This window comes from Bacillus sp. FJAT-26390 (genome assembly GCF_001682865.1).
GTDB lineage: Bacteria > Bacillota > Bacilli > Paenibacillales > Paenibacillaceae > Pristimantibacillus.
In genome coordinates, this window is record NZ_MAQX01000001.1 from 171,948 (window position 1) to 229,618 (window position 57,671).

Consider the following 57,671-nt stretch of genomic DNA (forward strand, 5'->3'; position numbering starts at 1 on the left):
GCCTTTGGCGAGATTTCTCTTGAACGTACCGCAAACTCAATCGATTCTTTAATGCTATCTTTTGCAACTTCTTCACTAATAAGAAGCAGCTTTAAGTGCAATAAATCAATGCTTTCCTCCGCATGGGTGCGAAGCATATCTATCGCCTTATCGATCGTTTTCTCGTCGGCATCGATCGTTCTTGTCGAGTTATTTTCCGGATTAGGAATGCGCAAATAAAGATGGACGTTCCCGTTTTTTCCTTTGTCTATGCCCATGACCACGGGAAGCAGCCGTTTATCTATATCCTTATTGTTCCAACAGCCGGTTAATAAAGCGAAGAAGCTCAAGAGCAGCACGAACCGAGCCAAGTTTTTAATAATCATGCCGCTTGCCTCCTTTTGATCAGCCCCATAGCAAATACAGCTGCCGGTATGACGAGTATGCAGTAATAACGAATTTGCGTATCCACCCAGATGAGCGATTGGACGGAGTTCCAAGTAGGTAAAAATCCAGCAAGCGCCAATACCGCAGCCGCTAGAATAATGGATAGTATCGTAACCGAGAACGGCAGATAGAGCCTTTGAATGACATTGATCATCATCCAAAGCACCAAAGAAGCATATACAAACACCGAAGTAAGCGTGCAAGTAATATAAAACAAGGTCAGTCTATCAAACATGATCCAGCTGATATCGATGGAGTCCATCGAAATGATGGTGGGAAACTGAAAGCGGACGGAGGTTTCCTGGCTAAAGATAAGGATAGGAATATACACCATCGCGAAATAAAAAACCAATAAGCTAAGATAGGTCCAAAAAATATTTTTATGCTTTTTTAAAATGGGGTATTTGTGAAGGGGAATCAAGCCCAAAAAGAGAAAACCGGTATGAGCGAACAGGCTTGAATAAAAATCAGGGCTATTTAGAAAAGATAATTTGGCATCAACCAGCGGATAGCTGTTTTTTATATCGAAATTTCCAAAGGAAGTAATGAACGAGAACACCGTGATGGGCATGCATAGTATAAAAAGAATAATGGTAGACCTTATAATGGTATCGATTCCTTTCCAGGCAGCATACAAAGGGATTACTACCAATAATACGATTGTCCATATCGGATATTCGGGCAGGAAGGTGACCGTCAGCATTTCCGCATGAACACGCAGGATGACGCTAAGGTCTACAAAAAAGAACAGGATTAACGGAAGGAGAAAGATCCGGGCTGCCCATTTTCCGATTAAATCATTAAAAATATCAACGAGATCCATTTTAGGAAAAACAGCAAGGCCTTTCAAATACACCCACATCAATATCCATTCCATAAAAAAGCCTACTAAAATAGGCTCCCAATGTCCGCTCTTCGTAGATCCGATAATTTTTTCGGGATAGATTAAAAGTATAGTAGCCAGGTGAATCAAGAAAAAGGTAACTAATGGAGCATATTTAGTCATTTGTACCTCCGGATTTCATGCTTGAGTTGAGGTATGGGTATTGAAACGTCGTTACGCTTGCTATGTAAAAACAAACCCAGACCACGCCGGACAGCGTGCCTAGCAGGCCGTAAATCGCGCTAATAATTAAAATGATGTATTTGAATAACCGTATCATAAACGCATTTTGGTAGCCGACCAAAGTGAAATTCGCGATCGTTGTTGCGGCTAATATAATAATTAATAAATTGCTGACCAGTTTCGCTTGAACGACAGCCTGGCCGAGAATGATCCCGCCTACCATCGTAACGGTGGGTCCTATGCTTTTTGGAAGCCGTAGGCTTGCCTCAATAATCATTTCCAAAATGCCTAGCATGAGCAGCACTTCAACTAAAGCAGGGTAGGGAACACCTTCTCTGCTTAAAGCGACGGACAATGCGAGCTGGATACGAAGAACCTCGGGATTCACAGAAACTAATGCCACATAAAGCCCAGGGGCAATCAAGCCAACGAATAGACCAAGCATTCGTATTGCACGTATAGTGACCATAAAAACAAACGGAAAATTACGATCCCCATGCATGCTCCATAGATCATTAGCAAATCCAGGAACGGCAAGCGCGTAAGGATAATGATCCAAAAAGATAACAATTCTGCCTTCCATCAAATGCCGAACGGTTTCCGAAGGGATTTCTGTTGCAACGAAGGCCGGAACAAGGCTAAATTTCGGCAAGCCCAATGCGCTTGATAGATCTTGGACGCCTTCAATCTCTTTTTCTTTATTTTTTTCCAAAAGAAAGATAATGCGCTGCACCACTTTTGGCTGAGATTTGCTGCTTACATGAAACAGGCTAATTCTGCGCGGATTAAACGCCCCTAACATATAATTGCCAATAACCAAATCCTTCGAATTGATTTTAGTCCGCAACATGCTGATATTCGTTTTGATATCCTCTGTAAAGGCGTCGAACGACGATTCGATTACATTTTCTGATTGCGGGACGTCAACATTTCTAGCGATGCGGGGATGAGTCGGATTGATCATGACATGAGTTAAACCGTCTTCCGAAAAAAGGCTGAGCCTGCCGCTCAGAAGAGCTTGCACGATATTATCAAAGGAGTTCTCAAAGGTACCGCCGGTTGTTAAAACGATTTGCTCTAGCGTATCTTTTTTTTCGTTGAAATGAATTTCAAGCTGAAGCAGCGACTTTCTTGTTTCACGGATATCAACAAGCGATTCGAAATAGCAAAGGTGAACCGTTGATCCGTAAAGTGAAAACTGCTCCGATACAAAATCAGAGCTTTCCTGAAAAAACAGATTAATTTGGTCATATAGATTTGACGGAACGATTGGATCCATATATTTTCCACCCCCCAATAAAATGTTCAAGAACCAGTTTGCCCGAATTTGGGAAGCGGGATACTTGCATATTAGGGTTGAAGGCGGCAAGATCGATGAATAATAGGGCAGGATGGCGCGCGGGGATCGCTCTACTAGCATTGGGACATACAAGGGAAAAGCCCCCGCACATACTCTTTAAGCATGTGAGAAGGCTTCGGATTTAATCGTTCGTTACGAATACAAACTTGCCAAAGCGAGAAGGGATATGATAATTGATGGCATAGGTCGGCTGCCAAGCTTGAAATTGCCTGCTGCCATTTGTTCCTTCGTCGATGCGGTAAAAATTCACTTTCCAACTGACGCCAGGCTCTGGCTTGCGCTTGAAATTAATGGCAGGAATGCGGATGCCGTAGCTCAAAATCCCATTGCCTGCCTCTTCGACGATCGTTTGCAGCTCTTTGAAGCTCCATGCCATATCCGTACCTGTAATAGATTTATTGCCATCATTCTCGATTCTAGCGTCAAAAACAACGTTGCGCGGACTAACCTCAAGCTCAAAGTAGCTTTGGCCGAGGCCTGCTTCGTCAATGAACAATTCTACGACATCCTGTTCATATAACGGTTCGTCTTTCTGCGTGAAATCCGATACGATATGATTGTCCTGACACATGAAACGAACGTATAAGCTATCTGCGCTCCAGCAGGCCCGAACCTCCGTTGACTCCAAGGGAGACAGTCCTGTCACGGTGTCCGTTAATTCAACATGGCTGCAATCGTTCCAGTCCACCGTTTCTAATCGATTGGGCAGGCCGATAAACTTAGCTGGTTTACAGTAATAAATGCCGGACGTGCTCTGATCATTGCCTGACAATAGCTACACCTCATTTTTAAATAAAAATCTTTCCATCATTACTATATATTAATGGCCACTCAACTAAAAGCATGAGGAGGAAAATAACGATGTTTGAAGTGTTCGATTTGAGAGAGAGGATGGACTTTTTTGATGAAGCTGAAACGAGCTAAGCTAATTGAGGTAGATAAAGAGGCACTCAAAGGGAGCCTAACTTCGTTTCATTAATTATTATGGCTCCTTATTGCAAAATGGGCGCAATCACATCTAAGTGGTTGCGCCCATACGTTTTGAAAATTAGCTGCGAATATCCGTGTGTTACTTGCTCTTGAGTTGAAAATCCTCATCCCATTTATACTTTTCGTTATAAATATCCATAACCTCATCGTATAAGGAGCCGGAGCCCGGACTGCTCTGTATGATCCGATAGAGACGCAGAAAACGGTCTTTAGGAAGCTTGCGCGCGTAACGCAATACCAAATAGGGATATAACGAAATGTATCGCTTCATTCTGACCGCAGCGCCTGTAACGCCGATTAGAATGCTCTCCCCTTGCTCCATTTTCAAAATCTGGGCTTCATGAAGCAAAACATACCGGAACGTATTCTCCTTAATCAAGTCCCGCCTGATTTTGGTGATCTCGCCTATATACTCGACAAGGTCGGGATTAAAATGGTTCATCAGCAGCGGGTCCAGCATGAGATCCATATCCTTGCGCAGCACAAACGATTGCAGCAGCAATATTTGCTCGACGCGAAGCTGGTCGGTATGGACAAGCGCTCCGATTTCACGCAGCATTTCATATGCGAGCGGCTTATCGCCGTCATGAAAGACTTGAATGGCCATTTCCCGGTCATTCACGAGGCCTGCAAAGAGAGTATAAGCTTCTCTCTGAAATAATTTTTCAAGCTGCATGAGTAAAAGTGCAGGGGTCGAGCGTCTTTGCATCGTCCATAATAGAGCGAGTAAAAGCAGTGACCCTGCTGCGAATAGACTAGTCTGCATGGCTGACTCGCTCATCACTAGGCCAATGGTCATGATTAACAATACAATAAGCCGTGATCTCCACATCGACCTCTGCAAAATCGCGGCAGCGCGTTCTTCCACATTTTGCAGGGCAGGTTTGTTGCAAACCGGGCATTCCGATTCGCCAAGGACAGTGAAGTGATTGCAGCGACGGCAAATTTTAAGCTTCTCATAAGGATAGCGTGTTTTAATATAAGGGTTGAGTAGTACCGGCAGCTTCTTTATCATTCGCGATCACGCTGCCCGCTGCTTTTTAGAATAGATAAGACTAGCTTGTTCACTTGCTCGGGAGATGGGGCCTGTCTCCTGCGTGAACGATAGCTGATGACGCTGATGGTGACAAAAAGAAACAATAGTCCAAGACAGACGTATGTAACCATGTGCTGTACCTCGCTTACAGTAAAAGTGATTTATGGAAATCTATCAGGTATACTTAATTTATAGTATAACATTATACTTGGAGCAGTGACTAACAGTGACTATCGGACTAGCATGGGAGAACCGTTTGTCCTATTACAAAGGAGTACAAAAATGAACCGACTAAAACGTATTACACGACATCTCATAATGGCTTCCGCCATTTTGCTGCTGCCTTTCAGCAGCTTAACTACGGCACACGCGGCCAAAGGCGCCTCGCAAATCGATGCGGTGCTGGTGCTTGATGTAAGTCATTCAATGAGTACGAGCGATCCTAGCAAAATCGGCAATGAAGCGATGAAGATGTTCATCGACATGCTGTCGACTAAAGGGGATCGGGTCGGAATCGTGGCCTATACCGACGAAATTCAGCGCGAGAAGGCGCTTCTAGAAATTCAGTCGGCGGGTGATAAAGAGAATCTGAAAGGGTTCATCGACAAGTTGAACCGCGGCGCTTATACCGACGTATCGGTCGGCGTGAAGGAGGCCGTTCAAATTTTGGACGATGCTGCCGATCCTGATCACGAGCCCATGATTATTTTGCTGGCTGACGGCAACAACGATTTTAATAATAAATCCGGCAGGACGCAGGCCCAGTCCGACGCGGATATGGAGAAAGCCTTAAAAGAGGCAAATGACAAAGATGTGCCGATCTATACGATCGGATTGAACGCCGACGGCAAATTAAATAAGGAAGCTTTGGCTAAGCTTTCAGACGTAACCGGGGGCAAATCGTTCTCCACCAATTCAGCCGATGATTTGCCGCAAATATTAAGCGAGATTTTTGCGAGCCATCTTGAGCTGAACGTCGTTCCGGTCGATTCGTTTACGGCAAACGGCAGCTACCAGGACGTGAAAATTTCCGTTCCGAACGCCAATGTGCTGGAAGCGAACATTTCGATCATGTCGTCGAAGCCGGTTGAAGCGAGGCTGCTTGATCCGTCAGGCAAAAGCGTCCCGATTCCGTCGGATGACGTTCTGCTGTCCAAGTCAAAGAGCTATTCCTTAATCAAGCTGCTATCGCCGTCTGAAGGCGATTGGACGCTTCAGGTAAAGGGTGTCAATCGCGATAAAATCGATATAAATCTCATCTTTAACTACGATTTGAGCTTGGCGATGGACCCGCTTGCCAAGACAACCTATTCGAAGGGCGACAAAGTGAAATTCAGCTCCTATCTGGTCAGCGGCGGACAAAAGTTAGCGGATGCGGCGCAGTACAGCAACATGAGCGCGGTTTTACTCGTTAAAGATTTGGACACAGGTAAAACCGAGGAAGTGCCGCTGCAAAACGCGGGCGACCATTTCGAAGGTACGTATAAAGTTGCGGACGAGCATGATTATGAAATCAAGGTGAAGGCGGAGGAGGAAAGCTTCTTCCGAGAAACCGATCCGGTAACGATAACGGCCAAATCAGGGGGGACGGGACAGACGGCACCGACGCAGCCAGCAGATACGCAGAAGAAACCATTCCCGATTGTGCCTGTCGTGTTGGGCGCGATTGGTTTAGTGGTGCTGCTGGCGGCAGCCTATTTCATCATGAGGCTTTTGAAGCAAGCGAACCGCGGCTTTGTCGGCCAGATCGTCATCGAAATTCGTGATGAGAACACAGGCGACAAAACGTCGCCGCAATACAAGAAGCTGTCTGCCTTTAAGGGCAAGCTGCTGCTTCACCAGCTGCTGCAGCTGGCGCCTGAGCTGAGGGAGACCGAGAAAGTGGTCTTTAAACCAGGCAGCAACGACCGCATTTTGCTTCAAAACGGCTCCGCTTGCACGATAGAGAAGTCGGGGCGGGCAATCGATGCGACTCGTGATTTTGAAATGAAGAGCGGTGACCGCATTACGGTTTCGCTGAAGCAAGTGGACAAAACCATATTTATCGAATATCTCGTTTAAATAGAGCCCAGGAGGTAACAAACCATGAAACCAATCGTAAGAGAACATATACAGCAGCTCGACGTATCGTTAGGCGGCGGGATCGTCAGCGAGAAGATTAGAGTCGACACCATCGACAACCCGATTTTGATTATTGGGCTTGGCGGTACAGGCATTGATGCTTTGCTTCGCTTGAAGTATCAAATTAACCGCCGCTTTAAGCTGCCGGAAGATCCGGTTTCCAAGCGGAAGCTGGAGAAGCCGGATAACGTTGAATTTCTTGCTTTCGAGACCAATGAGCAGGATCGCAACAAAAAATATAAAGGAATCGGGCTCGACCCGATTAATGAATTTGTGCTGCTGTCCAACGCCGAGGTTGGCGGATTGCTGCAAAACCGCAGCATTTTGGAGCCGTACATTACCGATTGGCTCTCGCCAGAGCTGAGCATTACCGATGGCATGAACGGTGCCGCTGGCGTGCGCCAAGCCGGACGGCTATTGCTGTTCACGAAGATCAACCAGGTCGTGCAAAGCATTGACAAAAAAATTAAGACGCTGTCGGTCGGCACGAACAAGAAGCTGATGGTATTTCTGCTTACTGGCCTATCGGGCGGAACGGGCAGCGGCTGTTTCCTCGATATTTCGTATATCGTCAGAGGAATCATCGAGCGCGATCATGGCGCAGCAGGCATCGACCGCGTGAATACGCTTGGTTATTTGTTCACGCCGGACATAAACCTTTCGAACAAAAGCTTGAGCGACCATACACGCGAGTATATTAAGAAAAACGGCTATGCCGCACTAAAGGAACTCGATTATTGGATGAATGTGGATAGCAGGGGAGAGCGGTTCAAGCAGCAGTACGGCAATATTTTGTCCGTAAACTCGCCGCTTCCGCCATTTAACCTATGCCATCTTATTTCGGCGACAAACGCGGAAGGCAAGCTGCTCGAGAATGCCTACGATTATTGCATGAACGTGACGGCGGAGAACATTACAAACTTTATTTCCAGCGAGGAAAAGCAGTCTGGCGAAGAGTTCGCCATTCATGACTATATTAGCAACATTCGGACGAACATCGCCCAAATGAACAAGATGTACCCGGCTAACTATGATTACAACATTATCGGAGCTTCCTCGGCCGTTTTGCCTATTGAGGAAATGACAACCTATTTGGCCTATCGTCTCTTTAATAAAATGGACAAAATGTTTGAGAAGGCGCCAAGCCAGGACGACGTGGAGAAGTTTGCGCGCAAGCTAGGCATCGATCTCGAAACGATGATGAAGACATTTGATTCGCGCGTGCCGGAGCCGCTTCCAGGCTTTGAGAATAGCGAGCGCCTCAGCTATAACAACGTGATCAAAATGCAGGCCGTGAACATGGATACGGAGCTCGAGCAAAACTTTCTGGCGCGCGCGCGCGAGGAATACATCAAGGCCAAAAAACAGCTTCCAGGCGAAATCGTCGGGCAATTTACCGATCAAATTCGCCGTACGTTCCTACATCCGGAGCAGGGACCGTTCTACGTATCGCGCCTTTTGTATACGGAGAAAGGCTTTTGCTTATTGAAGATGCTGCTTTCCTATATTGAGACGCTTCGTGAAGGCTTGACGCGGCTCCCGCGCGAGATTGAAGCGGCTAGGGAGCAAGCGGAGGAGCGCATGGGCGATGCAAAAAGCGCGTTCGTGTCCAAAGACAAGAAGAAAAACAATTATATCGAAGCGAAAATCAATGAGTACTGGCTGCTTGCCGATGTAGAGCGCATGGAGCAATTGATTGAATTTTATGAGGATCTGCATCAGCTGCTTAACAACGAGAACAACAGGATCTATAACGTGTTCACCGAAATCTTAAACGTACTTAATACGATCTTTGCCAAAAACGGCGATATTCTCACGAACGGCGACGAGCAGGCGGACCATAAAGGGAACAAAACGTATTATTGGAATATCGTTGGGGTGCCGGACATTTCCGATGTCATCAGCCGTTTGATGGATAAGAAGGACGGGGACGATCTGATCCGCGACTTTACGCAGGAGCTGCTCGATCATTCGAACCTTTGGGTGAAGGAGCAGGAAATCGATATCGTCAGCTCGATCTCGGAATTTTTGACCGATAAGTTCGGCGATCTCATTACGAAATCGATGGAAGAATTTCTGGTCATGAAATACGGGAACGATGAATCGATCGAGAAGTTTGTTGAGCGCCATATAGCAAGCAAGCTTGATGAGGAAGCAGTGCCTGTATTCCATCTCAGCAATAGCTCTGGCAATTTGCATGTGCCGTCATGGGGCTTCGTATCGGTGCCTGTACAGGCGCCTAGCATTTTGCGGGGCATTCGAAACTATCAAAATAATTCGATCGGCAAATCCCACTTCACGATCAAGGAAAGCGAAGTGAAAAACCGGATTTTCTGGTTGAATACGCGAAACGGCGTGCCTTTATTCGTTTATACGCCGCTTAAGGTATATGAGGAAAGCTATGAGCGGACGATTTTGGACAAGGAAGGCATTGGGCGCCACTTGGTGCAAACCGACCGCAACAACTGGACGTACTTGCCGTCTCCGATTCCGGAGAAGTCATGGGGCGATACGTATGTCAATCCGCGCGTGCAGAGCTATAACGCAAGAGTTCGCGCCGAGTTTGCGAAAGCGGAGAGCTTCCGTGTAATCGCGGAGAAGGGCATTGATCAAAATACGAGCAGCCGTTATTCGGTTCGCTTCACGAAGCCGTTCGATCTGGCAAATACGCTAAAGCCATTTAATATGCAGCTTGATGCCGCAAAACCTAATTTGGGCGAGGTGAAACGCGCATTAAACGAATTGAAGCGCCTGCTCTCCGAAGGGCTGGAGCTTGAATCGACCAAAGATATTTTCGGAAGCTTCACGGAGGAGCTTGCCCAAGAAAATCTAATTCGCTCGCCGGAGCAGTTAAGCCGGGTTCGCGAGGAGCTCTCGAAGTATGAGGCGATTGCCATCAAAGCAAACGAGCTTGAACAGCTTCTTCACCAGCATCAGGATGAGGAAAAATGGCTTGATCAATTTATCGAGGCGCTGTACACGGATACGATCTGCAAGAAGGGCGCGCTATACGTATATGACCGCGATCCTGAGGAAGAGGCATGGTCGCCCTTCGCTAACTTGATGAAGAGCAGCAGCTATGTCGAGCATGAAGTGTTTGAGGGCTTCCGTCGCCTTGATGAGAAAAACCGAAGCACGCTGATGCGCAAAGCTGGGCGCAGAGTCAATGAATTGACCGCAACGGAGGATACAAAACTGCTGCTTCACAAGCTCGAGGAGCTATTCGGTACCTTCCTTGATGCGCGCGAGCGCCTTGAGTACGAAAAGGTTGAACTTGCAAACGGTGAGGAGCTGCACCGGTTCTACAAAGAGATGACTTCCAAGCTTAATGAAATTCGCAGAAAGTTGAAATAGCGATGAGAGTTGCGCTGGGTCAATATGCGGCTGATTATTCGGCCTCCGAACAGAAATTAAGTGGACTTGAGGATGATCAGAGCAGCATCCATTATCCGACGGTCTTTTTGTTCATCGGCGATGAAGCGGGTCAAGCGATAGAGCCGATGATTCGCTCGAATGAGCTGAAATGGGATAACAATGCCGGTGTTATTTACCTCCATGTATCATCGGGAGAGGCAAGCAGCGTAGAGTCAGCTGCGAAGGTCATGCGAGTGACGATGAGCGGGCTATCGAAGGATAAAGGCGATAACAAGTCAGTACGCAAGGATATTGCACTACGCTTCCGCGAGGATGGGCGTTACTTGGTTGATCTCAACCGAGCGCTGCGCCAGGTTAGCGATACGATTGCCGATTATGGACGGTTGTACGCTTCCTTCGATCGGCTTCACCTTGCCGTCATAACAAGAGTTGATGATCCGATGAACGTGCTCGTTCCAGAAATATCGCTGCTCGCGCAATCGATTTTTTTGCAGCTATTCAAATCGGTGCAAATGGATTTGTACGGCTTGATCAACGAGCGCGAACAATCGGAGACGTTTGGATACGCGGGAGCAGCAGGAATTGGCTTCCTTCGGGAGCTGGAAGGGATGCAGCGGCTGGATTATTCGTACTCCGCGAACCTTCAGGTGACCAGCGATGGCTTGTCGGTTCCAGTCGTTCATAAGCAGTCCCCGTTGTTTGATCTGGTCTATATATTATCTGACCGGAACGAACGGGGAATCACTACGCTTAACGGCATGTTGGATAACTATGAGATCATTTGCCATATTCTTCTGCTTAAGAACAGGAGACGAAAGGACGCTCAGCGGGAGTCCAACGACGGAAGCTACAACAACTCGTCGTTCCGGAATAGTCTGATGTCCGAATCGGGAAGGCAGGGCTTTGTCTCAGCTGGCTTAGCTAAGGTGAAGCGCCCGTCATATTCGATTGCGTTGACCGTGCTGTATCACTTCTTTGAGCAATTGGCAGCGCGGCTGCAAGCGGTGCCTGAGCTTGCCGGCAAAGAGAAGCTGGCGTATTTTGGGCTTGATGCCGAGACGATGGAGGCGCGAGCAGCCCAAATCGTTCCAAGCGATGATCATCTTGCCGATATGTCGGGGCTCTTAACGAGCGGTGTCCGGTATGAGCAGCTGCGCCGCATGTCGCTGCGCGAGGCGGAGACGGCATTGTTCGGCGAAGGCTGCGAAGCATTCTTCCGCAAGCACTTTACCGATGCGGCAGGCATACGACTCGGTGAACTGAAAGCTGCGGATGAGCTTCGCCGCATCCTCGACCGAAATAAAAAAGATCAGCCGCAAATCCGCTTTTATCAGGTGTCCGAGTGGACCGATGAGAATGAGCCGGGCAGTGTGCTGAACGCGGTTCATGGCCGAATAAGAGATTTGTCCAGAGAAATCGCTCTCGCTCAGGATGAACTGGAACGAACTGCTGAAATGCGGGTTGAGGATTTGAAATTTCAACGGCTACCGTTTATGGACAAGCAAAATTTGCGATCCTTCATCCGCCTCTTTTTTGATACGGTTTATCGGATGAAATGGCAGCTGCTGCGCTTGGAGACGGAGCTTGCTCTATATCGAAGGTTTGCTGGCGAGCTGGAGCGCCTGCATGAAGAGTACCGAATGAGAGTAGAACAGATGATTGCCCTTGGGACAGAGCTTAAAGCTGCCTCGCTGCAAAGCATTCGTTCGTCGGATGATTATATCGGTCAGAACATCTTCGATTATTATGAGCGCGTAACGGATAGCGTCATGAAGGATATTGAAGAAAAGCGCGGTGCTTCGGCGTTTTTCGAGGAACGGTGCATGGGGAATATGACGGAACTTCTGGAGCAGGGGGATACCGCGTTACTAGAGCGCTTGATTGATGTTTGCCGCAAGCATCTGCTGACCGCTGAGCCGTTTACGCATTCCTTCGAGGAGGAGCTTCTGCTGCGGGCGAACGTATCCGTGGCTTACAGCAATCGCAAAGCGTTGACGAGGGACGAGCTGTTCCGCCAGCTGTACCGTACGCTTGAGGATAACGCGGCGATCAACATCCGCCTTCTCGACTATACCCATGAGCATCGTTATGAGGAGAAGTACTTATTCGGCGATCGAGATAGCGAGTTTATCCGGTATGCGCTTGGCGTTGACGAAACCTCACGCATCTATAAGCTCGGCTGCGTGCATGAGAAGCGCAGCAGCGGCGTTGAAAAATTGAACTTAATGGGCGGCTTTCACTTAGAGGATTTGATGTATTACAGGAACGGCAAAGTATATTATGAAACCTATTTGCAGAATGGGTACGAATTTCATTCGATTGATCCAGTTGTTCTGCCAGAGCTTCGCTGACCGGTATACATCATTAGCCGCGCTGGTCTACTAGCAAGGGGGAAGGGGCTGTCACTATGCAACGAAAAATAAATGGATTTCTCCTGTTGTTCAGCTTAATAGGAGGAGCAATAGGTTTTGCAATCGGCGAGTTTATAATTGGTCAGCTTTCGGAGGGCTGGCCGCGCTTCGTCGTTGTTGGCCTCTATTTTGGGGTTATCGCTTTATGCATCGGGCTGTTTTGCCTGATTGCCGAGCTGATTGCACCGCGCTTAAACGGATCTTCATGGCGGCAGCGTTATACCGGATTATCATGGAAGCTGCTAGTACCGGCAACGTTGTTGCTATTGTTTGTTGTCGGCGGCTTGGTCCAGCTTGTTTACGGGCTGCAATTCGGCGGTGTGAAGCCGGTAAAGGATATCGTGCTTGCCATTGATAATTCGGGAAGCATGCTGGAGACCGATCCTGACAATGAACGGTATACAGCTGCGAAGCAGCTAATTAACAACATGGAAAGCGATAAACGAGCGGCTGTTGTCGTTTTTAGCGATACAGCGGAATTGCTTCAGCCCTTCACGAGCGTTAGCACGCAGGCTGAGAAGGATGCCGTAAATGCATCGATCGACGGGATTGAGCCAACTGATGGCGGAACAAACTTTAATCAAGCGCTCGATGTATCCATGAACACGATCAAGGGCACGGGTGAAGCTGAACGCGGCAAGATGGTCATCCTGCTGTCGGACGGCTTCAGTGAATCCAGCTTAAAGGAGCAGCTTGCAGCTTATCAAGAGCAGCAAATCGTCGTAAATACGGTCGGTCTTAGCGTTGTTGATGCTAGAGGCTCAGCATTGCTCAAGGAAATTGCAGATTCAACGGGCGGAAGCTACTATGACGTGACGGAAGCAAATGGACTCGGGCTCGTGTTCCAAAATATATACGACAAAATAGACAAGCAGACACTCCTGACGGAGCGCACGGGCAAGCTTGCAGACAGTACGTTCTATACGCTGCTTCGTATTTTATGCTTAGCCATAATTGGCGCTGCCATTGGCGTGTCGCTTGGCTTGGTATTCGACAATCGGTTTTTGGCGGTCAGCTTTGGCGCCGGCGGCGTAGCAGGCGGCTTGCTGGCAGGCTTCATTTTGGATTCCGGCTTGTCTGGGCATATGATTTCGGATGGGCTGTCACGTTTGTTTGCAGTTCTTGTACTGGCGGCAATCATCAGCATATTCACGCTTATTGTTCCCGTGAAGGACAGCAACAGCACGAGAACGCACGGAGGCGGCAGAAAAAGCAGCATCAATGACGTACCTTCCGCAGGCGTAAGCGGACGGACAAAGGATAGCCGCAGCCATGGATTTTAAACGATGCGGGAGGCGGATTTAAATGCGTTTTATCGATGCAGAGGATGGTTCTCCGGTCATCAGTGGCTTGACTCGCGTCATAGAGGAGGACTGCTGCACGCTGCGCTGGATTTGGCCCGGCGGAATAGAAGCGGTTTACATTGGTAAAAAGGCCGCCGAGCAGGCAGGGGACGGCGTGCTGGACACCCGTCAACTAAAGCTGTATACGAAGGCGGAGTATAAAGCGAATAACGGCTATCATAGCCGAATAGAAGGCGTAGGGCTGTTTGTTTTTACGGTGTATGCCTGTCAGGAGGGAAGTGCTGGATCGCAGCTCATCCTTCAGCCTAACCAGGAGAATCGTATTGAAATCAGCGCCGGAAGAGCTAAAATCTATTATTCGATCTCAAGCAAGGGCGGCCTATTTCGAAAGTTTAAAACGATTCAAATTCAGGTGACGACAGAGGTCCCGGTCGCAAAGGATGTCCTTTGTTACGTGAAGAAGCAGGGAAGCTACCCTGCGAACAAGGATGACGGCATGTTATATCCGTTTGTCGCCCCTTTTGCAGCGGGAAAAAATGTGCTGCCTGCCATCGAAATTGGCAAACAGGATTTTATTCGATTGTTTTTCACCGATGGCCGAACTTACGGTCAAATGTACGAGTTGATTTCAGTATAAAGGAGGAAGATCGCATGGGCATTTTCGATCTTTTCAAAAAAAAGCCGGAAGCGAAGGCGCGTCCGTTGTTTTATGATATTGTCTGCCCCTACTGCTTTAGCAAATTTACGCCGGACGAGGTCGTTTTCCGCGCAGCCCATTCCCGTGAGGATGATGAGGATTATGCGCTTGGGGAAGACGAGGAGCTGAACAAATACCGCGAGCGCTTTGGCCTTGATTCCGTGCATGATATGGAAGCGGTGCTTCATCCGGTGGACGTGCCGGAAGAGCATCGCGTTTACTCCGACCATGTGCTGATCGGCATCAATGACCGTTACGGCGAGCTGACACGCAGACGGCTTTGCCCGAAATGCCATAACGAGCTTCCGGTGACCGCAGGCAAGGTGCCAAGCAACATTATTTCGATTATAGGCGCTTCCCAAGTTGGCAAGTCGGTCTATATGACTTCCTTAATCCATACGCTGCAAAATACGACGGCAGATCATTTTAATGCAGCCTGCATGCCGCTTAACGCGGAGATTAGCCGAAAGTTCCGCACTTATTACGAAGAGCCGTTATTCGAGCGCGGCGATCTGCTTGCTTCCACGCAGAAGGAGAAGATGCAGGAGCCGTTTATTTTCCAATTCGTCTTTAAGGATGATTCGAAGCCGCCGCTTACGCTCGTATTTTTTGATGTGGCGGGCGAGGGAATGGTCGAGCAGGATTATCTGGGCTTGCACGGCCAGCATATTAAAAACTCGGCAGGCATCTTGCTAATGGTAGATCCGCTGCAGATTCGTTCGATCCGCGAGAAAATTAGAATGAACATCGGCGACAAGCCGGGTGAATGGGTGTCCCAATATGACGAGCCGCGCGACGTTGTCCTGACGATGTTCGGAGACTTTATTGCGTATCAGGAAAATAACAAAACCGATATACCGACAGCCGTCGTGCTGACCAAAAGCGACATGCTTCATTCCCTGAAGGATGAGGATGGCGAATATATTAAGTCAAACAGCAATATTTTTAACAATATGGTGCACCGCAATTATTTCAATCTAACCGAATTTGAAAATATCGACGGTGAAATCCGGCGTTTCATCGAGAAGGTCGATCGCCCGTTCAAGGGAACGATGGACGTTTATTTCAAGGATACGGCTTATTATGCGGTATCCGCGCTTGGCAGCAATCCCGTGGATCAGAAGCTTCAAACCGTAGTAAGTCCAATCCGTGTGGACGAGCCCTTCATTTGGCTGCTCTATAAGCTGAACTTCATCGAGGGGAGAAGAGAATAGTGCGCGATTCCATGCCCCGCAGGATGATTCAGCAGCAAATGTACGCACGGGAGAGACGCGGTATTTTCAGATCCACGGAGGGCTATGACACGATTGCCAAATCAAGCGGATTAGACCCTGCTTTTATCAAAAAAACGCTCCATCCGTTTTGTGTTTACGATGCGCCTGCCGAGCTTTCCGTGCGCGGAGAGAAGGACGCTTCCGCATATCCCGAGACAATGCATCTGCTGCATCTCGATAATGGCGACGTGCTCCTTGGCCGCAGCGTTTATCAGGCAGCGGATTTTACGGGTCTTCGCAGTGCGTTCTTTACGCATAACTATATCATTCCTGAGAGTCTTGCGAACAACCCGGATTGCGACTATGAACGCTTCCTGCAAGCATCCTTCGAAGGCAGCTATGATATCGCAGGCGGGATGGAAATCGTGGAGTTAGCCGAGCTGCCCGTTCAAGCGGCTGCTGCGGTTAAGCCATCGCATCGTTCGCTCTTATCACTGCTGAATATCGATGAGAAGACATTTAAGCAGCTGCTGTATGCGGTGATGTCAGCTGTCAGCGGCAAGAAGAAGGTCTACATCGCGCTTGACGTGCCGATTGCGCAGCTGCCAGGCAAAGCAAAGCAGCTGATGGCAGTACTTTATGCGAGCTTGCCGTATGCATACCGCAGGCAGCTTGGTTTTATTACTTATGCGAAGGAGCCCCAAAGCCGCAAAGCCGTGCATCTTACTTTCGTGGAGCAGGGAAGCCTGCGGCTTGGCGATCGAAGCATCGAGAAGGATTATACGTTTGATATCGCAAGCGGCCGGATGATGAATGTGGATTTGGACGGTACGGACCAGCCTTATTTGGATTTTGCATGGGATAATTTGGAGCGCCCGGAGCGTGCCGAAAGCTTCTATCCTTTTGCTGAGCTCATGCTGGCAGGAATGGGGCCGGAGCGTCAAATCGCGGCAGCCAGCTATCACGAGCTTTGCGTTATGTATCAGATTGAGGAAGGCAATGAATCGTTGTATGAAGCGCACAAAACGGCAGTGCTTCGCGGTTTGCTCGAATATTTGCAGCCTGCCGGCTCGCTTGATTCGAAGATTCGCCTCAATGATTTGTTCCTGTCTCGATTTGATTATGAATTTGATCGCGTTCGGCAAGGAATTGTGCCGGATGTATTCATTGTGGATGCCTTTAAAGATTATTACCGAATCGACGGCAAGTATCTTGAAAGCAAAATCGTTACTTATTTTATCCTTTCCCTTAATCAAGCGAATAGAATGAACGAGCAAGAAACGGTTGCTTCCATTTATGCAGCCGTTGAAAGCAATCCAGCCTTAAGCAAGGCTTTTTTTACAAAGCTGATGGCGGATTCTACGTTGACAGGCAGCTTGTTCATTTCCTTTCTTGAGAAGAAGTTAAAGGCTGCTGCGGGTGCAAAAAGTGTACTTGAGCTGGTTGAGCACTGGGGGAACGTTCATCCAAAGCTGTTTGGCTTTGAGCCTTTCCAGACGCTTGCACGGAATCAGCTGACGGATAAGCTGGAGCGGGAACGTTATTCGCTGCCGGCTGTCAGCAGAGTTTTGGCGCAGCTGCGCGGATTGGCTGAAAAAGCTCGGAATGGATCAGGGCTGACTGCGTCCTATGATGCCGAAGACCTTTATCAGGAGCTTGAGCTGGCTGCTTATCGCGCGATGCTCACTGAGCTTGATATGGATAAGCTCACCCACGAACAGTTGGGCCAAGCGGATTTCTTAACCTACAAGGATAAGCTGCAGCGATGGAATGGGCAGCTTCAGGACCCAAGGCAAAAATCAGCCAGCCTAATGCTTCTTGTGATGTATGAATGGCTGAAGCTGCCGGAGCCTACGGCTGCTATATTCGGCCGGCTGTCACCGGCTGAGATGGACCGAGTACAGCTGACCGGGCGCCGGCTTCTGGCGGGGCAGCTGGAGCTTGCAGATGCTCCGCGCCATGTGCTGGCCTTTCTGCGCAGCTCAGATATGGAATCGGTAGACTATGCGGGGCTGCTCGACTATTTGCAGCGGAATGCGCCAAGTAAAGAGATGATATATGGGTTCTTCCAGCTGTCGGAGAGACATCCTGATTTCATGAAATCGAGAGGCTTCGTGCCTGCCTATAGAACGGCGATCGTCGGTTATTTTGAGAAATATGACCGTGATGCTTTCAAAAAACGTGGGAACTGGAAACAGCATTTCGATAAGGCTGGCCCAGCGCTAACAGCGGTGTATAAGCAAGCCGCCCGGGAGCTATCCTCGCCGCTTTCAAAATTTTTTCGCCGGAATCGCAAAGCGACGCTGATTACTTCGGTTGCGGCGTTAGGCATTATTTTGCTCGTTGCCGGACTTCTGCAATCCATCGCCGGCAAAAGTGATTCGAAGCTAGAGGGCGGCGTTTTGCCTGAAGTGACGCCTACTGTTGAAACGGGCATAACCAAGCCTGATACGATCGTATACGCGGAGCAAAATGAAGCATCCGAAGGCGTAGAAGCGACGACATCCCTTGTCTTTTCATTTAAGGACGCAGCGGCTTGCGCGCAGTTTGCGCCTAGCTCATTGAAGGTAGAGTCGGCGGGTGCCGAAGCAGTTGAGTATACAGACCTAAAGGTTACGCTTACTTGCAGCGCGGTAGGAGAAGTATCGCCGACTCCGACTAATTCCGCAGATGCTGCGGTGACCGAGTCTCAGACCCCGTCCACGAGCAAGCCTACCGAGACGCCGGTTAATGAAGGCAGTACAGCCCCTGATGCAACAACTAAATCTGAAAGCACAAGCACCGTAACACCTAGCAGTCAGCCAGATCAAGGCAGCGATGGCGCGATTAGCTTAGACGACTATCCAAGCCGCGTTGAGGTCAATCTAGGCAAGCAGGTCGATCTTCCGTCCAAAAGCATCATCCGAGTTGGAGAAGCGGCATATGAGCTTATCGTGCTGGATGTGCAAGCCAATTGAATGAACATTTCCGCTAGTTAACTTACGCTAAGTTGACTGGCGGTTTTTTTATGCGATGAAAAAGGTTTGAGAAATATTTTTCGCTGGCACAATTTACAGCAGAAAACTTGGCGGAGCAGCTTATTCAAGCGGTCGAAAACTATAGTCGCTAGACAATAATCGAACGATCATTTATTATAGGGTCATGAGATAAATAAGCTGACGTGAGGGAGAATGGACCTATGCCCGCTAAAAATAACGTTGCAAGCACCAAAATTAGCGTCATTCTAACAGGCGCGACGGGGATGGTAGGCGAAGGGGTTTTGCATGAATGCCTTCAGCATGCCGATGTGGAACGGGTATTAATCATCAACCGCAAGCCATCTGGTGTAACCCATCCGAAGATAACCGAAATCGTGCAAGCCGATCTTTTTGATCTATCTTTAGTAGAATCTCAGCTCGAAGGCTACAATGCCTGCTTCTTTTGCCTTGGCGTGTCATCGGTTGGAATGAGTGAAGCTGAGTACAGCCGAATTACGTATGATTTGACCATGTATATTGCAGGCTTACTGTCCAAATTAAATCCAGAGATGGTTTTCTGTTACGTGACTGCCGGGGGAACGGATCGAACGGAACAAGGGAGAAGCATGTGGGCCCGGGTGAAGGGAAAAACGGAAAACCACCTGCTGCAGCTGCCTTTCAAAAGCGCATATATGTTCCGTCCCGGCTACATTCATCCGACTAAAGGCTTGAAAAATGCCCATCGTTTTTATGGTGCATTTACGTGGTTGTACCCCGTCCTGCGCGGGCTTATTCCAAGGCATGTCATCACACTCAGCGAGCTTGGCAGAGCAATGATCCACATCGTGAGCAGAGGATATGAAACTTCCATCTTGGAGAGCAGGGATATGGCTAAGGTTGCTCAAAAATAAAGCGATTTTAAGGGACCGGCTGTTCCTGCCCGCAGCGAAGCCGCTCGATTCGATAGTCATAGTTGTATTTGCACAGCTGGAGCAAATCGAATTTTAGCCCGCGCTTCGGCTGTGTAATGGTGAGCAGCTTTTTCGTTTTTCCTCTAATGGCTGCACGCACAAGCTTCTGGTCATTTATGACGTTCACAATCAATTCATCAGGGCTATTCTCGGCGTAACGCGTCATAATGAACTGGTCATAAGCTGTTTCTACATCCGCAGATTTAAGTTCCAACATTTGAAAATCCCGCAGCATGCCTTCTTGAACCTTAGCTACCAGCACATGCGTTTCCCCGAAGTAAAGCACATCTTGATCGATGGCCGCCTCACGATCGACGATTTGCTTGTCAGATGCCTGCTCCAGATTGCGAATGCTTAGCAGCATCTGCTGCGCCTTCTCAAACTCCATTTTTGCCGCATAAGCCTCCATCTTCGCATAAAGCGTTTCGATCAAGCCTTGCCCACGATTAGCGAGAAGCTCGGACGCCTGCCTGGTATGCTCCAAATATTCACTCTTGGATATTTTGCCTTCACAGACCCCGCTGCATTTGCCGATATGGTACAGCAGGCATACCTGCTTGGGCATCGTTTTGCAGGTGCGGAGGCCGTAATGCTCCGTTACGAATTCGAGCAAAGCGTCGCGAAAGCGGGCACTTTTGAAGGGACCCAGACGATGCAAGGGAAGGGAAGCGGAATCAGCGGCAATCTGACTGCGTTTCCGATTACGGTAATAAACATCGAGCCGAGGCAGGGGGTCTGCTGTAAGCTGCAAATAAGCATAGCCGCTATTGTCTTTTTTTAACGCACGATTATAGGGAGGCTTATGTATTTTGATTAAATTGTTTTCAAGCAGCAGGCTCTCTGATTCGTTATTTACAAGCACAACCTCAATCGATGATATTTCATCAACGAGCTGGGTTATTTTTCTAAGCGTATGATTTTTAGTAAAATAAGAGCGCAGCCTGCTCCGCAAATTTTTGGACTTGCCAACATAGAGAATACGGCCGTCAGCATCTTTCATGAGATAACAGCCAGGGCTTTGCGGGTAATCGCTGGCTTTGAATAAGAACGACATGATTCGCCATCCTCCTAATCGTATGCTATAGAATGAACCATCATGGGCACTATTCGACACCTCCGGGGACAAACCCTTGTTTTATTTTAGCTCCAAAGCAAAAAGAGACCGACCAGATTGATGGCCGACCTCCTCAAAGAAGCAAATAAATGGTGGATTGAATCAGGCTTGGCTCACTTCTTGCGCTGTAGTTATCATCCATTTGATTCCGAATTTATCTTCGATTTCACCGTATAATGAACCCCAAAATACCGGCTCCAACGGTTGGCTAATATGGCCGCCTGCTGCTAAATTGTCGAAGGCTTGCCGTGCTTCGGCTTCCGTTTTGAACTCAAGTGCCAGATGAACGTTGTTTCCTCTAACTAGCGGCTCAAATACGGAATCCGACATGAAGAAATTAACGCCCCCAGCCCGTACACAGAGATGCAAAACCTTGTCCTTCAGCTCATCGCTGGCGTTTGGCAATTGCCCGTGCGTCATCAGAGACTGGATCTCACCGCCTAATGCCTGGATATAAAACTCGGCTTGCGCTCTAGCATCCTCCGACTTGATAAAGGTCGTATATTTAGCCATTGTACTACATCCTTTCCTCCGCTTATTGAGAAGTTATCCTTCTTACATATTATCATACCGAACTGACCTAGGTTTCTTACGGATTGCTATGTTGAACGGGTAATTGCTATTGAGATAGAGAGCATAAGAGCGATACGAAAAGATTGTATGGGATGTAAGCGTTTAAATGGATTCATATAGCGGGATTTGAAATCAATTCGATTATTTATGTTCCTTTACAATATTTTTTGGAAGGAGTATGATTCAAAACGAGATCAATCACGATATCTTGTATAGCCTATAAACCTAAATCGCTGAGTTCTGAAAAAGAAGCGGGGAAACCATAGAGTGCTGATCATACGATCTAATCTCAGGGGTGAATAACTTCATTTACGAAGTTTAGGGCGACTTTTGCGCCCGAATCCGTCAGCTAACCTCGTAAGCGTCCAGAAGAGGAATTATTCGCGTGCCTACCGATATTTTTTGGAGAAGCCGTGGGAAAGTCCTTACTTTCCTGCGGCTTTTTTTGTCCATTTTAGGATTGGCCTTCTGTTAGAGCGTTGGATGAAAAGGGTGCATAACAAATGAACATGCGAACATGCTAAAGGGAGAATGTACTCCAAGGACGTAAAGATTATCATCCAATGAATTGAAATGGGGCATCTTCATGGTTAGCAGATTTAAACGGTTATTAATCGGACGCCCGATGAAAAGCGCGGAAATTGAAGGCGAGAAGCTAAGCAAGCTAAAGGCGTTAGCTGTATTATCCTCCGATGCGCTGTCATCGGTTGCCTATGGTACAGAGCAGATTTTGATCGTGTTAATGGCTGTCGGATTTGCGGCAGTGTGGTATTCGATTCCGATCTCGCTGGCTGTGCTCGGTCTATTATTAGTTTTAATTTTATCGTATCGCCAAACGATATTTTCTTACCCGACAGGCGGCGGTGCCTATATCGTTGCCAAAGACAATTTAGGCGTCTCGACTGGTTTGCTGGCGGGCGGCTCACTGCTTGTTGATTATATTCTGACTGTCGCTGTCAGCACGTCGGCTGGAACGGATGCCATTACCTCGGCCTTCCCATCGCTTCATGATCATAGAGTCAGCATTGCGTTAGTGATGATTCTGATGCTGACGATTATCAATTTGCGGGGAATTACGGAATCCGCTTCCGTTCTCGCCATGCCTGTCTATTTGTTTGTAATCGCAATATTTGTGCTTATTATTTCCGGAATGATCAAATATGCAGCAGGCGGCATTCATGCGGCTGTGCCGGAGATGGGCTCGGCGGTCTCGAATATTAGTTTGTTTTTGTTGTTAAAAGCGTTCAGCTCCGGCTGCTCAGCGCTTACTGGCGTTGAAGCGATGTCGAATGCGATTCCTAACTTTAAACAGCCTGCTGACCGGAATGCGGCAAAGACGCTTATTATGATGGGGACTATTCTTGGCGCAATGTTTATCGGCATTAGTTTGCTAGCCTACTGGTATGGCATTGTCCCGAGCGAGAAAGAAACGGTCGTATCGCAAATCGCCAATGCCACATTCGGCAGAGGAGTCATTTATTACGGGATACAGGCAGTAACCGCTCTGATTTTATTTCTCGCAGCCAATACGGCTTACGCCGCATTCCCGCTGCTTGCCTTTATGCTGGCTAAAGATAAATATATGCCAAATATGTTTATGGCTCGCGGGGATCGTTTGGGATTTTCAAACGGCATTATCATTTTAGGAATCCTATCCGCACTCCTTGTTATAACCTTTCATGGCAATACCGAAAATTTAATTCCGCTTTATGCGGTAGGCGTGTTTATTCCGTTCACCCTATCCCAGCTTGGGATGATGGTAAGATGGTTGAAGTTGAAGCCAAAAGGCTGGCTATCGCGGTTTGTTATTAACACGATTGGAATGCTGACGACGCTTGCGATCACATTGATCTTCATCATTACGAAGTTTAGCCACGTTTGGATGGTGTTTATTTTCCTGCCGATCGTCATCTTTATTTTCTATGGTATCCACCGTCATTACCGGAATATGGCTGATGAGCTGCGGATCAATATGGCAAATGATAAGCCGGTCATAAAAGGCAGTACGATTGTTGTTCCCGTAGCGGGCATAACACGTGTCGTTAATCACTCGCTTAGCTATGCCAAATCGCTAACCGATAACGTGGTTGCCGTATATGTGGGCTTTGATGACGAAGACATTGAACGCATGGAGAAGAAGTGGGAGGAATGGAACCCTGGCGTTCGGCTCATTGTGCTTCGTTCCAGCTATCGGAGCATCATTAGGCCGCTAATGCGGTTTATTGATACGATTGAATGGAAAACGGGAGAGACCGATCATATTACGATTCTCATTCCACAATTTATTACGAAGCATTGGTGGCATTATTTTCTGCACAACCAGACAAGTTTAATGCTCCGCGCCTATCTGTTTACGCAAAAAGATGTGGTCATTGCGACGGTTCCGTACCATCTTCAAAAATAGCTCATAAAAAAAGCCCTTCATTATCGCGAAGATAATGGAGGGCTTTTTGGCTTTTGCTAGAAGTTGCGTTGACCTAATTGTTGTTCTGCGATTTGCACCAATTTTTTTGTAATATATCCACCAATCGAACCTGCATCACGAGTGGATAAATTGCCGTTGTATCCATCTTGCGAGAACGGAACGCCCAGTTGTTGTGCTGCTTCCGTTTTCATTTGTGCAAGTGCTGCCTTTGCTTGCGGTACTACTAATGTGTTTGAATTTCTTCTGCTCATGTTAGTTCACTCCTTCGTTGGATGTAAGGTTATTATGTCGAGTCATTTGTAAATATATACAATCATGAAAATTTTTTTTTGAAAAAAATAAATCGCTTTGAACCGTCTGAATTTTATAATGAACCATTTGAAATAACTGGTGGATTAATCCAGAAGCAGTGTGATATCCTTTATTAAGAACTATAAAACATTTATTAAGAACGGAGATAAAAGTGAATAATGGACAAGCTCCAGCTATGCTTATTACCGCTTTTATGCTTGCAGCCGCATTCGTTCTCCTTTTAACGCCAATTGCAATCATAACGGCTAAAAAGCTAGGCATTGTCGACCATCCGAATTCTTCTTTGAAAAGGCATAAGGAGCCTACCCCATATCTCGGCGGTTTATCGATTTTAATGGCAATCATTTTAACGCTAATCATACATCTGACTCTATTCGTACCATCGATAAATGCCGAGCATGCGGGATTGCTGCTTGGTCTATTGCTTATCGTATCATTAGGTTTATTTGATGATATGTACGGCATAAGTCCGCTTACGAAGCTTGCCTTTCAATGCTTGGCGACTGTCATCGTATGGACGCAAGGATTGGAATTTTTCATCCATCAAAACACGCTTATAAATGGTATTTTCTTTTTCATCTGGATGATTGGCATTTCCAATGCTTTTAATTTGGTTGATATTATGGACGGGCTTGCTTCTGGCATTGGCGGGATTGCTGCTTTTTTCATTGCCCTGCTCATGTTTAGCAAGGGGGAGCTGTTTTATGGTTTGTTGCTGTGCGCGCTTGCAGGTGCATGCCTCGGCTTCCTCGTTTTTAATTTTAAACCTGCAAAAATATTTCTCGGAGATGCCGGGAGCTTAGCCATCGGATTTCTGCTTGCAAGCGCGGCAGTGAAATGGAGTGATGTGAGCGAGGGGAACGAGGTTTATGCGCCATTGCTTGTGCTAGGCATTCCTATATTTGAAACGATCTATATTTCCTTATTAAGAATGAAGGCAGGCAAATCACCTTTGCTCGGGAGCAATGACCATTTTGCCAAAAGAATGGTGAAAATGGGGTTTTCGATTAAACAGACAGTGATCTTTACCTATGGTTTTGGCCTGTTGCTCGGGATAGCCGCCTTGGCGGGTACGTTCTACAGCGCTTCTATGATTTATTCCATAACGGCTGCCATTGTTGTCTTTGCCAGTATCGGCTTCATGCTAAGCAAGGTGGACATCCATTCCTAAAGAATAGCCGGGGGGGAACCATATGGCTAAAATTATGCTCGTCGTTCCGTATGCCAAGTATTATAAGAACTTTAGCTGGGACCTCATTCAATCTTTGGCGCTGGAAGGGCATGAAGTGATAGCAGCAGCGCCTAGCAATCCTTATCACAAAGAGCTTGCCTCCATTGGCGTGGTGTACGCTCACATCCCGATTAAAAATACAGGCTTAAATCCGTTTTACGATCTATACAGCATGTTCAAAATGGTCCAAGCCTTTAAGCGCCATCAGCCGGATATCCTTTGCTGCTATTCCATAAAGCCTGTTTTGTACGGTTCTATTGCTGCTGCATGTTCAAATGTTAAGCATGTATTGTTGATGATTACGGGTCTAGGCTATGCGTTCAATGCACAATCAGGAAAACCTTCCGCTTTATTTTCATTTGTAAAAATGCTGTATAGGTTTGCGCTGGATAGATGCACGAAGGTTTTATTCGAAAATGCTGACGATTTAAAGCTGTTTCAACATTTGCAGCTATTGAGAAGCGATAAGGCATTGATCGTAGGCGGCGCTGGCGTCAATCTCGACAAGTTTAAATTAAGCGCTAGGCCGCTGCGGCCGGTCGTTTTTTTGCTTATCGCACGTTTGATCAAAGACAAGGGCATTGTCGAATATGTTGAGGCTGCCAGGCGGTTAAAAGAAAAGTACCCGGACGCCGTCTTTCAATTGCTAGGTCCGTTTGACAGCAATCCAACCGCAATCGATAGGGCAGTGGTGACAAGCTGGATAGAGGAAGGCCACATTTCTTATATCGGGGAAACGGAGGACGTGCGTCCTTATTTAAAAGAGGCTTCCGTATTTGTTCTGCCGTCCTATAGGGAGGGCACGCCTAAGTCGGCGCTTGAAGCGATGGCGATGGGGTTGCCGGTTATTACGACGGACGCGCCGGGCTGCAGGGAAACGGTTGTCTCCGGACATAATGGGTTTTTAGTCCCGGCAAAAGAGGTATCCGCTTTGGCTGAAGCGATGGAGAGATTTATTTTAAATCCAGCTCTGATACTGAGGATGGGTGTGAAGAGCAGGGAGCTGGCGGTTAAAAAATACGATGTCCGAGCTGTAAACGCCGTTATCAAGGAAGCGATGGGTCTTACCGCCGAATCAAAAGCAGGCGGAAAAGAAAAGGGAGCGGGGTGAGGAACTAATGGCTTTTACCGTAATTGGAGCGGGCGTAACGGGATTATCCTTTGCCAAAGCATTTGGAAATGTTCCCGTGCTTGAAGCACATTCATCCTTAGGCGGGAAAGCATTATCCTACAAGGTGAATACGGAGGCTGGCATCTTTGGCTTTGACGTGGGCGGTCATTGGTTCCACCATCAACATGCCCCTGGCGCATTGAAGCTGCTCGATGGGCTGCCGCTAGTCAAGCATAATCGTTCTGCTTACGTCTATTTAGAAGGCAGGCTGTACGATTTCCCATTTCAACAAAGCTATATGGCTAATCCGGATGTTGACTTCGTTCGGCGCGTAGACCGGGAATTAAAAACGATTCAGGCTGAGAAAATATCGTATACCAACTATTATGAAATGCTGCTTCATTCGTATGGGCGGACTTTATTTGATGCTTTTTTTCGCGACTATAATATTAAAATGTTTGGGGTAGAGGATTTAACAAGCATCGATACCGGCAAATTTGAAACCGTTCGGAATGTGCGAGTAAGCGACAATGCTGCTGGTTACAATTCTTCCTTTGTGTATCCGAAGGGCGATATGGGAGCGCAAGCGATTCCGATGTTTCTATCAAAGCACGCCAATGTCAGCTTAAATGCCCATCTGCAATCGATCAATCTACGAAATAAAACGATGGTCGTGAACAATCAGAAGCGCCCTTGGGATACGATCGTGTCTACGATTCCTTTGCCGACACTCATACACATGATCGAGGATGCTGAGCCACACTATGGGCGGCTGGCGGACCGGCTCGTTTCGAGCAAAGGGCTGATTGTGAATCTAGGCGTTAGGCAAAAACCGTTCCACGCGGGCAAAAGCTGGGTTTATGTGCCGGAGATGAAATACCATTTTTATCGAATGGGCTTTTATAGCAGCGTTGAGCCAGCCTTGGCGCCTCAGGGCTACAGCTCTATCTATGTGGAATGCTCGCCCTTGTATTTCGAGCAAAGAGATGACGCGCTGAAGCTGCTGCCGATCATTATCGAGGAGCTGATCGAGATAGGGGTCATCGACGATGTGAACGATGTCATCACCTTAAAGCCGATTTATTTGGAGCATAATTACTGCATGCCAAACCAAAGCTTAACAGCGACTCTTCACCGGTATCTGGAAAGCAACCATATCTACAGCATTGGCAGATACGGGAGCTGGCACTGGTCGAGCCAGCATGAAGACATGCAGCAAGCTGTTGATTTGGCAGAGCGTCTTAGGAGCCGCGAGGCGAAGGCAACCATTGACGGGGCATGTGAGCTCACGTATAATGCTTGAAGATTATCATTTGCAGCATGCTCAGCTGAGCTGGCTGCGTAACGACAGCATGAAGGGACAGAATGGCAATGAAAGGTACTGCAATTTATTTGAGGCTGCTTGAAGGCAATGACGCGGCGGAGCTTCTGGCTCTAAGGCAAAAAAACTTTGCTTTTTTGCAGCCGTTTGAGCCCATCCGGCCTGAACATTATTACACGCTTGAAGAACAAAGCATTCAGGTCATGAATGGCAGGAAGGCAGCCGAAAATGATCAAGCGTTTCCCTTTGGCATATTTTTAAACGAAACCAATCAACTCATTGGGCGAATTGAGTTATCCGGCGTTGCGCGCGGTCCGTTTCAAAATGCGAACCTTGGTTATTTTCTTGATCAGGAGCATAACGGCAAAGGATATGCAACGGAGGCAGTCTTATTATGCGTTCAATATGGCTTGGGAGAAGCTGGCCTACACCGGATTCAGGCAGGCGTCATGCCTAGAAACAAGCCCTCGATCCGCGTGCTGGAGAAAGCAGGCTTCCGTCATGAAGGGCTAGCAAGCAGATATTTGAAAATTAACGGCATTTGGGAAGACCATGCTCTATTTGCCATTACAGCAGAAGATTTGGCTACTCCGTCAGAGCGGCCGTCAGCCCCATATTAAAACAAGGAGCAGCCTAGGGTGCTCCTTTTCTGATTTCTCCATCAAGCTTGTGATTTCATTTCTTTATTTCGTCAGACATACAACAAGGGGTCCTTCATCATGCAAAAGCTGTCAAAAAAACATACCGTATTGTTAATTTTATTTTTAGTCATCGTCTGGGGGGTCAATTGGCCGCTTTCCAAATATGCGCTTTCGTTCATGCCGCCGGTGCTTTTTTCCGGAATAAGAACGCTGCTCGGCGGCGTGCTGCTGCTAGTCATCGCAATTCCGCGCTATAAACGATTGCATTTTCGCGAAACATGGTTGATTTATGTGATTTCGGCTATCGTGAACGTCATCTTATATTATGGCTTGCAAACGATCGGGTTAAAATATTTGCCGGCAGGCTTGTTCTCGGCCATCGTATTTTTGCAGCCGGTACTCGTCGGGTTTTTCTCATGGCTGTGGCTCGGAGAATCGATGAATGGCTTGAAAATTATGGGGCTCGTGCTTGGCTTCTCTGGCGTGGGCATTATTTGCAGCGGGGCGGGAGGCTTGTCCGGCCATATTTCAGTTGCAGGCATATTGCTTGCCCTCGGATCTTCGCTCAGCTGGGCTTTGGGTACGATTTACGTGAAGAAGAAGGGGCCAAGCGTCGATCCGATTTGGCTTGTTGCGCTGCAATTATTGATCGGCGGTCTGTTTATGACATCTTTGGGCTCAGGCGTAGAAAGCTGGTCCGACGTCCATTGGACGCCAGCGTTCATGATGACACTGCTGTTCATTTCCGTTTTTGTCATCGCGATCGGGTGGTTGGTTTTCTATAAGCTAATGGATTCTGGCGAGGCAAGCAAGGTAGCCTCCTTCACGTTTCTGATTCCGCTAGTCGCGATTTTAACCGGAACTTTATTTCTTAACGAACCGTTTACCGCCACGCTTTTGCTTGGCTTAGTACTCATTCTGCTCAGCATTTATTTTGTGAATCGGAAGGCATAAGTACTTTTTTGTTCATTAGGCTTTTCTTCCCGGTTGGAGGAAAGGCCTATTTTACTATTGCATCCTGTTTCGAAATCGCATAACGTGTTTATTATCCTAATAGAATGAAACTAAACATATACAGAAAGGGAAGTGATTGCCTATGAAAAAAGTAACATTTTATGCATTTAGTTTGATCTTGGCATTTGTTTTCACAACATCGGCATGGGGGGCATCCACTGCCAGCGCGGCTGCTAAGAAAGAGTATTTAGTTATTTCCAAGAACGTCCTTTACTTCGGACAATTAAAGAATGGCAAACCGCATGGTAAAGGCACGATGACATGGTATCAAACGAAAACATACTCCGGAGACTGGGTTGATGGCAAGCGTACGGGGAACGGCAAGTATGTGAACAAGTACAAGACCGACTTTAAGAACGATAACAAAGAATATGTGCTTACATACGACGGACAATGGAAAAACGATTTGAAAGTCGGCAGCGGCTCTTATTTTACAAAGGTCATTGACCATAACGGCAAGGTTGAATCGCATAAAATCCAATATGGCACTTTTGCTAATGATCGTTTTGTAGCGGGTTATTCCGTTGCTCATTCTTTAGCTGACCAGCCTTACAGCTTCAATTACAAAGATTCCAAATTGAATTTACAGCTGTTTGGCACCAATGTTGGCATGAGAAAGGTTTGGAAGGATGGGAAATTCGATACGATCCAGTATACGAAAGGTGCCGTGAAGAAAAATTATTCCGCGGCTTTAAATAGCAGTCCCTCAGCGTCAATCGTGAAGAAAAACAAGGCTGTGCTTAAATCGCTGCAAGGGATGCAAGCTGAAATCAATCCGTATCTAGATAAATTGGAGCGCTTGTCCAAACAGGTTCCTTTGACTTAATATTTAGTTAGTCAGCATACCAATGACTCCTTTTTGAGAAGGGAGTCATTTTTTTGTCAGAAATCGCATGGACCGCGAGTCTATAGAGTAGGTCAACTTTATTTTGCGAGGAGTATGAACTTGATTAACTTGGATGACAATGAGCAAAAATGGGATCAGCTTGAGGATGGGGAGCTAGTTAGGCATGCGCAAGCTGGCAAGCATGAAGCTTTTGGCGAACTGGTTAGAAGGCATAGAGCGCAGGTTTACGGCTACACCAAAACCATTACGCAGGAATCGTTTCTGGCTGAGGACATCGTGCAGGAGGCTTTGATCAGAGCCTTTATGCATCTTGGGAAGCTAGTGGAAATTGAGCGTTTCTTGCCATGGGTTCACCGCATCGTACGCAACCAGGCCATGACCAGGCTAAAGAGCAGCCCTGTTAGCAAGGAACGGACATTCACGGAGCTTGCGCTAATGCCGTCGAAGCTGGATAGCGATGCCGATGGTCTGAGCGGTCTGGATAGCATTTTGCGCCGTTTGAATCGTTCGGCTGAGGAGCGATCATCCGGGCAGGAGCTTCCGGAGGAGCGACTCATGCAGAAGGAGACGCTGCATGTGCTGACGCAGATCATTAGCTGCCTCAAGCCAAGGGAGCGGGTTATCTTCGAATCCCATTTTTTTGACCAGCTGTCGCCGCCGGAGATTGCGAAGCTGTTCCAGCTTTCATCCGCCAATGTTTATCAAATTATTTCGCGATCTCGGAAAAAAGTGATGCAGGAACGACTCCGCGTAACGGTTGACACCTATGTTAAGACGAGAAGGGATATGGGATGGATGAGCAAAGCGATTTTACCGAATAGCGATACTTTTGCGAACGCGAGGACATGGAACACGGCAGTAGATTCTTTGTATGCGATGCTGAAATACACGAATAAAGAGCTGACCTATCCGATGGTCATGGGTTTGACGGGCCAAGCATTCCGAATCAATATCGTTCCGGAGAGCATTCATATCGCGGGGCCAACTGCCTATCCGTTTGGCGAAGTAATGGTTCGTGGATTAAAAAACGCAGGTTACCGCGCCAAATTTGTTGATGGCATGAATACGGCTATTGGCCCGAATACGAACTTAATCGACCAAACGTTAATCGGGAAGGACGCCATGGTTAAAAGGGAGATCCATCATGCGCTGCCGGATGCGCTCGACTTGATCCATCGTTCGATAAAGCAGGGTTACCCTGTGCTGGCTTGGGATCTTTTTTTTCCTGAGTTTGGCCTTATTTATGGCTATGACGATGAAGAAAGACTGCTTCACGCCTATGAGTGCTGCCGGTTAGATACGCTTGCTTATGAAAATTTGGGCCGCAGCGTGCTCGAGGAGATTTTTGTCTTAGCGCTTGATGAGCCGATTGAGAGCAATCGGAAGGAGCAGCTGCGCCTAGCCTTGGAAATGATAGTGGAGCACTACGATGGGGAGCCTTCGAGCATCCCTGCAAGCTCAGTTAAAGGCATTCAAGCGTACGATGTATGGTGCGATGCATTCCGGGCGGGAACGGTGGAGCCAAACGGCAATGCCTACAATATTGCGGTTATTATGGATGGGCGCAAGCAAGCAGCGCCATTTCTGAATGAGATGTTGACGAGCTGGCCGGAGGCTTCGGAAGAAGATATTCAAATACGGGAGCTATTGCGGGAAGCGGCGCAGCAATACGAGCAGATAGCTTCCAATTACGAAGCGCTGCATCACATGTTTCCTTTTCCGGAAGGCGGGGAGCCTAATAACGATTTGTATGCGAGCAAATCGATAGGGCTGCTTCAAGCGATTAAAAAGCAGGAAGAAGCGGCGGTTAAGAGCTTCCGCAATCTATTGGATCAACTAAAATAGCTGCCTATGCGACAAGCCCAAAGAGGATTAATCTCTGCGGCTTGTCGTTTTTTCTATCCATTTACATGAAGGAAGAAGTTCTGCAATAGGAGTCTCAACCCAGTTGGATCGCTAAGCATAGGCAAATGTCCGGTCTCTAAACGTTGAACGTATTGAGGGGAAAGATGAGAGGCCATTTTATTTTGGAGGGCTGGTCCAAATTCCTTATCCTTGATTAGCTTTACGTACAGCTTTGGTACGTCCGGGATGGAAGCATCGACACGATCTGTATACACACGCATGGACTCCGGAATAAAGCCATTCGTAATTTCCAATGCTTGCTCTGGCGTAAGATCGTTGCATAATCCTGTACGCATCGCGGACTCTGGAGGTTTTGTGCCCATTATCCGCATAATAGCAGCCAATAGAATCCGTTTCGGAAAAGGCAGAACCGATAGAAATGAACCGCCATTTCTCGGAATGGCTGCTCCAACAGCGACAAAACCGACCAGGCGATCGGCAAATAAGGAAGCGAGCTTAAGCGCAAGAACGCCTCCAAGCGAGTGTGCCACTAAAATAAACTTATGCACTCCCCACTCATTCACCTGCTTTTGCATATGAGTCACATAATCCGCCAAAGCAAGCTCTTTCCTTGCTTCAATCGTACCTTCCCTAAGCGGAAAATCAACCAGCAAGCATGGGTGCTCCAATCCATCGGCCACCTTGCTCCAGATGCCGCTCGCAAGCCCGGCTCCATTCACAAATACGAACCCTACCGTTTGTTGGTTATGCTTTTGTGTTGTCATCGCCATTCCTCCACTGATCATCGTTTGAACTCGAATACAACTTGATGGTATCATTTAAATAAGTCAGTTATTGTCTTATTTGTGGAATAAAATCAAAGGATCGAGTGAGAGCGGGGGGCTGCCTATGCAAAAGTCACAGCGATTAATTCAGCTTATTATGAGGATCAATGCGAAAAAGTCTTTTACCGTCGGAGAGCTGGCCGATGAATTTGGGCTGTCCAGCCGGACGATTACAAGGGATTTGCAGGAGCTGAGCGAGCTTGGCGTGCCGATCTATTCTATCCAGGGCAGAGGCGGCGGCTATAAGCTGCTGCAAGAAAGATTGCTTCCGCCGATCAGCTTCTCGGAAGGCGAAGCAATCGCTATTTTTTTCGCGTGCCAGTCTTTGGAATACTTTGGCTCTTTGCCTTTTGGCGAGGGGGCAGGCTCAGCGCTGCATAAGTTTTATCATTATCTGCCTGCCGACATAAGGGAGCAGATTGACCGCTTAAAAAATAGAGTGATGATCTATAGCCCGCATCGGCAAATGTCACCGGAAGTGCTTCAAACGTTGCTGCAGGCGATTATGGTTCGCAGCGTCGTTACGATTGAATATCGCTCGGGGAGCAGCACAACGAAGCGGGATATTCAGCCGATCGGCCTTTATGCGAGCTCCGGTTATTGGTACTGCCCAGCCTATTGCTTTGCACGTGAAGAAATAAGACAGTTCAGAGCTGATCGGGTACTAGCCGCATCGCTCAATGATTCGATCCCATGCAAGGAAGATATTGAGCGGCAAACGCTGCTGCATGTACCTCAGAAAAGCCATTTGGAACAGATTAAGCTGCTGCTGGCATTGACGCCAAGAGGAGTATGGCAGCTCGAATCCGATGCCCGGTTTGCTCCTTATATCGAGCGCGCCGAGGATGGCAGCGGAACAGCAGCGATTCAAATCGCGGCAGAGGATATGCCTTTTTATATCGATAAGATTTGGAGGCTGGCAGGAGACGCTATAATTAAAGAGCCTTTGGAAGCCGTTGCATATATGAAGCAAAAGATCGAATTGATGAATCGGCTGTATTAAACGCTGTCAAGTACTACACAAACATGGTACTAGGTGGACGCTCCGAACTCGTATATAGTTGAATTATACGACTGAAGCGGTGAATACGTCCGGTGAAGATGCTTACACCAAGCAGGAAACGAGAGCTTCAACAAAAGGCAGACATCCTAAAGCGGCACGAGATTTACGCCTATCAAGCGGCCTATTATTTGCTCGAGAGCGAACCGCTTGCTGCCGTGACGGCAACAAAAGCGCTTATCGCGATTATGCAGGATGAATCCTTTTTTCAGCTTACCGTGCCGCTTCAGCAGAAGAGAGTCAAGCAAGCGGTCATGAAGCAGTCGCTTCTCACGATGTCGGCTGTGCTGCAGCCATCCGTTTAAACCCGAATGAACCACGCGTCCTGCGCCCCAGCAGCTATTCAATTCAGATACTTACCCAATAAATAGATAGCGCTGCCTTCCTCAGATGGAACTATTCTCGCTCATGCTGCTTTTATGCTATAGTCGAAGAGAATCTTTGTCGAAGGGAGCTGCTAAGCCAAGTGATTATTGATCTTACCCATACGATCCAGCATTTAATGCCGGTGTATCCGGGCGATGCGGACACCGTATTGGAGCAATCCAAGCATATTAGCCAGGATGGTTACAACAATCATCAGCTGTCGATCAACATGCATGCCGGCACTCACATTGATGGGCCGATGCATTTATTGGACGTTCAGCAGTATATCGATGAATTTCCCGTGGAGCAATTCGTTGGCGATGCCGTCTTGCTGGACGTACGTGGCGTTAGCGCGATTGCCTATAAAGAAGAATACGAAGAGCTGATCAAAGAGGAACAAATCGTCATCGTATATTCCGGCCATGGGGAGCTGTATGGCGAGCCATCTTACTTTACGGATTATCCGGTGCTGACTGGGCAATTTGTAGACTTGCTTATTCGGAAAAGGGTGAAAATGATCGGCTTGGATACGCCTTCCCCCGATAAATATCCATTTGACATACATAAAAAACTTTTCGAGAATCATATTCTCATCATCGAAAACTTGAAGCACGTAGAGCGGCTCGCGGGCATTAGCGCCTTTGAGATCATCGCGCTGCCGCTTCGTATACAGGCGGATTCATCAATTGCTCGCGTCATCGCGCGGGTGAAGTAGCGAAGGGCAGCTGTCATGTTATAAGATAAGTGTTGCAAGGCAATCATTAATCGATGGAGAAAAAGGAAAGAGGAGGAGTTTCATAACATGGACATTATTTATCATGGTCACTCTTGCATTCAAATCATCTCGGGAGGCAAATCCCTTATTATCGATCCATTTCTTAGAGGCAACAGCTTAGCTGTTACAAAGCCCGAGGCTATTCAGACGGACGCGGTTTTGCTGACGCACGCGCATGTCGATCATATTTTGGATGCTGACCTGATTGCCAAAAACAATGATGCGCCGGTAGTGGCGATTGCCGAGCTTGCGGCCTATATGTCTTGGAAGGGTGTCAAAACGATTGATATGAATATCGGCGGTACGGTGGATCTTGGATTCGCAAAAGCGAAAATGGTACAAGCCTTCCATTCCTCGGGCATCGTGCTGGAAGAGGAAAAAACGATCTTGTATGGAGGTATGGCTGCAGGTTATATCGTGAGCATTGATGGCGTTAACATTCTCCATGCTGGAGATACGGCTTTGTTCAGCGATATGAAAATGATCGGCGACCGCCATGCTATCGACATCGCGTTTATTCCAATCGGGGACCACTATACGATGGGTGCAGAAGACGCCCTTCAGGCGGCAGAATGGTATAATGCAAAGCTGGTTGTGCCTATTCATTACAATACATTCCCTGTTATTCAGCAGGAAGCAGATCATTTTGTGCGGCAGCTTGAGAGCAAGGGGCTTAAAGGAACAGTCTTAAAGCCAGGCGAGAGTATTTCGGTCTAAACGCCCCTGCCGAGAAGAAACAGGATTTTTGTTGGAAAAAAATATTATTCGACTTCGCGCTTCGACAACGTTTTAGTTGCCTCAGAGCTATACTTAACAGGTACTATTTCATCGACAGCGGAGGGTTGCTCATGAATAATTCGAATTTAAATTTTCGGAAAAGAATTGTATGGTTCATTAACAGCGAGATCGAGCGTGTACTTACTAACCTTAAGAACGGGTCCGTTAATAAGGAGTATGCATTAGGAAGCTTTAATACCCTTTATCAGATCGCCTCGTCGACGAGAGATGCTGACTCAATGATCAGTTTATGCCAGATTATGGATAAAATCAGAGATTCTAATCATCGAACAGGCTTATTTCATTTTACAGAAGCGCGCTCGGAATCTTTTTATTAAAAATGACGTTTTCATAGTTGCTTTCAAAGAAAAGAGACCGGGCACGGTCTTTTTTTTTGTTATAAATGAAATCTGAATATTTTCTCATGAACAAAATCGTTTCAAACTTCCCCATTTGGTTAAGTATTGCGTAAGCAAACTTACTCAACCAGCTGAAAGGGGAAATAAACGGATGAAAAAGAATAACGAAAACCGCAGCGCAGCCAAATTGATCATGATCGCAATGCTGAGCATTGCTGTCGTATTTACCGCCTCAGCGTGCAACAATGACGCGAATGTAAATGGTGACGGGAATAGCAATGCCATAACGGACGGCGTGAATAATACGCCTGAAGAGACGATGGATCCGGCAGCAACCGATGAGGCGACTACGCCATAATTTGAATGTATAATCGTATAGAAGAGCCCTCTGCCCGGCTGAGAGTAACGATTAGTTACTGTCTTCCTAGCAGAGGGTTCTTTTTATTAGATAGCTGAAATGCAAGCTATTAAGGATGAAAAAGAGAAGAGGCTGGACTTCTATGGGAAGTCTGATAATATGGGAACAAGACCTCCCTGCGTAGAGGTCTATATTTTTATAAGGAGGAGCAGAATATGGTTCAATCAAATGTTCGAGGATTGTTGCCGCGCAATGAGTCTTTAGGAGGTGAAGTCTACTATGAACCATAGTGTTCAAGCAGGCAGCTTCAGAGAGCAGCTCATTCATCAGCTCATCGACCTCGGCGAAGAGAAACATGCGTTTCTCGACGCTTATTTCCCTAAGCAAGGCGTAGAGCGTAAGCAAACGCAGCAGCTTCTTGCAGAGTATGTGCAATTTATTGAGAACGAGCTTGCCGATGTGCAGACAGGTTTGCCGCCTGCTGTTTTTATCGGCTGCGAGGTTACGATCGATTATATCGATTACCAAATGAAGGATACGTTTAAAATTGTATATCCGATGGATGCCGACCCTGAGCAAAATTGCATCTCATTCTTGTCCCCGGTAGGTAAGCAACTGCTGATGACCCGAAGAGATGATATAATAAACGTTGCTACGCCAGCGGGCGCCATGCGGGTTCGCATGCTGCATATCCACTAATAAAAAAACCGCCGGATCCTAGGATCCGGCGGTTTTTGTGCGGGCTAGCCTTTTTTGGTTTGAAGGCGAATGACATTCCACGAAGCTTTGCCAAGCGTGGCTTTCACATGACCGTTATCCGCTTTAGCGGTGCCGCGGCTATGAGGAACGACGTTGCCTGGATTTGCTTTGCTGTTGCTTGCTTTCAAATCTTCATTCTCCAAAACGATATGCTCAGTGATGCTGACCTCGCCGAAGCTGCGAACGTCAACGTCAAGCTCAAGACTCTCCGACAAATGGCGATTGACAGCAAAGATCGTTATTTCGCCCAGCTCTTCATTGAAAACGCTAATTGCTTCGAGGTAAGGGACATCCGTAAAATCTTTGGAGTCGTATTTTGGCGAAGAGGTAATCGGGTGAAGCACTGTACCTCTTCCATATAGTGAAGCATGTAGATACGGGTAATAAGTAGTTTGCAGCCATAGCGGTCCCCCATTTTCCGTCATAATCGGCGCAATGACGTTAATCAATTGCGCGATGCATGCCATCTTTACGCGGTCGGCATGCTTAAGCAGCGTAATCAGGAAGCAGCCTACTGCCAGCGCATCCTCAAGCGTATACACATCCTCAAACTCTGGCGGCGCTACCTGCCAGCGCTCAGCGGCGCGGCTTGTACCGATCGAGTTCCATACATTCCATTCATCGAGCGACAGCATGAGCTTCTTCTTGCTCCGTTTCTTCGCTTTCACATAGTCGCAAATAGCGGTAACGCTGTAGATGAATTGATCCATATCAAGCGACTTCGCGAGGAAGTTGGATGAATCGTTCTCGTTGTTGTTGTAATAGGTATGCAGCGACAAAAAGTCGACTTGATCGTAAGTGAGATCCAGCACCGTAGCTTCCCAATCCGCAAAGGTGCTCATGCCGCTCGATGAGCTTCCGCATGCGACCAGCTCGATGGTTGGATCAACCCAGCGCATCGCTTTAGCCGTTTCGTTCGCAAGCCTGCCGTATTCCACAGCTGTTTTTGCCCCGATTTGCCATGGCCCGTCCATCTCATTGCCTAGACACCATGTTTTGAATTTATGCGGATCTTTGTAGCCATGCGAGATTCGGAGATCGCTGTAATATGAGCCTGACGGATGATTGCAATATTCAACAAGATTGCGGGCGGCATCTACGCCGCGTGTGCCAAGATTGACGGCCATCATGACCTCAGATCCGACCAGCTTCGCCCAGTCCGCAAATTCATTTGTCCCCATTTCATTGGTTTCAGTCGTCCACCAAGCGAGCTCAAGCAGCCGCCTGCGCTCCGCCTTGGGGCCAACGCCGTCCTCCCAGTTGTAGCCGGACACAAAGTTGCCGCCCGGGTAACGAATGATCGGAACATTTAACGACCGTATCGCCTCAAGCGCATCAAGGCGGAAGCCATTTTCATCTGCCGTTGGGTGGCCGGGCTCATATATGCCCCCGTATACCGCACGTCCCAAGTGCTCAATGAAGGAGCCATACAGCCTAGGATCGACCTCGGAGACGGTAAAATTTTTATCGATAAGCATCGTTGATTTCATAGACATGGTAGATGAACCTCCTAGTTGAATTAGTAAATTAATTAATTCATAAGTGTTGATTTCGTATTTAATATTTATCATAATAAATAAATGCATGCAATATGAGAGAGTAGGATTAACTAAATTACTAATTGTAAAGCGGGTGTGAACATGTATTTAACGACGGATATGGAATCGCTGCGAGTTTATGAAGCATTGGCAAGCGAGGTGCGTTTGCAAATCATCGATTTATTATATACAAAAGAGATGCATATTAAAGAGCTCGCTTCAGTGTTATATTTGAGCAGCGCAATTGTAAGCACGCATGTCAGCAAGCTGCAAAAAGCGGGTCTAGTCAGCTATAGGATGCGAAGAGTCAACGGAGGAACCTATAAGTATTGCTCGCTTTGCACGGAGTATCTCCAAATCAGGCTTTCCAAAAAAGAACCGGAGGCAAGGAAATTCGCTGAGGTATCCGTGCCTGTGGGGCATTATACGAATATCGAAGCATCGCCCACATGCGGAATCGCCACGACGGAGAAGATGATCGGGCATTATGACAATCCGACCTATTTTTTAGACCCGGAGCGTGTCCATGCAGGTATTTTGTGGTTTGCTAGAGGATTTGTTGAATACAAAATACCTAATTTTTTATTTAAGGACCAGACGGTACGGGAAATCGAAATATCCATGGAAATAGGGTCGGAAGCGCCTCATACCAATGAGAACTGGCCATCCGATATTCGGTTTACGATTAATGACCAGTTGCTTGGCGTATGGACAAGTCCAGGAGATTTTGGCAGTATGAGAGGACGATTATCGCCAGCATGGTGGCATACTGATGTTAATCAATACGGTCTGATGAAGGTTATTCGGATTAATGAACAAGGAACCTTCATAGATGGACTGCAAATTTCATCGGTTAAAATAACGGATGTGCCATGGGATAGTAACCAGTGGACGTTCCGCATCAGCGCAGAGGATGTCTCGCGCGGGCGCGGGGGACTAACCTTGTACGGAAAAGGCTTTGGCAATTATGATCAGGATATTGTCATTCGCAGCTATTACGAATAAGCAGCAAATGAATATCGTGAGGAACAATACGGATGGCGGAGGTAACAAAATGGCATTTTCATGTCGTGTACTTATCGTTGATGATGAAATATTAGCAAGGCAGGGAATTAAACATCTGCTGAATTGGGAGAACGAGGGCGTTGAAATTGTCGGCGAAGCGTCGAACGGCAAAGAGGCGCTGGAGCTGATCGAGCAATTGGAGCCGCATATCGTCATTACAGATATCGTAATGCCGATTATGGGAGGAGAAGAGCTGACCCGTGCGATTAAGTCGAGGTTCCCGGAAATCGAGGTCATTATATTAAGCAGCTTCGGCGAGTTTGATTACGTCCGGTCAACGTTTCAAAGCGGGGTCGCGGATTATATTTTAAAGCCGAAGCTGGAAGCGATACAGCTGCTTGAGATCGTGAAGCGCACAGCCCGGAAAATTCCTTCCTTGCAGCTGCTTGAATCCGACGATGATGCCGGACTGTCGATTAAGCTTGTTCTCGATAAGCTCATCTCGGGTTATGAGGTTGATGTCGATAACAGCGTAATCGTGGAAGCGTTTCCGCATAATGGATTCCGATTGCTCGGAGCCGATTTGAAGCAGCTGACGGGCAAAAGCAGGGAGCGGCAGGCTGATTCGAAGCGGCTGGAAGAAATCACAAATGAACTCGATGCCAGCATGCCGCAAGCGGTTTATTTTCACCTGCCAACCGAACCGAATATGGTCGTTGTCCTTGTCAATTTGGATGTCCGCGACCAGGATAGGTTGACGGGCATCGCCCGAACTCTTGCCGCAAGGATGGGCGAGCAGATTCCTGAGATCGGCTGGACCATAGGCGAATCGTTTACCGGCTTGGGTGAACTTGGCGCAAACTATAAGGACAGCTTTTTGAAAATAAACGCATATCGCTACTTCCTCCCGGCATCCCAGCATTTAATCGTACATGGAGAGCTTCCGCGAGCAACCGAAGAAGCACGCCCATTTAATATGAATCATTTTACTGAGCAGATGAACCGGCGACAATTTGAAGAGGCGTTTGGGATGTTGCTGGATCATGTCCGTGTTCTTGCAAGCCATTATACGACCGACGTATTTGAGTTTAAGTCTTTTTTGGGCAACGTTATTTTTAATATTACGATTTTGCTCGGCCGCCTTGAATCCAATATGAAAAAGCTGGACGAAGCGAAATATGCTTATTTCAAATCGATCGGCGAATCGACGCATGTTAGCGAGGCTCTTGGCCTGCTCCATTCCTTTATTGCGGAGGCGAGCGCGGTTATCGAGTCAAGAGGCGCGGCAAGCGGCAATCCCAACATGACGCAGCTGCTTCATTTTATTCAGGAGCATTATGCCGAGCCGCTCAGTCTAACGGAAATCGCGAAGCATTTCCACTTTAATCCATCTTATCTCTCGACCTATTTCACATCGCATAATAAGGAAGGCTTTAGCGAATATTTGAACAAGATTAGAGTGGGGAAGGCAGCCGAACTCTTGCAGCAGGATATGGCGTCCATTTCAGAGATTAGCGGGATGGTCGGCTATTCGGACCATAGCTATTTTACGAAGGTATTTAAAAAGTTAACGGGCCTGTCGCCAAGCCATTACAGAAAACAATATACCGGCAAAAAGAGGGATTAGGTTATGAAAGGCTTTTTGGACAAATTTAAATATCACGGCCTTTTTATCAAAATGTTTATCGTGACGCTGGTCAGCATCATTTCCGTATCGCTTCTCACCTCGATTGTGATGATCCAGATGTCAGAGAAGCTGTTCATGAATACATTCAGCATTACGAACTCGAAAATTATTAGCCAAATCCAGACCAACTTTGAGTCGTTCAACTATTCGGTCGTAACGGCGTCCAACAACGTGATGCAAAATGGCGCGATCAAAGGCTTTTTGACAAAGCCGGACATGGACACGCTTTCCTCTCTGTACAGCTACTATTCGGCGAGCCAGCAGATGAAACGGATTCAATCGAATGTAGCGGCGTATCCGGTTACGATGACGATTATGGGCATGAATAAAAATAGCCACTCAACGGATAGCTCGTATTGGCCAAACTCCTTGGAGAAGCTTAAAAACAGCATTTTGACCGTGAATACGTTAATTCAGCCAAAGAAGCTGATTTATCAATTGGATAAACAAAATGTGGCCGGTTCTTCCGATGAAGATCCGGCTATCGTTGCTTCGAGAGCGCTAATGGAGAGGACGAGCGGCAAGCAATATGGCATTCTCTATTTTGCGATAAGGGAAAGCGATTTTAAGCGGTTTTATTCAAGCTTTACGAGCAAGGGCAACGATGTGATCATATTGGATCGTTCAGGTGTCGTCGTATCAAGCAACCGCCACGAGCTTATTGGCAGCAAAGAGCTTGATCTGCTTGGCTATGCGAAAGAAATCGAGCAGGAGAAGCTGCGCTTTAAAGATGTGAACGCACTCGGGAAAAGCAGCCTCGTGCTGTCCAATTATTTGCCTGTGTACGATTTTTATTTGGTCAACCTCATCGATAAGCAAGAGGTGCTCAGCGAGATGGTCGATTTCAAGACGGTCGCGCTTATTTGCGTTGCGATTGTTTTTGTTGCTCTAATCATCGTATTTCTTATATCCAGAAGATTGACCAAGTCCTTAACGATGCTGGCCAAACAAATGTCAGGCATAACGGAAAATAATTTCGTTAACTACATTACCGTTACAGGCAGCCATGAGATCAAGGAGCTTGGCAACGCCTATAACTATATGCTCGATGAGCTGAACGATTATATCGAGAAGCTGATTCAGACGCAGAAGGATCAACGGAACGCGGAGCTCTCCGCTTTGCAAATGCAAATTAATCCGCATTTTTTATATAACACGCTGGCATCCGTCAAAATATTAGTGCAGCAGGGCAATAAAGAAAAAGCGGCGGCAACGATAAACTCGCTCATCTCGCTTTTGCAAAATACGGTAAGCAACATCAGCGAGACGATCAGCGTAGCCCAAGAGCTCGTTAATTTGAAAAACTATGTTTTTATTAACCATGTGCGCTATGGCGAGCAGATTATGGTCAACTATTTTGTATCCGATGATTGTTATGGATATCACATTCCTAAGCTCATCATCCAGCCGTTCATAGAGAACGCCTTCTTTCATGCATTCCAAGACCGCAACGAAGGCCATATTTATGTGCTTATTTCCCGCGAGGAAGACGCGTTGGTGTGCGAGGTCGTCGATAACGGCGTAGGGATGAGCGGTTATGACCATGAAAATCCCGAGCATGCCTCCATTAGCACGAGCCATTTCTTCTCCGGCATCGGCATTCGCAACGTGCATGACCGGATCACGCTGCTTTATGGCGAACCGTTTGGCGTATCGATTGCGAGCGGCGATGGTGAAGGGACCCGCGTGAAAATTAGATTGCCGCTGCATAAGACCTAAAAAAAGTACCAATTCACAAAATTATTTCTAGTTACATATTAACGATGGGAAAGGTAACAATAGAATGACAAATCCACACAAATATATTGCTAACGAGTCATTTTCCCGAGTTGCTATAATGAATCTTGTTAGCCGGCAAACGCTTTCAGAAAAGAGCTTACAGCTACTAAAAGGGGTTGAAGGAATTGAAAAAATTACTCGTTATTATGTTAGCCAGCTTCGTGCTGCTTACGGCATGCGGCAAAGAAAACAATGCACCGAATAACGGCGGCACGACTGCTGAAGGAACAAAAGAAATTACAGTATGGGCATGGGATAAGGCATTTAATATCGGAGCGATGGAGCGGGCAAGCGAAGCTTACAAGGCTAAAAACCCGGATTCCACTTTGAAAGTAAATATTGTAGAGAATGCACAGGCTGATATCATTCAAAAATTGAACGCAGGCCTAAATGCGGGTACGACAAAAAGCTTGCCAACGATCGTATTGATCGAGGATTACCGTGCGCAAAGCTTCCTGCAAGCTTACCCGGATGCTTTCTTCGAGCTGACGGACTTCATTAAACCGGGTGATTTCGCCGATTATAAAATCGGGCCGACTAGCCTAGACGGCAAACAATACGGCGTTCCGTTCGATTCCGGCGCGGCGGGCTTGTACGTAAGAAGAGATTACTTGGAAGAAGCAGGCTTCAAAATCGATGACCTGCAGGATATCGACTGGCAGAAACTAATCGAAATCGGCAAAGCAGTAAAAACAAAAACAGGCAAATCGCTGCTAACACAGGATCCTAACGATCTTGGCCTCATTCGAATGATGATTCAATCCGCTGGCTCTTGGTACTTGAAGGATGACGGCACAACGCCTAACCTTGCAGGCAACGAAGTGCTGAAGGAAGCATTTGAAACGTACAAAGAGCTTATGGGCGCAGATATCGTAAAAGTAACTTCGGATTGGAGTCAATTTGTCGGCGCATTCAACGGCGGCGAAGTAGCAACCGTGCCTACGGGCAACTGGATTACGGCGTCGGTTAAAGCAGAAGCGTCACAATCCGGCAAATGGGCAGTCGTTCCTTTCCCTAAACTAGCAAAAGCGCCAAATGCGGTTCACGCATCTAACCTTGGCGGCAGCTCATGGTATGTCATGAATGTTGACGGCAAAGAAGCGGCGGCAGACTTCTTGAAACAAACGTTTGGCTCTGACGTGGACCTTTACCAGAAGCTTGTGAAGGAAATCGGCGCTATCGGAACGCTTAAAGCAGCAGCTGCTGGCGAGGCGTATAAAGAAGCGGACGAATTCTTCGGCGGCCAAAAAGTAGTAGAAGACTTCGCGAAATGGACGGAGCAAATACCACGGGTGAACTACGGTATGCATACGTACGCGATTGAGGATATTCTCGTTGTCGAAATGCAAAATTACCTTGGCGGCAAAGAGATCGACAAAGCGCTAAGCGACGCGCAAGCGCAAGCTGAAACGCAAGTTAAATAAATTAGATCATACGGCAATTAAATAAAACCTGGGGCTTTTCCTTCTCCTGATTGGCAAGTTTTTTCCGGCAGCAGGAGCTGGAGGAGTCTCCAAGGTTTTATTTCCGTAAAGAAAGGGGTTAGGCTACCGTGAAAGCAGCGAGGCCTGGCGTAAATATTCGCAGGAGAGCAAACTTGACTGGTTGGATGTTCGTTATTCTGGCCGTGATCATGATAGCGGCATTTTATTTTTATCCCATGATTCAAGCGCTCCTATTGTCGTTCAAATCCGGCAAAGGCATGAATCTATCATTTGTTGGCTTTGATAACTACGTCCGTCTTTTCAGTGATAAGACATTTCTAACAGCGGTTAAAAATACGTTCGTTTATTTAATTATCCAAGTACCTGTCATGATCGTTCTGGCGATGTTCATATCCGTTTTGCTCAATGACAGCAAATTGAAATTTAAAGGTTTTTTCCGTACGGCGATATTTTTGCCGGCTGTTACCTCGCTCGTTGCTTATTCTGTCATCTTCAAATATTTGTTCGCTACGGAAGGGCTGGTCAATAAGCTGTTGACCAATCTTCATTTGATCGGGACTCCCATTCAGTGGATTACGGATCCGTTCTGGGCAAAGGTGACGGTTATTATCGCAATCACATGGCGCTGGACAGGCTATAACATGATTTTCTACTTGTCCGCGCTTCAAAATATCGATCATTCGATCTACGAGGCTGCAAAAATCGATGGCGCTTCGTCGACGAGACAATTTTTTGGCATTACCGTACCGCTGCTTAAGCCGATTATTCTGTTTACATCCATTACGTCCACCATCGGTACGCTGCAGCTGTTTGATGAAGTTGTCAATATTACGAAGGGCGGACCGGGCAATGCCTCGATGTCCATTTCGCAATATATTTACAATCTATCCTTCAAATATTCGTCTGATTTCGGTTATGCGGCAACCGTGTCGTATTCGATTGTCATTATGATCATCATATTGGCGTTCATCCAGTTTAAAGCGGCAGGTGATAAAAATGGATAAATTCAAACGTATTTTTGTTTACATTTTTCTAAGCGCAGCTGCATTCGTCTCCATCTTCCCGTTTCTATGGATGATCATCAGCGCGACAAACAAGTCGGCAGATGTCACGAAGGGAAGATTGCTGCCCGGCAGCCAGCTCATCGAAAACATAAATACTTTGTTCAGTACGGTAGATATCGTGCCAGCGCTGCTGAACTCGGCAAAAATCTCCATAACGACAACGGTGCTGGCCATGGTTATCGCATCTTTAGCCGGCTACGGCTTTGAAATTTACAGGAGCAAAGCGAAGGACGTTGTATTTACGATCCTGCTGCTCTCGATGATGATCCCGTTCGCGGCGATCATGGTGCCCTTGTATCAAATGTTTGCAGGCATATCGCAAGCGATTCCTTTTATCGGCTTGGACACGCTCTCTGGCGTCGTGCTGCCGACCTTTACGACCGCGTTTCTTATTTTCTTCTTCCGTCAAAACACAAAAATGTTTCCGCGCGAGCTGCTTGAAGCTGGCCGGATCGATGGACTAAACGAAATAAGCCTTTTCTTCCGTATCTTTATGCCTACGATGAAGACAACATACGCGGCAGCCGGCATCATTACGTTCATGTCGAGCTGGAACAATTACTTATGGCCGCTCATCGTACTGCAATCGCCGGAGAAAAAAACGATCCCGATGCTGATCTCCAACCTAGGGTCCAGCTACTCGCCGGATTATGGCATTATCATGACCGCAATCGTGATCTCCACCATTCCGACTGCACTGGTTTTCTTCCTCATGCAGAAGCATTTCGTGGCAGGGATGACAGGCTCGGTCAAATAAAGCAAGAGCAAAGTCAGGCGGCTGCACGCTTCAATCGCGGCTGTCTGGCTTTTAAATACGATTAAGGGGAAAATGTGATGAATCCGATAAAGCCGAGTATAAACTGGCTCACTGATGTGAGCGTATTTGCTGTGAACCGATTGCAAGCACACTCCGACCACCGTTATTACGAGTCGATAGAGGAAGCTGCGGCGTTTGCGCCAGTGGCGCTTCGCCATTATTTGAACGGAAGCTGGAAATTCAGCTATTCCGTGAAGCCAGCCGACCGCCCAGAGCATTTTTATAAGGCGGATTACGATTGCGATGGCTGGAGAGATATCGAGGTGCCGGGACATATTCAATTGCAGGGGTACGGCAAGCCGCAATATGTCAATACGATGTACCCGTGGGATGGGCATAATGATATCCGTCCTCCGGCTATACCAGAGGATCATAACCCGGTCGGCAGCTATGTTAACTATTTTTCCGTGCCAGCCAATATGCAGGGCAAGCCTGTTTATATTTCGTTTCAGGGCGTAGAGTCGGCATTCTATTTATGGCTGAACGGTGAATTTGTTGGCTATAGCGAGGATAGCTTCACGCCGTCTGAATTTGATCTTTCTCCATTTTTGCAGGAAGGCGAGAACAAGCTGGCTGTAGAGGTGTACCAACGGAGTACGGGGAGCTGGCTCGAGGATCAGGATTTCTGGCGTTTCTCGGGTATTTTCCGCGATGTTTATTTATATACCGTTCCTAGCATTCATGTCCGTGATCTGTTTGTTCATGCTGAACTCGACGAGTCTTACACAAGCGGATGCCTGCGCGTAGATTTAAAGGTTTCTGCCGCGGAGCAGCCCTATGCGGTTAAGCTCGAATTGAAGGATGCGGAAGGGCATACGGTAGGAGCAGCTTCGTCGGAGCGATCCATAGGCGATACGCTGTCGCTCGCTGTTGAAGCGGGCAAAGTAACGGCTTGGAACGCCGAAAAACCTTATTTGTACGTCCTTTATCTAACTGTTTATGACCAGTCTGGCAAGCTTATCGAAGCGATCCCGCAACGGGTGGGCTTCCGCAACTTCGAAATGAAAAACAAGATTATGCATCTCAATGGCAAGCGCATCGTATTCAAGGGCGTGAATCGCCATGAATTCAACAGCCGCAGGGGCCGGGCCATTACGAAGGAAGATATGCTATGGGATATTGCAACGCTTAAGCGCAATAATCTGAACGCAGTCCGTACCTCTCATTACCCGAATCAATCGCTGTGGTACGAGCTTTGCGATATTTACGGGGTATATGTCATCGACGAAATGAATCTGGAAACGCATGGCTCGTGGCAAAAAATGGGGGCCGTTGAGCCTTCGTGGAACATCCCGGAGAATAAGCCTGAATGGCAGCCGATCGTAATGGATCGGGCGATTTCGATGGTGGAGCGCGACAAAAACCATCCGTCCATCCTCATCTGGTCGGTCGGCAATGAAGCGTATGCAGGCGAAGTGCTGCTGAACGTATCGAACTATTTCCGCGAGACGGATCCGAGCAGGCTTGTCCATTACGAAGGGGTATTCCATAACCGCAAGTACAATGCTACAAGCGATATGGAGAGCCGGATGTATGCAAAACCAGCCGATATCGAGCACTATTTGAACGATAACCCGGATAAGCCTTATATCAGCTGCGAATATATGCATGCGATGGGCAACTCCGTCGGCGGCATGCATAAGTATACGGAGCTGGAGCAGAAATACGCCATGTATCAGGGCGGCTTCATCTGGGATTATATCGATCAGGTCATTGTGAAAAAAGATCGGTATGGCAAAGAGTTTCTTGCCTACGGCGGTGATTTTGGAGACCGTGCTACCGATTACAACTTCTGTACGAACGGTATCGTGTTTGCCGATCGCAAGGAATCGCCGAAGATGCAGGAGGTCAAGTTCCTTTACCAAAACATCAAGCTGATCCCTGATCGCAGCGGCGTGAAGATCAATAACGAGAATTTGTTCGAGGGCACGAGCGGCTATCATTTGGTTATTGCGCTTCATCACGAAGGCAAGGCGATTTACCACAGCAAAATGGATGTGGATGTAGCTGCGCAAAGCGAAGCCTATCTGCCAATCGAGCTGCCTGCATCAGAGCAGCCTGGCGAGTATGCGCTGCACGCTTCGCTAGAACTAAAGGAAAAGACGTTATGGGCGGATGCGGGTTATGAGATAGCATTCGGACAATTTGTATTTGTGAATGAAGCGGGCGCAGTCTCTGCGCAGCCCGAGGGAGCGCTTAGAGTCGTAGAGGGCGATGTCAATATCGGTGTCCATGGCCGAGATTTCAGCATCATGTTCTCGAAGCAAGCGGGAACGCTGATTTCGTTAAACTACGCAGGCAGAGAGATGATCGCGATTCCGCCGGCACCATTGTTTTGGCGTGCGACGACGGACAATGACAAAGGTTTTGCGCTGGGCTTTGACTCCGGCGCATGGTTCGCGGCTAGCTTGACGCGCAAATGCATCAGCGTGGAGCTGACTCAGCAGGCAGGAAGCGCTACGGTCACATTCAAGTACAAGCTTAGCATTAGCAGCGAGGTTCTCGTCACCGTCGCATACAAGGTGCTTGCGGATGGAAGCTTGAACGTTACATCGTCCTATAAAGGGGCAGAAGGATTGCCGAAGCTGCCGATTTTTGCCTTGTCGTTTAAGGTTCCGGCTGATTATCGCCATTTGGATTGGTACGCGATGGGTCCGGAAGAAAACTATATCGACCGTGCCTTTGGCGCTCGCCTCGGCGAGTTCCAAAATGATGCCGCGGATAATGTATCCGGCTACGTAGTTCCACAGGAATCGGGCAACCGTACAGGCGTCCGCCGCGTTGGCATCACCAATGATGACGGCCATGGCATTCGTATTACAGCGCCTGCGACGCAGCCGGTGGAATGCAGCATTTCGCCGTATACCGCATTTGAGCTGGAAAATGCCCAGCATCATTACGAGCTGCCGGATGTTCACTACACGGTCGTTACGGTAGCAGGCAGACAGATGGGTGTTGGCGGCGATGACAGCTGGGGCGCGCCGGTACATGATGAATATTTGATCCAAGCGGATCAGGATTTGACGTTTGTTTTTAACATTCATCGCTTGTAAAAAAAGATACTTCGCGCGCTCTTGTGGTTGGAGCTGATGGAGACAGGATTAACGGGAGCTTTTCCAGCTAAATGGTCGATCTGAATTCCCAGCGGAGAAATAGATGGAGCTTTTCCTGTTATTTGTACAGAAATATCTTCCGAAACAGCAAACGAGCCTTAGAAGCGATTCTAAGACTCGTTTTTTTATCACAAGCTATTCACTTAATGAGATTCGTTCATCTGCTTCAATATTTGATCCTGAATGGCATCATCATCACGTACTATGCCAGCTCCAGCCATTAGGATATAAATAATGCCGCCGAAAAACAGTGCGCTCAAAATAACGATATAAGTCATGGGATGAATCTCCTTTCATTAGCAACAAGATTTAGTTCATGATTTAAAGCTCTCTAGCGCTTGCGAGAACGCGATGATCCCGGGATATATTTCTTCGTGTTTAGGTTTCGCATAGCAAAACCGGATATAACCAGGCTCCGAGCCATAGACGCTTCCGGGTATAAAAGCCACGCCTCGTTTGATCGCTTCTTCCAAAAGCTTGCCATCGTCAATTTTTTGATTGATTTTGCACCATAGGTTTAAACCGCCGAGCGGCGGGACGAAGCTTATCTTTCCTTGCAGCGTTTCCTTTAAAGTCTTAACCATGATGAGCTGCTTTTTAAATAAAGCTTGGCGTAATTGAACGATATGCCGGTCAAAATGCTCCGAAGTGAGCAGCCGTTCCGCTGCCCACTGCGACAGAATGCTCAATCCAAAATCCATTTGCTGCCTTGCGTCGGTTAGTCGTTCAATGACCGATTGGGGGGCAACCATCCAGCCGATCCGAAGTCCAGACGCGGCGATTTTGGAAAGGGACCCGATATAAAGCACGATTCCGCCCGTATCCAGCGATTTGAGCGGTGCGGGGACGTTTCCGTCAAAAGCGGTTAAGCTAAACGGATCGTCCTCAACAACGGGAATGCGCAAATCTGCGGCAATTTTCAGCAGCCGTTTTCTTTTTGACTCGCTAAGGATGGTACCGGTCGGATTTTGATAGTTGGGCGTCAAAAAAACCATCCGAATGCGATGCTGCCGGTACAGGCTTGCAACATCATCGGGATCAATGCCATCCTCGTGCACCGGCAGCCGAAAAATGCGCAGACCAGCTGATTGGAACATCGGCAGCGAGTAGCTGTAAGAGGGGTCCTCGATGGCTACGGCATCGCCCGGCGACAGCAAGCATTGCGTAATAAGGTATAAAGACTGCTGCGAACCGGATGTGATAAGCATGGACGACTCCGTCGTATGAATGCCGTTGTAGTGCTTAAGGGAGCCGACGAGCGTTTTTCTCAGCTGATAATAGCCCTGCGGATCATCGTAGCCGAGATGCTCATGAAAGGGCTGCTCTCGCAAAATCCGATTGACCAGCTCGTTTGGAAAAAGATCGGACGACAGCTCGCCGCTTGCCATATTAATGATCGAAGAGTCGTTTTGCAGAGCTTCCCGAACCCGTCGCATGAGCGGAAGATTTGGCAGAAATGTGCCGCCTTCCGTGTATTGCCGCCAGTTTGGCGTATTTTTAGGCGAAATGCCCCATTTGGTCAGACTGACGCGAGTGCCGCTGCCGACGGTGCTCTCCACTAATCCGGATGCGCGAAGCTCTTCATAGGCTTGGATGATGGTGCTTCGGTTCACGCCTAGCTGCTCAGCCATTTTGCGTTCGGAGGGAAGGCTGCTGCCAGGCGGAAGCTCCGCATAAGAGATGGCGCGCTGGATATGATCGACAATTTGCTGGTATAAGGGGGTTTGTGATGAACGATCGGGTTTCCACATGCTCTGCCAACACCTTTTGCGAATGATGATGTGTCTGGTCCTAACTTTACGGTAATGGATTAATATTAATATGTACACATCCAATTGGAAGTATTATGGACCCTCCAATTATAGCTGAATTAATCGTATTTTTCATCGTCGATTCGAATGGTTTGATCGACAATAAGCTCTGCTTCTGTCTCGAAATTTAAGTGCAGAGGAGCGGGAAGCCTCTCTAGAATACCGATAACCAAAGGCAAATCAAGAAATTGCTCAACGGTTTGGGGCATAGGCTTCAATTCGGTATAAGCCCAGTCCCGCACAGTATCGATAAAGGCGTAGAAGGAGGATTCGAATTGATCCGCCGCTCCTTCCGCATCGTCAACATTTGAGCTCGACATCATGCTCCAGTTTTTTAAAGCAGCCTCCAAGGCTTGGTTTATCTGCTCATTCATCGTTATTTCTCCTTTAATGATGTTGTTCCAAAGAACGTTTTGATTATAACATTTTGGCAGTAGTCCGTGATATGATAGGGGAAATGACCAATGCATTCGAAGGGAGCATGACCAAACATGTACGAGCATTTAGTATCCTTTAAGTTTAAAGAGAAGCTGTCCGAGGGCATGGAGAAAGAGCTGTTGGACGCATTGCATGTGCTGCCGTCAGAGGTTCCGGGTATCGTGGAGCTGACAGCCGGCATTAATGAAACGACAGAAACAGGCAACATCCAAGGGTATACGCTTGGACTCCGGGTGACTTTCGCCGATCAACAAGCCTTGCTCGCATACGGGCCGCATCCTGCGCATCAAAGCTTTGTCAGCAAGCTTGATGGCCTCATCGAAAATGTAATCGTGATCGACTATCCGATATCAAACAAGCAATAGCTGCTAGAGTGGGTGTTACAGAAAATGAGGCAGGCAGGGTGAATACATGGCTGACAAAGAAGAATTGGTCCGGTTTGGCGTATCGTTCCCGGCCCAGCTAATCGAGCAATTCGATCGATTTACGGATGAGCAGGGTTATTCGAATCGATCGGAGGCCATTCGTGATTTGGCAAGGCGAGCTTTGCTGGAGCCTGCCCGCATGAATGGGCAGGAGCATGTTGCAGGCACGATTGTCCTCGTCTATGACCACCACGCGAGCGATCTTCCAATCGTGCTAATGGAGGTGCAGCACCGCTTCCATCATGACATCATCTCCAATATGCATGTCCATTTGAATCACGATCAATGCCTGGAGGTCATCGTTGTAAGGGGGCAGCTCTCCCGGCTTCGATCGCTGCATCAGCAGATTCAAGCCCAGCGGGGCGTCATCTATGCGGAGCTCTCCGTTACTTATGCGGATAAACACGAGCAAGGCATGGAGCATGAGCATTCATAGTATAGAGCGGCACGGCCAATCGCTCGTAAGCACGGAGAGGTGCTAACAAGCGATAAGTTCGGGACATTCAACAGCTGTAAGCGCATATACGTGCTTGCAGCTGTTTTTTGTCTGTACCCCATGCCGAATTCACTTTGTCAGCACGCATACGGCTTGCAAGCCGCAAATACGATGCTAGTAAAAGCCGCTCTCCCACCTTATTTATATAGAAAAGGGATGAAATGAAGAGAATATCGTGTTACAATATCACATAATCGTGTCACGAAAGTTAACACAAGAAAAGGGGAGCTCAAGTGAAAAGATTTGTAACTGCAATCATGTATACGATCATCGTGATGATAGTCGTTTCAGGCTGCGCCGGAGCAAAGCCGCAAGCCAGCGTAACCAAGTCCGACGATTTAGTTGTGGCGATAGGCGCTGAGCCGGATACCGGCTTTGACCCAACAAAGGGCTGGGGCCGTTATGGCTCTCCATTGTTCCAGAGCACGCTGCTGAAGCGTGATGACGATCTAAAGATCGTAAATGATTTGGCAGCAGGCTACGAAATTAGCGAGGACGGCAAGGTTTGGACCGTTAAGCTCAGGGGGGATGTGCTGTTCTCCGACGGCAAGCCGCTCACCTCGGAGGATGTAAAATTCACCTTCGATACGGCTGCAAGCAACGGCGCGGCCATTGACTTAACGAATTTGGCAAGCGTTGAGGCGGGGCCTAATGAAGTGATTTTCAAACTGAAGAAACCTCAGTCTACGTTTGTTTATTTTCTCATTACGACAGGAATTGTACCTAAACATGCTTACAGCAGCACCTATGCTGAAAAGCCGATCGGCTCGGGACCCTATACATTTGTACAGTGGGATCGCGGGCAGCAGTTAATCGTAGAAGCGAATGCCAATTATTACGGGCGCAAACCACATTTTCAAAAGCTGACCTTCCTGTTCCTTAATGAGGATGCGGCTTTTGCAGCAGCTAAAGCTGGAACAGTGGATATCGCATACATCCCGTCTGCCTTTAGCAAGCAACAGGTTGCCGGCATGTATCTTGAAGCGGTGAAGTCAGTCGATAATCGCGGCATCGCGTTCCCTTACGTGAAAGCTGGCGGCAAGACAGAGGAAGGTTATCCGATTGGCAATGACGTGACTTCGGATGTGGCCATTCGCAAGGCAATCAATGCGGTCATGGACCGCCAGCAATTGGTGGACGGTATTTTGGAAGGCCACGGTTCACCTGCCTATACGGCAAACGACGGGCTTCCATGGTGGAACGAGGAGTCGGCCATCAAAGACAACGACGCGGAAGCTGCTGCAAAAATATTATCGGAGGGCGGCTGGACGGACAGCGATAACGACGGCATCGTAGAAAAAGGGACGTTGAAAGCGGAGTTTACGCTTATTTATCCGTCAGGGGACGTAACTAGACAATCGCTCGCGCTTGCAGCAGCGGATATGGTGCAAGCAGCAGGCATTCGAATGAATGTCGAGGGAAAAAGCTGGGATGAAATCGAAAAGCTGATGCATGCGAATGCGATCCTTCTAGGCTGGGGCAGTCATGATCCGCTTGAAATGTATAACCTTTACAGCAGTTCTTTTGGCGGCGTCGATTATTACAATACAGGCTTTTACAGCAATCCGTCCGTCGACAAGTGGTTCCAGCAAGCGCTTGATGCGCGTACGGAAGAGGAAGCGCTCAGCTATTGGAAAAAAGCGCAATGGGACGGACAGACAGGGCTAAGCGTCAAAGGCGATGCGCCTTGGGCATGGCTCGTTAATATCGACCATCTGTATTTGGTGAAGGATGGCCTTGATATCGGCAAGCAGCGGATACAGCCGCATGGCCATGGCTGGCCGCTAACGGACAATATCGAGAGCTGGGGCAGGAAAGAGTAATAGCGGGAAGAGGTATTTGGGATGATTCAAGCATTAGCCGTTTTTTTGGGAAAAAAGGTCATTCGCCTGTTCGCGCTGCTCGCATCGGTTAGTATAATTGCCTTTGCGCTGGTCGCCATGTCGCCGATCGATCCAGTGCAGTCCTACATTGGCGCCGATGTCATGCGTGTCGGAGCGGAGCAGAGACAGGAAATCGCCGCGTACTGGGGACTGGACCGGCCGTTTGCAGAACGGTTTTTGAAATGGGCGTCGGCTTTGCTTCAAGGAGATTTGGGGACATCCATGATCTACCGCGAGCCTGTAACGAAAGTGATAGCGGAGAGATTCATGCATTCGGCTCTGCTGATGGCGTTCGCTTGGATGCTGTCGGGCGTGATTGGATTTACGGCAGGCATAGCAGCGGCGTTAAAAAAAGATTCATGGGTCGACCGGCTAATCAAAAGCTATTGCTACACGCTCGCATCAACGCCTGCCTTCTGGATCGGTCTGCTGCTTATGATGATTTTTGCGGTTTGGCTAGGCTGGCTCCCCGTTGGGCTAGGGGTTCCGGCAGGCGTCTTATCGGGCAGCGTCACGATTGGCGACTATGTGAAGCATATGATTTTGCCGGCGATTACGCTTAGCGTCGTGGGCATCGCGCCGATTGCGCTTCATACAAGGCAAAAGCTTATCGATGTCATGGATAGCGATTATATTTTGTTTGCTAGAGCAAGAGGAGAGCGAGGGATGGGCTTGCTGCTTAGGCATGGCTTGCGAAATATCGCCTTGCCGGCCATTACGCTGCAGTTTGCGTCATTTGGCGAGCTGTTCGGAGGCGCCGTGCTTGCGGAGCAAGTGTTTTCCTATCCTGGACTTGGACAAGCGACAGTGGAATCGGGACTAAGAGGCGATGTGCCGCTGTTGATGGGGCTTGTGCTATGCAGCACGCTGTTCGTTTTTACGGGAAATGCGCTGGCCGATTATTTCTATCGCATGGTTGACCCAAGGCTGCGGCATGAGAAGGAGGTGCAAGGATGAGTCAGCTTGTTACCGCCCAGAAACGTAAATATCGTTGGAACGAGCGGCGGCGCACACTTATCTCTGCTGTTGGAGCGGCGATCCTGCTTGCAAGCATTGGGCTAGGCAGCTGGCTGCTGGGCTCGTCGGGGCTCTCCGTACAGTTGGAAAATCGGAATTTGGCACCGTCGCTGTCCCACTTATTCGGAACGGATTGGCTTGGAAGAGATATGCTCTCCCGCACGGTGAAGGGACTTGCTTTAAGCATTAAAGTAGGGCTGCTTGGAGCAGCATGCAGCGTTGTAATTGCAGCTATTATGGGCTTAATGGCGGCAACGCTTGGGAAGACGGCTGATCGCATCATCACATGGCTGATCGATGTTTTCCTGAGCGTTCCGCATCTCGTGATGCTGATCCTGATCGCGTTCGTATGCGGCGGCGGATTGAAAGGCATTGCAATCGGCATTATGCTCACCCACTGGCCTAGCCTTGCCCGGATTATTCGCGCAGAGGCGCTTCAGCTCATGTCGGCGGAATACGTGCTTGTAGCGAGGAAGCTGGGAAAATCGCGATATCACGTCGCGACTCGCCATTTGGCTCCGCACTTGTTTCCGCAGCTGCTCGTAGGCTTTCTTATTTTGTTTCCGCATGCCGTTTTGCATGAAGCAGCGATTACGTTTCTTGGCCTTGGCATGTCGCCGCATCAGCCGGCAATCGGCATTATTTTATCCGAATCGATGCGCTATTTATCGACAGGCATGTGGTGGCTGGCCGTATTTCCGGGCATTGGCCTATTGGTAACGGTACGTGCGTTCGATAAGCTGGGCAGTCATCTTAGGCAGCTTGTTGATCCTAGGAGCACGCATCTATAACAGCAATGGAAGGGAGGAACCAATATGCCTCTGCTAGAGGTAAACAAGCTATCGATTTCCTTCATGCAATACCAGAAAGGCAGCCAGCAGCATAAGGTTACGGTCATGGAGGAGCTTGATTTTGCGATAAACGAGGGGGAGATCGTTGCGGTCGTCGGAGCGAGCGGCTCGGGCAAAAGCCTGCTTGCTCATGCGATTATGGGCATTCTTCCGAAAAATGTCGTGATGACGGGAAGCATCTCCTATGGCGGCGAGCTGCTTGACGAGGCTAAGCTTCGACATTACCGCGGCAAGGAAATCGCGCTTGTTCCCCAGTCAGTCAGCTATCTGGATCCGTTAATGCGGGTAGGCAAGCAGCTGCGGACGCAAGCTGACGGAGCTGAACAGCTTAAGGAACGGCAAGGCTTATTCGAGCGGTTTCAGCTTGGCAAGCATGTGGAGAAGCTTTTTCCGTTTCAGCTCTCCGGCGGCATGGCGCGCAAGGTGCTTGTCTCGACGGCGGCGCTTGGAAGAACGCGGCTCATTATTGCAGACGAGCCGACGCCAGGCATGCATCCGGGCGATGTAACGGAGGCACTCGGGAAATTTAAGCAGCTGGCCGAGGGTGGCTGCGCGGTATTGTTCATTTCGCATGACATTGAGGCGGCGCTTCGCATCGCCGATAAGGTTGCCGTCTTTTATGCGGGGATGATTATTGAGCT

Annotated in this window: 48 protein-coding genes and 1 riboswitch (2 of these 49 cut by a window edge); of the genes, 35 read left to right on the forward strand and 13 right to left on the reverse strand. The window is 47.9% G+C overall.

Features of this window, described 5'->3' with window-relative positions:
* The 5 genes from A7975_RS00805 to A7975_RS00825 form a co-directional block, all read right to left on the reverse strand.
* Positions 1–365 carry the beginning of a Ger(x)C family spore germination protein gene (locus tag A7975_RS00805; RefSeq protein WP_065383854.1) on the reverse strand. Its footprint begins 691 nt before the window's first position, so 365 of the gene's 1,056 nt are visible here — the first part of the coding sequence; its start codon is at positions 363–365; its stop codon lies beyond the left edge, outside the window.
* Positions 362–1,432 carry a GerAB/ArcD/ProY family transporter gene (locus A7975_RS00810; RefSeq protein ID WP_065383855.1) on the reverse strand — a complete coding sequence of 357 codons (1,071 nt, stop codon included), beginning with the start codon at positions 1,430–1,432 and terminating at the stop codon, positions 362–364. The genes A7975_RS00805 and A7975_RS00810 overlap by 4 nt, the downstream gene beginning before the upstream one ends.
* A complete protein-coding gene (locus A7975_RS00815) occupies positions 1,425–2,771 on the reverse strand; it encodes a spore germination protein (RefSeq protein WP_065383856.1) in 1,347 nt (448 codons plus the stop codon). The genes A7975_RS00810 and A7975_RS00815 overlap by 8 nt, the downstream gene beginning before the upstream one ends.
* A 202-nt stretch (positions 2,772–2,973) precedes the next feature.
* Positions 2,974–3,624, reverse strand: coding sequence for a carbohydrate-binding family 9-like protein (locus A7975_RS00820; RefSeq protein ID WP_065383857.1), 651 nt, complete (start codon positions 3,622–3,624; stop codon positions 2,974–2,976).
* Positions 3,625–3,921: 297 nt separating this feature from the next.
* Positions 3,922–4,857, reverse strand: coding sequence for a hypothetical protein (locus A7975_RS00825; RefSeq protein ID WP_065383858.1), 936 nt, complete (start codon positions 4,855–4,857; stop codon positions 3,922–3,924).
* A gap of 339 nt (positions 4,858–5,196) precedes the next feature.
* On the opposite strand from A7975_RS00825, the gene A7975_RS00830 reads away from it, so the two are divergent.
* The 8 genes from A7975_RS00830 (at position 5,197) to A7975_RS00865 (ending at position 19,868) form a co-directional block, all read left to right on the forward strand.
* Complete coding sequence (locus tag A7975_RS00830; protein WP_255314203.1) at positions 5,197–6,939, forward strand: vWA domain-containing protein; 1,743 nt, start codon at positions 5,197–5,199, stop codon at positions 6,937–6,939.
* A gap of 24 nt (positions 6,940–6,963) precedes the next feature.
* On the forward strand, positions 6,964–10,353 hold the full coding sequence (locus tag A7975_RS00835) for a tubulin-like doman-containing protein (protein WP_053375314.1): 3,390 nt from the start codon (positions 6,964–6,966) through the stop codon (positions 10,351–10,353).
* Positions 10,354–10,355: 2 nt separating this feature from the next.
* A complete protein-coding gene (locus A7975_RS00840) occupies positions 10,356–12,725 on the forward strand; it encodes a transcription initiation factor TFIID (RefSeq protein ID WP_065383860.1) in 2,370 nt (789 codons plus the stop codon).
* Positions 12,726–12,781: 56 nt separating this feature from the next.
* Positions 12,782–14,068, forward strand: a complete 1,287-nt coding sequence (locus A7975_RS00845) for a vWA domain-containing protein (RefSeq protein WP_065383861.1) — start codon at positions 12,782–12,784, stop codon at positions 14,066–14,068.
* Between the two features lie 22 nt (positions 14,069–14,090).
* Positions 14,091–14,726 (forward strand): beta-mannanase, encoded by a 636-nt coding sequence (locus tag A7975_RS00850; RefSeq protein WP_065383862.1) that lies wholly within the window; start codon positions 14,091–14,093, stop codon positions 14,724–14,726.
* Between the two features lie 14 nt (positions 14,727–14,740).
* A complete protein-coding gene (locus A7975_RS00855) occupies positions 14,741–16,000 on the forward strand; it encodes a TRAFAC clade GTPase domain-containing protein (protein WP_053375318.1) in 1,260 nt (419 codons plus the stop codon).
* A complete protein-coding gene (locus A7975_RS00860; protein WP_065383863.1) occupies positions 16,000–18,957 on the forward strand; it encodes a GAP1-N2 domain-containing protein in 2,958 nt (985 codons plus the stop codon). Before A7975_RS00855 ends, A7975_RS00860 begins: the two co-directional genes overlap by 1 nt.
* Positions 18,958–19,178: 221 nt before the next feature.
* Complete coding sequence (locus A7975_RS00865; protein ID WP_065383864.1) at positions 19,179–19,868, forward strand: NAD-dependent epimerase/dehydratase family protein; 690 nt, start codon at positions 19,179–19,181, stop codon at positions 19,866–19,868.
* Positions 19,869–19,875: 7 nt separating this feature from the next.
* Here A7975_RS00865 and A7975_RS00870 read toward each other — a convergent pair whose 3' ends face one another.
* Positions 19,876–20,982, reverse strand: a complete 1,107-nt coding sequence (locus A7975_RS00870; protein WP_065383865.1) for a GIY-YIG nuclease family protein — start codon at positions 20,980–20,982, stop codon at positions 19,876–19,878.
* Between the two features lie 162 nt (positions 20,983–21,144).
* Positions 21,145–21,555 (reverse strand): VOC family protein, encoded by a 411-nt coding sequence (locus A7975_RS00875; RefSeq protein ID WP_065383866.1) that lies wholly within the window; start codon positions 21,553–21,555, stop codon positions 21,145–21,147.
* Positions 21,556–21,836: 281 nt separating this feature from the next.
* A riboswitch (cyclic di-AMP (ydaO/yuaA leader) is annotated at positions 21,837–21,994 on the forward strand.
* A 207-nt stretch (positions 21,995–22,201) separates the two neighbouring features.
* Between A7975_RS00875 and A7975_RS00880 the strand changes: the two genes are divergently transcribed.
* A complete protein-coding gene (locus tag A7975_RS00880) occupies positions 22,202–24,019 on the forward strand; it encodes an APC family permease (protein WP_065383867.1) in 1,818 nt (605 codons plus the stop codon).
* Positions 24,020–24,075: 56 nt separating this feature from the next.
* Here A7975_RS00880 and A7975_RS00885 read toward each other — a convergent pair whose 3' ends face one another.
* Positions 24,076–24,291, reverse strand: coding sequence for an alpha/beta-type small acid-soluble spore protein (locus A7975_RS00885; RefSeq protein WP_053375324.1), 216 nt, complete (start codon positions 24,289–24,291; stop codon positions 24,076–24,078).
* Between the two features lie 212 nt (positions 24,292–24,503).
* Here A7975_RS00885 and A7975_RS00890 point away from each other — a divergent pair, with 212 nt between their 5' ends.
* From A7975_RS00890 to A7975_RS00920, 7 genes are all read left to right on the forward strand, one after another.
* Positions 24,504–25,523: a glycosyltransferase family 4 protein gene (locus tag A7975_RS00890; protein ID WP_065383868.1), complete on the forward strand. Its 1,020-nt coding sequence runs from the start codon at positions 24,504–24,506 to the stop codon at positions 25,521–25,523.
* A 22-nt stretch (positions 25,524–25,545) separates the two neighbouring features.
* Positions 25,546–26,694, forward strand: coding sequence for a glycosyltransferase family 4 protein (locus tag A7975_RS00895; protein WP_082197915.1), 1,149 nt, complete (start codon positions 25,546–25,548; stop codon positions 26,692–26,694).
* A 7-nt stretch (positions 26,695–26,701) separates the two neighbouring features.
* A complete protein-coding gene (locus A7975_RS00900) occupies positions 26,702–27,997 on the forward strand; it encodes a protoporphyrinogen/coproporphyrinogen oxidase (RefSeq protein WP_065383869.1) in 1,296 nt (431 codons plus the stop codon).
* A gap of 62 nt (positions 27,998–28,059) precedes the next feature.
* Entirely contained in the window at positions 28,060–28,635 is a 576-nt protein-coding gene (locus tag A7975_RS00905; protein ID WP_065383870.1) for a GNAT family N-acetyltransferase, read from the forward strand.
* A 99-nt stretch (positions 28,636–28,734) separates the two neighbouring features.
* Complete coding sequence (locus A7975_RS00910) at positions 28,735–29,610, forward strand: DMT family transporter (protein ID WP_065383871.1); 876 nt, start codon at positions 28,735–28,737, stop codon at positions 29,608–29,610.
* 142 nt (positions 29,611–29,752) lie between these two features.
* Positions 29,753–30,496, forward strand: coding sequence for an MORN repeat-containing protein (locus tag A7975_RS00915; protein WP_082197916.1), 744 nt, complete (start codon positions 29,753–29,755; stop codon positions 30,494–30,496).
* A gap of 114 nt (positions 30,497–30,610) precedes the next feature.
* The gene (locus A7975_RS00920; RefSeq protein WP_065383873.1) at positions 30,611–32,362 is read left to right on the forward strand and encodes an RNA polymerase sigma factor; all 1,752 of its coding nucleotides are present in this window, start codon (positions 30,611–30,613) and stop codon (positions 32,360–32,362) included.
* Positions 32,363–32,415: 53 nt separating this feature from the next.
* Here the strand turns inward: A7975_RS00920 and A7975_RS00925 are convergent, their stop codons facing one another.
* Positions 32,416–33,147, reverse strand: a complete 732-nt coding sequence (locus A7975_RS00925) for an alpha/beta fold hydrolase (protein WP_065383874.1) — start codon at positions 33,145–33,147, stop codon at positions 32,416–32,418.
* A 124-nt stretch (positions 33,148–33,271) separates the two neighbouring features.
* On the opposite strand from A7975_RS00925, the gene A7975_RS00930 reads away from it, so the two are divergent.
* The 6 genes from A7975_RS00930 (at position 33,272) to A7975_RS00960 (ending at position 37,601) form a co-directional block, all read left to right on the forward strand.
* Positions 33,272–34,210: a helix-turn-helix transcriptional regulator gene (locus tag A7975_RS00930; RefSeq protein ID WP_053375333.1), complete on the forward strand. Its 939-nt coding sequence runs from the start codon at positions 33,272–33,274 to the stop codon at positions 34,208–34,210.
* A gap of 92 nt (positions 34,211–34,302) precedes the next feature.
* Positions 34,303–34,572 (forward strand): hypothetical protein, encoded by a 270-nt coding sequence (locus A7975_RS00935; protein WP_082197917.1) that lies wholly within the window; start codon positions 34,303–34,305, stop codon positions 34,570–34,572.
* A 161-nt stretch (positions 34,573–34,733) separates the two neighbouring features.
* A complete protein-coding gene (locus tag A7975_RS00940) occupies positions 34,734–35,348 on the forward strand; it encodes a cyclase family protein (protein WP_082197918.1) in 615 nt (204 codons plus the stop codon).
* Between the two features lie 87 nt (positions 35,349–35,435).
* Positions 35,436–36,125, forward strand: a complete 690-nt coding sequence (locus A7975_RS00945; protein WP_053375336.1) for a metal-dependent hydrolase — start codon at positions 35,436–35,438, stop codon at positions 36,123–36,125.
* A 570-nt stretch (positions 36,126–36,695) separates the two neighbouring features.
* A complete protein-coding gene (locus A7975_RS00955; RefSeq protein ID WP_065383875.1) occupies positions 36,696–36,902 on the forward strand; it encodes a hypothetical protein in 207 nt (68 codons plus the stop codon).
* Between the two features lie 279 nt (positions 36,903–37,181).
* Positions 37,182–37,601: a GreA/GreB family elongation factor gene (locus tag A7975_RS00960; protein WP_065383876.1), complete on the forward strand. Its 420-nt coding sequence runs from the start codon at positions 37,182–37,184 to the stop codon at positions 37,599–37,601.
* Positions 37,602–37,645: 44 nt separating this feature from the next.
* Here the strand turns inward: A7975_RS00960 and arfA are convergent, their stop codons facing one another.
* On the reverse strand, positions 37,646–39,157 hold the full coding sequence (gene arfA / locus A7975_RS00965) for an arabinosylfuranosidase ArfA (RefSeq protein WP_065383877.1): 1,512 nt from the start codon (positions 39,155–39,157) through the stop codon (positions 37,646–37,648).
* Positions 39,158–39,301: 144 nt separating this feature from the next.
* Here arfA and A7975_RS00970 point away from each other — a divergent pair, with 144 nt between their 5' ends.
* The 7 genes from A7975_RS00970 to lacZ all read left to right on the forward strand — a co-directional run bounded on the left by A7975_RS00970 (position 39,302) and on the right by lacZ (position 50,049).
* Complete coding sequence (locus tag A7975_RS00970; protein WP_065383878.1) at positions 39,302–40,204, forward strand: ArsR/SmtB family transcription factor; 903 nt, start codon at positions 39,302–39,304, stop codon at positions 40,202–40,204.
* 49 nt (positions 40,205–40,253) lie between these two features.
* Positions 40,254–41,831, forward strand: a complete 1,578-nt coding sequence (locus A7975_RS00975) for a response regulator transcription factor (protein WP_065384777.1) — start codon at positions 40,254–40,256, stop codon at positions 41,829–41,831.
* A 3-nt stretch (positions 41,832–41,834) separates the two neighbouring features.
* Positions 41,835–43,610, forward strand: a complete 1,776-nt coding sequence (locus tag A7975_RS00980; protein ID WP_065383879.1) for a sensor histidine kinase — start codon at positions 41,835–41,837, stop codon at positions 43,608–43,610.
* A gap of 185 nt (positions 43,611–43,795) precedes the next feature.
* Complete coding sequence (locus tag A7975_RS00985; RefSeq protein ID WP_065383880.1) at positions 43,796–45,094, forward strand: ABC transporter substrate-binding protein; 1,299 nt, start codon at positions 43,796–43,798, stop codon at positions 45,092–45,094.
* A gap of 185 nt (positions 45,095–45,279) precedes the next feature.
* Complete coding sequence (locus A7975_RS00990; RefSeq protein WP_141680225.1) at positions 45,280–46,119, forward strand: carbohydrate ABC transporter permease; 840 nt, start codon at positions 45,280–45,282, stop codon at positions 46,117–46,119.
* Positions 46,112–46,936 carry a carbohydrate ABC transporter permease gene (locus A7975_RS00995; protein WP_053375345.1) on the forward strand — a complete coding sequence of 275 codons (825 nt, stop codon included), beginning with the start codon at positions 46,112–46,114 and terminating at the stop codon, positions 46,934–46,936. Before A7975_RS00990 ends, A7975_RS00995 begins: the two co-directional genes overlap by 8 nt.
* Positions 46,937–47,013: 77 nt before the next feature.
* Positions 47,014–50,049, forward strand: coding sequence for a beta-galactosidase, LacZ type (lacZ, locus tag A7975_RS01000; RefSeq protein WP_065383881.1), 3,036 nt, complete (start codon positions 47,014–47,016; stop codon positions 50,047–50,049).
* Positions 50,050–50,252: 203 nt separating this feature from the next.
* Here lacZ and A7975_RS34635 read toward each other — a convergent pair whose 3' ends face one another.
* From A7975_RS34635 to A7975_RS01010, 3 genes are all read right to left on the reverse strand, one after another.
* The gene (locus A7975_RS34635) at positions 50,253–50,387 is read right to left on the reverse strand and encodes a hypothetical protein (protein ID WP_255314133.1); all 135 of its coding nucleotides are present in this window, start codon (positions 50,385–50,387) and stop codon (positions 50,253–50,255) included.
* 36 nt (positions 50,388–50,423) lie between these two features.
* Complete coding sequence (pdxR, locus tag A7975_RS01005) at positions 50,424–51,860, reverse strand: MocR-like pyridoxine biosynthesis transcription factor PdxR (RefSeq protein ID WP_065383882.1); 1,437 nt, start codon at positions 51,858–51,860, stop codon at positions 50,424–50,426.
* A 119-nt stretch (positions 51,861–51,979) separates the two neighbouring features.
* Complete coding sequence (locus A7975_RS01010; protein ID WP_065383883.1) at positions 51,980–52,294, reverse strand: hypothetical protein; 315 nt, start codon at positions 52,292–52,294, stop codon at positions 51,980–51,982.
* Positions 52,295–52,411: 117 nt separating this feature from the next.
* Here A7975_RS01010 and A7975_RS01015 point away from each other — a divergent pair, with 117 nt between their 5' ends.
* The 6 genes from A7975_RS01015 to A7975_RS01040 all read left to right on the forward strand — a co-directional run.
* Entirely contained in the window at positions 52,412–52,723 is a 312-nt protein-coding gene (locus A7975_RS01015; protein ID WP_053375349.1) for a Dabb family protein, read from the forward strand.
* 46 nt (positions 52,724–52,769) lie between these two features.
* Positions 52,770–53,219 carry a nickel-responsive transcriptional regulator NikR gene (nikR, locus tag A7975_RS01020; protein WP_053375350.1) on the forward strand — a complete coding sequence of 150 codons (450 nt, stop codon included), beginning with the start codon at positions 52,770–52,772 and terminating at the stop codon, positions 53,217–53,219.
* Positions 53,220–53,554: 335 nt separating this feature from the next.
* A complete protein-coding gene (locus A7975_RS01025; RefSeq protein WP_255314204.1) occupies positions 53,555–55,102 on the forward strand; it encodes an ABC transporter substrate-binding protein in 1,548 nt (515 codons plus the stop codon).
* Positions 55,103–55,123: 21 nt separating this feature from the next.
* Positions 55,124–56,119 carry an ABC transporter permease gene (locus A7975_RS01030; protein WP_053375351.1) on the forward strand — a complete coding sequence of 332 codons (996 nt, stop codon included), beginning with the start codon at positions 55,124–55,126 and terminating at the stop codon, positions 56,117–56,119.
* The gene (locus tag A7975_RS01035; protein ID WP_065383884.1) at positions 56,116–56,970 is read left to right on the forward strand and encodes an ABC transporter permease; all 855 of its coding nucleotides are present in this window, start codon (positions 56,116–56,118) and stop codon (positions 56,968–56,970) included. The genes A7975_RS01030 and A7975_RS01035 overlap by 4 nt, the downstream gene beginning before the upstream one ends.
* A 24-nt stretch (positions 56,971–56,994) precedes the next feature.
* Positions 56,995–57,671 carry the 5' portion of an oligopeptide/dipeptide ABC transporter ATP-binding protein gene (locus A7975_RS01040; protein WP_065383885.1) on the forward strand. Its footprint extends 247 nt past the window's final position, so 677 of the gene's 924 nt are visible here — the first part of the coding sequence; the start codon lies at positions 56,995–56,997; its stop codon lies beyond the right edge, outside the window.

Coding starts and splice junctions, on each gene's coding strand:
- A7975_RS00980 (WP_065383879.1), top strand. CDS start 41,835: ATGAAAGGCTTTTTGGACAAATTTAAATATCACGGCCTTTTTATCAAA.
- arfA (WP_065383877.1), bottom strand. CDS start 39,157: ATGTCTATGAAATCAACGATGCTTATCGATAAAAATTTTACCGTCTCC.
- nikR (WP_053375350.1), top strand. CDS start 52,770: ATGGCTGACAAAGAAGAATTGGTCCGGTTTGGCGTATCGTTCCCGGCC.
- A7975_RS01015 (WP_053375349.1), top strand. CDS start 52,412: ATGTACGAGCATTTAGTATCCTTTAAGTTTAAAGAGAAGCTGTCCGAG.
- A7975_RS00925 (WP_065383874.1), bottom strand. CDS start 33,147: ATGACAACACAAAAGCATAACCAACAAACGGTAGGGTTCGTATTTGTG.
- A7975_RS00855 (WP_053375318.1), top strand. CDS start 14,741: ATGGGCATTTTCGATCTTTTCAAAAAAAAGCCGGAAGCGAAGGCGCGT.
- A7975_RS00895 (WP_082197915.1), top strand. CDS start 25,546: ATGGCTAAAATTATGCTCGTCGTTCCGTATGCCAAGTATTATAAGAAC.
- A7975_RS00865 (WP_065383864.1), top strand. CDS start 19,179: ATGCCCGCTAAAAATAACGTTGCAAGCACCAAAATTAGCGTCATTCTA.
- A7975_RS00815 (WP_065383856.1), bottom strand. CDS start 2,771: ATGGATCCAATCGTTCCGTCAAATCTATATGACCAAATTAATCTGTTT.
- A7975_RS00840 (WP_065383860.1), top strand. CDS start 10,356: ATGAGAGTTGCGCTGGGTCAATATGCGGCTGATTATTCGGCCTCCGAA.
- A7975_RS00955 (WP_065383875.1), top strand. CDS start 36,696: ATGAAAAAGAATAACGAAAACCGCAGCGCAGCCAAATTGATCATGATC.
- A7975_RS00990 (WP_141680225.1), top strand. CDS start 45,280: ATGTTCGTTATTCTGGCCGTGATCATGATAGCGGCATTTTATTTTTAT.
- A7975_RS00850 (WP_065383862.1), top strand. CDS start 14,091: ATGCGTTTTATCGATGCAGAGGATGGTTCTCCGGTCATCAGTGGCTTG.
- A7975_RS00880 (WP_065383867.1), top strand. CDS start 22,202: ATGGTTAGCAGATTTAAACGGTTATTAATCGGACGCCCGATGAAAAGC.
- A7975_RS00870 (WP_065383865.1), bottom strand. CDS start 20,982: ATGTCGTTCTTATTCAAAGCCAGCGATTACCCGCAAAGCCCTGGCTGT.
- A7975_RS00910 (WP_065383871.1), top strand. CDS start 28,735: ATGCAAAAGCTGTCAAAAAAACATACCGTATTGTTAATTTTATTTTTA.
- A7975_RS00825 (WP_065383858.1), bottom strand. CDS start 4,857: ATGATAAAGAAGCTGCCGGTACTACTCAACCCTTATATTAAAACACGC.
- A7975_RS00885 (WP_053375324.1), bottom strand. CDS start 24,291: ATGAGCAGAAGAAATTCAAACACATTAGTAGTACCGCAAGCAAAGGCA.
- A7975_RS00845 (WP_065383861.1), top strand. CDS start 12,782: ATGCAACGAAAAATAAATGGATTTCTCCTGTTGTTCAGCTTAATAGGA.
- A7975_RS00915 (WP_082197916.1), top strand. CDS start 29,753: ATGAAAAAAGTAACATTTTATGCATTTAGTTTGATCTTGGCATTTGTT.
- A7975_RS01025 (WP_255314204.1), top strand. CDS start 53,555: ATGATAGTCGTTTCAGGCTGCGCCGGAGCAAAGCCGCAAGCCAGCGTA.
- A7975_RS01035 (WP_065383884.1), top strand. CDS start 56,116: ATGAGTCAGCTTGTTACCGCCCAGAAACGTAAATATCGTTGGAACGAG.
- A7975_RS00905 (WP_065383870.1), top strand. CDS start 28,060: ATGGCAATGAAAGGTACTGCAATTTATTTGAGGCTGCTTGAAGGCAAT.
- A7975_RS01030 (WP_053375351.1), top strand. CDS start 55,124: ATGATTCAAGCATTAGCCGTTTTTTTGGGAAAAAAGGTCATTCGCCTG.
- A7975_RS00930 (WP_053375333.1), top strand. CDS start 33,272: ATGCAAAAGTCACAGCGATTAATTCAGCTTATTATGAGGATCAATGCG.
- A7975_RS34635 (WP_255314133.1), bottom strand. CDS start 50,387: ATGACTTATATCGTTATTTTGAGCGCACTGTTTTTCGGCGGCATTATT.
- A7975_RS00975 (WP_065384777.1), top strand. CDS start 40,254: ATGGCATTTTCATGTCGTGTACTTATCGTTGATGATGAAATATTAGCA.
- A7975_RS00960 (WP_065383876.1), top strand. CDS start 37,182: ATGAACCATAGTGTTCAAGCAGGCAGCTTCAGAGAGCAGCTCATTCAT.
- A7975_RS00835 (WP_053375314.1), top strand. CDS start 6,964: ATGAAACCAATCGTAAGAGAACATATACAGCAGCTCGACGTATCGTTA.
- A7975_RS00920 (WP_065383873.1), top strand. CDS start 30,611: ATGAACTTGATTAACTTGGATGACAATGAGCAAAAATGGGATCAGCTT.
- A7975_RS00995 (WP_053375345.1), top strand. CDS start 46,112: ATGGATAAATTCAAACGTATTTTTGTTTACATTTTTCTAAGCGCAGCT.
- A7975_RS00810 (WP_065383855.1), bottom strand. CDS start 1,432: ATGACTAAATATGCTCCATTAGTTACCTTTTTCTTGATTCACCTGGCT.
- A7975_RS01010 (WP_065383883.1), bottom strand. CDS start 52,294: ATGAATGAGCAGATAAACCAAGCCTTGGAGGCTGCTTTAAAAAACTGG.
- pdxR (WP_065383882.1), bottom strand. CDS start 51,860: ATGTGGAAACCCGATCGTTCATCACAAACCCCCTTATACCAGCAAATT.
- A7975_RS00900 (WP_065383869.1), top strand. CDS start 26,702: ATGGCTTTTACCGTAATTGGAGCGGGCGTAACGGGATTATCCTTTGCC.
- A7975_RS00970 (WP_065383878.1), top strand. CDS start 39,302: ATGTATTTAACGACGGATATGGAATCGCTGCGAGTTTATGAAGCATTG.
- A7975_RS00945 (WP_053375336.1), top strand. CDS start 35,436: ATGGACATTATTTATCATGGTCACTCTTGCATTCAAATCATCTCGGGA.
- lacZ (WP_065383881.1), top strand. CDS start 47,014: ATGAATCCGATAAAGCCGAGTATAAACTGGCTCACTGATGTGAGCGTA.
- A7975_RS00830 (WP_255314203.1), top strand. CDS start 5,197: ATGGCTTCCGCCATTTTGCTGCTGCCTTTCAGCAGCTTAACTACGGCA.
- A7975_RS00875 (WP_065383866.1), bottom strand. CDS start 21,555: ATGGCTAAATATACGACCTTTATCAAGTCGGAGGATGCTAGAGCGCAA.